Genomic DNA, 57,671 nt, shown 5'->3' with positions numbered 1-57,671 from the left:
CGGAAGCTATGTATTATCAATCCGATTTGTTTGCTGCCTTTGATATTTATATTCTAAATAGACCACAAGCTTTAAACGATTATACTGAGGTACAAATAACAGCGGCCGAAGCTATTTACAAAACCTTGAGTAAAAAAGATATACAAGATATAGCCTACAATATTATTGTGGTTACGCAATCTTTTATTGATGGTGCCGTAGGCGAAGATGAAAAAGAGCCTGTTAAACTATTTTTAGAACTATTAGCGGAGTATGATGGTATAGATAAAGCAAAATTACGTGAAAACTTTGCTTACTTTTTAAATGAAGTGATACCAACGGCAGAGAAACATGGGGTTAATTTAGCAGTACATCCAGATGATCCTCCATTTCCGTTGTTAGGATTACCACGTATTATGAGTGCTCCTGAAGATTTTGAATGGCTAACGAAAGCATGCCCGTCGTTAAATAATGGCATTACGTTTTGTACAGGTTCATTAGGCGCTCGTAAAGACAATAATCTCCCTAATATATTTGAAAAATTTGCAGATAGAATTCATTTTTTACACTTAAGAAGCACAAAAATATTGGATAATGGAGACTTTTATGAAGCAGAGCATTTGGATGAAAGTGTAAACCTAGCTTCTGTTATGAAAAAAATAATAAAAGAGCAAATACGAAGAAAAGCATGTGGCAGGCTAGATTATAATATGCCTATTAGGCCAGATCATGGGCATAAAATGTTAGATGATTTTAATAGAAAATCGAACCCAGGTTACCCGTTAATAGGCAGATTAAAAGGTCTTGCAGAATTGTCTGGATTAGAGGTAGGTATGCGGTATATAATGCAGAATAATTGATGGTTATTTAGTTTTTATTTAATCTAGGTATGTAAAATGCGCATTTGTTAATGCGCATTTTTATTTTATAAGCTTTACTTTTTGTATTGGGAAGGTACTGTGCCAAACTGCTTTTTAAACAGTTGTCTAAAGTATTTCGGACTGTTGTAGCCTACCTCGAAAGCAGCTTCAGAAATGGAGTAATCTTCATTTTTTATAAGCGAAGCGGCCTTTTTTAACTTCACCATAGTAATATATTCATTAATGTTTTTTCCTGTTATAGCTTTAATTTTTCTAAAAAGAGGGGTTCTACTCATACCCATTTCATTGGTAATATCTTTTACATTGGCTTTTCCAGATTTAATACTTTTTAAAATAATAGTTTCTAGTTTTCTTAAAAAGGCTTTTTCCTTATCAAGCAGTTTAGATTGATCTTGAGAAATGGAGTGTATAGGCTCTTCTTGCTCTAAGAAATACTTTCTTAAGGATTTACGACCATCAATTAAATTTTTCACTCGAGCCAAAAGAATTTGGCTGTTAAATGGCTTTATAATATAATCGTCAGCACCAGTTTCATAGCCTTCTTTAATGCTTTCTTCATTACTTTTAGCTGATAATAATATAATAGGAATATGTGTGGTAGTGGTTTCATTTTTTAAAACCTCGCAGAGGTCTATACCACTTTTTTTAGGCATCATAATATCAGAAATAATTAAATCTGGAACATATTTAAGTGCATTTTCTATGCCTTCTTGTCCGTTTTTAGCATAAATAATATCATATTTCTTTTCTAAGACACCTTCTAAATATTGAAGAATATCGGGGTTGTCATCAATAACTAACACCACTAATTTGTCTTCGTCTATGGTTACGTTAATTTTCTTTTTTTCTTCAGTAATTTTTTCAGAAGCGGGAGCCCAAGGATTTAAAGGAGATATTTCTACTTCTTCCAAAGCTTGTTTTACATCTTTATTTATGGGTTTATTAATAAATATAGACTCATCTCTTGGTATTATTAAGCTAAAGGTAGAGCCTATTCCAATTTTACTCTCAACGTTTAATTGGCCTTTGTGTAATTCGGCAAAGTTTTTTGAAAGTGCTAAGCCTATCCCAGAACCTTTTTTTCTTGGTAATGATTTGGATTGATAGTACCACTCGAAAATATGACTGAAATCGTCTGGGTGAATGCCAGAACCGTTATCTTCAACTATAATTTTGAGGTAATATTCGTCGTAACTTAAGGTTACGTTAATGGTTCCTTTTGCTGTTGAGTGTTTTATGGCATTAGATAGTAAGTTATTAACTATAATTTGAATTTTTTCAAGATCAAACCAAGCAATAAAATTATCTTCAGGTATAGAATATGTTAGATTTATGCCTTTTTTTTGAGCCATTAAAACATAATTTTCTACCAATTGTTTTAGTATGGGGGGCAGGTTGTATTTGTTTACCACCAAATCGCTTAAGCCTATTTCCGATTTTCTAAATTCTAATAATTTATTAATAGATTGAAATAAGTAGGTAGCATTCTTCTTTATTAAGCGCATACTATCTAGATGCTTTTTGTTGTGAAGCTCTTGGAGCATATCATCAACAGGACCTAATATTAAAGTTAATGGAGTTCGTAATTCGTGCGAGAAACTTGTAAAAAAACGAATTCTTTCTTTATTAAAATCTTGTTCTAATTGACGTTGTTTTTTTTCAAAAAGTAAAGAGTTTTTTAGTTTTAAATGTTTGGTATAATACTTTAAAGCCAAGTAAATGGAACTAGCGCTTAGTAATATGTATAAAATATAGGCTGGAATTGTTTTCCAAAAAGGAGGTGTAATGGTGACTAGTAATTGGTTGGATACTTCTTTACCTGAACCTAATTTTGCTTTTACTTTTAAGGTGTAATTACCGGGCGGAATATTACTTAAATTCGCGGTACCGTTACTGTTATTTTCTATCCAATGTTTGTGGTAGCCTTCTAAAATATAAGAGTAGTTAATATTGTTGGCAATTGGATATTTTAATACTGCAAAATTTATTGAAAACAGGCTTTGGTTGTGTGGTAACGTAATATTGTTTTGGTAGGAAATGGACTCTTGTAATATGGCATTTTTAGTGTTAGGGGCTACTCTAACTTTTTTATTTAGTACCTGTATGTTTTCAAATACAATAGAATGGGAGGTAGGTATGCTACTTTCAAGTGTTTCAGGATTAAACATATTGAAACCCTTATTCCCTCCAAAGTACAAGTAGCCATTATGGCTTTTTAGTACGGCTCCAACATTAAATTCGCTGCGTTGTATATTGTTAAATGTATTTAGGTTTTCTATAGTATTTGTATTGGGATTATAGTAACTTATACCATTAAAAGTACCTATCCAAATACTCATTTCGTTTTCAATAATTATACTACTCACGGTGTTGTTACTAAGTCCATCATTCTCAGTAAAACTAACCGCTTTAAAGGTTTTAGGGGTCAGCCGAATTAATCCTCCAAAGCGAGTTCCACATAGTATATCTCCATTATTTAAATGTAGTAGACAAAAGATAACATCACTTGTCATGCCATCGGTGTTTTTCATATTGTAAGCTACCGAGGTTTCGTTTTTAGGGTTGTATTTTAAAACACCGTCGCCGTAGGTAGCAAGCCATAAAAAGCCTTTTTCGTCACAGGTTATATCTCTTATATCTATTTTACCTAAGCTTTCAATGTATTCAAATGTGTCCTTTGCCTCAATGTACCTATATAAGCCTCCACGGTTGGTACCAATCCAGATTTGGCCACGGCCATCTTCATATATTTTTCTAACGTCGTTACCATCTTCTATGGTACCTTCTAGATAATGTGTGTATTTACCTGTTTTTGAGTTTCTTTTATTTAACCCGCCTCCATAAGTGCCAACCCAAAGTCTGTTTTTTGAGTCATCTAATAAGGCAATTATATAATCATTACTAAGGCTATGCTTGTTGTTAGGTTCGTGTTTAATGTTAGAAAACTTGCCTGTACTAGGATTAAATAGGTTAAGGCCGCCACCATCGGTGCCTATCCAAATTTTGCCATCCCTTTTTTGTGCAAATGCTCCAATTCTGTCATGGGCTAAACCATCGGGATTATCAACATTTTTTTGAAAACGCTTTACGGGTTCACCATTAGGATTAACAAAATTTAAACCGGTGCTTGTACCCAACCACATATTACCATCTCTATCTTTTTTAATAGATGATATAGTTCTATTATAAACACTAGAGCCATCACTTTTTGGTAGAAACCATTTTATAGAAAGTTTGTGTTGTGATAGAAAGGTAGGTATATTTAGAATGTTAAGACCGCCGTTACGCGTACCAATCCACATGTTGTTTTGGTTGTCTTCTTGAAAAGACAGTACGTTACCATCACTAAGCCCTTGACCATAATTTAATGATGATTTTAAGCTTAATGTATCTCCTTTAACAGTTATTATTTGTAAACCATTAGAGCCGCCTATCCAAAGGTTCCCTGCATTATCATTATATAGCGTGTGTATATCTGCCGAAGAAATGAGGCTGTTATTTCCACTAGGTATTCGTGTTATTTTTTTTGTATGGTAGTTGTATTTGTTTAACCCAGAGTTACTTGTGCCAATCCATAAGATAGAATCCCCTTGCACAAGGAGTTTTGAAATATAGTTTGACGATATGGAATTTTCATTATGAAGTTCATGACTTAGCGTTGTAAGTTTTCCATTTTTATCCATAAACCTTAAACCCCAATCTTTATTAGAAGTTCCTAAAATAAGTTCTCTATTGGGACCAATAGCAAACGAGCTAATGGGGGCAGCTAATTTTTTGTGATTTTGTTGATAAGCTTTGAAAGTTTCATGTTTAGTGTTGTAGGTGTTTAGGCCTTCGTCGGTAGAAATTAATACATTACCACCACGATCAATTTCTATATGGGAAACATGATTATTATTTAGGCTATGTTCTGGGTTTTTGTAATCTTTTTTAAATTTAGAAAACCTAGTACCGTCATATCGGTTTAACCCTTCTATGGTGCCCACCCAAATAAAACCTAGAGAATCTTGTTCAATATTGTTTACAACATTATGAGATAAACCACTTTCTACATCTAGTAAATGAAAAGTTAAAATTTCGTCTATAGAATTATAGTTTTGTGTTGAATCTTGACCAAATAGTGGAACACTACAAATGAAAAAAAAGATGAAGTTTAAAACTAAATTCCGAATATATTCATTAGTATTTCTCTTTTTAAAAATTACTTTCATAGTAAAGATCGTTAATTCTGTTCTCAAACTTAAGGCTTTTTCAAGAACAAGCAAAGGAATATGGTCATATAAAACTTTAAATTTAATATAAGTTAAATGAATATGGAAAGCCATGTAACCCGTTGATATTATTGGTTTTTTTAAGTTTTAGTTTCTGAAAAGAGTCATTTTAGGGGTGGTTTTTAACCAATTTATACCTTGCCTAGTATATATGTAAGTGTTATTTTTACACTTGTAATGTTGTGCTGTTGTATATATTTTAGGTTTACGACCATATTAATACGGTTTCTCTCGATTAATATTTTGTCCTCTTTTTTATAACAGCACGGTTACAAAAACTTAATTCAAACTAACTAATAATTAAACTTATGAAAAAATTATTGAAATGCTTTTCTCTGTCTGATAAAAGAAGGGGTCTATTTATGATCTTTTTTGGACTGGGCATTTTTACTGTAATTGGCCAGAATATAACCGTGTCTGGAAAAGTAATCGATGTTAATGGCCAACCCATACCAGGAGCCACTATAATTGTAAAAGGTACATCAACAGGAGCTGTAACTAATTTTGATGGTGTTTATAATATAAAAACCAATGGCTCTAGTACTATTGTAGTATCGTATATTGGTTTTGAGACTATCGAAATTCCAGTTAATAATAAACAAACTATTAACGTTCAACTGAAAGAAGACATTTCTTTACTAGACGAAGTTGTAGTAATTGGTTATGGTACTCAAAAAAGAAGTGATGTAACAGGTGCTGTTACAAGGGCTAATCTTGATGCGTTTAAAGAAGCTCCTAATGCAAACGTGGTACAAAGCCTGCAAGGTACTGTTCCTGGCTTAAATATTGGTCAGGTTACAAGTGCTGGTTCTACGCCTTCTATAGAAATACGTGGACAAGTTACTTTAGGAGGTAGTAAAGATGTTCTTATTATTTTAGATGGTATACAATACAATGGTTCCTTATCTTCTATAAATTCTAACGATATTGAATCTATTGATGTACTTAAAGATGTTAGTTCTACAGCAGTTTATGGAGCGCAAGCGGCTAATGGTGTTATTTTGATAACAACCAAAGGCGGTAAGAGAAACCAAAAAGCAAAAGTAAACATGACATCGTCTTATACGACTCTTGAGCCTACAGTAGATTTACGCCCAATGGAAAGAGGCGAATATATTGATTATCTTAATAGACAATTGTATGAGTTCGAATTCACCGAAGAATCCGGTTATACAGTACCCAACCCTGCCTACGAAGGTTATTTTGGTAACAATTCTGGGGCTAATTTTAATCCAAAACTAGAATCATTAGATAACCCAGGTACGTTTAATAATAATGATTACGATTGGTGGGACCAAGGCACACAAGGTGGTTTTATTCAAGAAAATCTTCTTAGTGTATCAGGTGCATCAGAATCAATAAGCTATCTTGTTTCTTTAGGTTTAACAGAGCAAGAAGGCTTTGTTAAAAACGATAATTTTTCTCGTAGAAGTATGCGTGTTAATTTAGATGCAGATGCTACAGATTGGTGGAAAATTGGTATTCAAACCTTTGGTTCTTTTGTTAAAAAAGACGGAGATCAACCTGATTTGTATCAACTTGTTATTGCGGCTCCTTTATTTACTCCTTACGATGAAAATGGAAACTTAGTAGCAACACCTTCTGGGTCGTTGGATACGAATCCGTTTTTGGGATCAAATACCCAAGATTACGAAAGGCATGATTACTTTTTTGCAAACATGTATTCTGAAATGCAATTGCCTTTTATTAAAGGTTTATCTTATCGTTTAAACTTTGGTAACAATTACAGGGTTGATAAAGCTTATGGTGCCAGTATATACGGAGCTGGAGAAACAGGAGATGCTGGTAAAGAAGTTAAATTCTATAGAGATTATACGCTAGATAATATTTTAAAATATAACCGTGTTTTTGGTAAGCATGATGTTAGTGCTACTTTACTATATGGTGCTCTAGAACGTCAATTTGAACTTACAAATGCATACGCTAGTGGTTTTGATAGACTATCATTAGGTTATAACGATTTAGGAGTAGGTAGTATTCCTAAAATTAGCTCTGAAGCATATACCGAAACTTTAAATTACCAAATGGCCAGAGTAAACTACAAGTTCGATAATCGTTATATTTTAACAGGTACAATAAGACGAGATGGTTTTTCTGCTTTTGCAGAAAATGAAAAGACAGCTTATTTCCCTTCTGGAGCTTTAGGTTGGATTGTTTCTAATGAATCTTTTTTGGAGAATGCAGATTGGATAAACAGCTTAAAAGCAAGAGTTAGTTACGGTATAAGCGGTAACCAAACTAAACGATATTCATCACTTGCTAGAATTGGGACAAGAGCTTCTTATGTTTTTGGAGATGGTTCGAGTACAGCTTTTGGCCAAGAATTAAACTCTTTAGCAAACCCTGATTTACGATGGGAAAAAACTAAAGGTTTAAATGTTGGTGTCGATTTCTCAATGCTTTCTAATAGAATAAGAGGTTCTGTAGATACCTATAGAAATATAACAGACGATTTATTATTCGCTGTTCGAATTCCTTATCTAACTGGTTTTGATGAAATTCAAACCAATGTCGGTACTATTAAAAATACAGGTATAGAAATTTCTATTACAGGAGATATAATACGTACAGAAGATTTTACATGGACTACAACAGCTAATTTTTCAAGAAACAAAAACGTTATTCTTGCGCTTACTGGCGAAGATGCCGATGGTGATGGTGAAGAGGATGATTTAATTCAAAGTAATCTCTTTATAGGGAAATCTATTAATGCCATCTTCGACTATGAAAACGATGGTATTGTTCAAATTGGAGAAGAAAACGTTGTTGGAGGCTTTAATCCAGGAGAGTATAAAGTTGTAGATCAAAATGGTGATGGAGAAATTACTCAGGCCGATGACCGTACCTTTTTAGGAACAAAAGATCCAGATTTTAGAGCATCTTTATTAAATACATTTAAATACAAAAACTTGTCTTTTAGTTTTTTCTTTAACACAATACAAGGTGGGGACGATAGTTATATAGCTAAAAATGATAATGCCCTTTACAGAGATGCTAATACACTACATAGAAATGTACTAAGTGGTATTGATTACTGGTCGCCACAAAACCCAAATGGATTAAATGCCTTATCTAGCTCTAGACCTGGTATTACTCCCGGTCGTTATGAAAATAGAAGTTTTGTGCGTTTACAAGACGTAAACCTACGCTATAGTTTTAATAAATCGGTTTTAGAAAGTTTATCAATAGAAGATCTAAGCATATTTGTTAGTGCTAAAAACTTAGCTACTTGGACAAAATGGAGAGGTTGGGATCCTGAAGTTCAAGACCCTAGTAAAAACTTATATGGATCTGGCTTGTCTGCTGGTGGTAGACCAGTATTGAAAGGACTTTCAGTAGGTATTAATTTAACCTTTTAAAAAAAAATAACATGAGAAAAACATTTATATTTTTAGCCATAGTCTCTTTATTCTATTCGTGTAATGAAGACTTTCTAGAAGAAACGCCTGAAGACTTTTTAAGTTCTGCAAACGCGTACAGTACTTATGCCGATTTTACAGCTTCTGTAAACAATATGTATTACTTAGTAAGAAGACAATACTACAGTAGAGACGAAAGTCGTCCGTTTGATTTCTTATACGGAACAGATCTTGTATACGATGGAGAAAACAATGGTATTCATCGCCATAGTAGAATGGATCAGGCTTACCAACCATCTAGTGATATACCAACAGTGCACTGGAATTTATTATACAAAACAATTTCTGAAGCAAATGCTGTTATAGATCGTTCAGTTTCATCATCAATGAACGAAGCTCAAACTAAAGATATTTTAGCACAAGCTAGGTTTTTTAGAGGGTTTAGTTATAAAGTTTTAGCAACGCTTTACGGAGGAGTACCACTGGTAACTGAGGAGATTTTATCACCAAAAATTAATTTTGAACGCGCAACTAAAGAAGCTGTTCTTAATCAAGTCGTAGAAGATTTAGATTTTGCATCAAAAAACTTACCTAGTATCAGTGAAACAGAAGATGGTCGTATTGCAAACTTAGTGGCTTACCACTATCTTTCCGAAGCATATTTAGCTTTAGGAAGAAACCAAGATGCAATTACAGCTACAACCAAAGTAATAGCAGATCCTAATACACGTTTAATGGGTACACAAGAATCTCGTTTTGGGACACGTTCTTCAGAAACTCCAGGAGACATTTATTGGGATTTATTTAGAAAAGGAAACCAAAATAGAACTTCTGGTAATAAAGAAGCCTTATGGGTTATTCAATTTGAGCTAGACGTTCAAGGAGGTGGTTTACAATCTGGTAGCAGAGGTGATGGATATGCCTTTGAAAGACACTTTGCTCCATTACTTAGGTTTAGTCCCTTTAACGCTTGGCCTGTAGGAGATTACACTGGTGGTCGTGGTATTGGTTGGGGTATTACAACAACTTATTACTCGAATACTATTTGGGGTGATGATGCTAGCAACCCTGATTTTGTTAACGATATTAGAAACGCTAACCATAATTTTGTTCGTGTTTACGATTCTAGTAATTCTGAAGCGCTAGCTGGTTCTACCGATGTATATTCTACAGAAGTTTTACCAAGAAGAAGAGAGTTTTACGCTTACCCTTCAAAGGTAACAACGCCTTATAATCACCCAGAAGGTTTATATCGATCAGGTAGTCTGCCAAGCGCTTTAACATCTTCAGCAGGAGTAACCTATACAGATCAGTACATGTTAAGATTAGCGGAAACTTATTTATTGAGAGCAGAGGCTTATATAGCAAATAGTCAACCTGATTTAGCTGTAATGGATATTAATGCTATAAGAGGTAGAGCAAATGTTTCTTTAGCCAACCAATCAGAAATAAATCTTGATTATATATTAGACGAACGTGCTAGAGAACTAGGTTTAGAAGAAAAAAGACGCCTTACATTAATGCGCCTTGGTAAACTTTACGATCAAGTAAATCGATACAACCCATATTATATGGAACAAGGTATGCAAGAGCATTTTAACTTATGGCCAATTCCAGCAGATGAAATTGAAGCAAACCGTGAGGTAGTATTAAAGCAAAACCCGGGGTATCCAGGGGCTGAATAATAAAACCTAAAAATGCCGTTGTTGATTTGAAAACATTGTCAGCAACGGCTTTTTTTAATAGATATTAAACAAAACAACCTTTACTAAATGAAAAATAGATCGCTTAATCTTTTACTTATTTTAATGGTATTAGGGATTAACTCTTTAAACGCACAATTAAATTTAGTTAATGCAAATAATAATCAATCAAGTAGTTTTTCCATAGTAAACCCTATTGAGAGTGCAGCTATTCATTATGATGTCTCTGATTTTGAAGTGGTAAGTATAGCATCAAAATTATTATCTAAAGATATAGAACGTGTAACAGGTAAATTACCCGTAGTTACAACCAACACACCAAAAGCTAAAAATGCCATTATAATTGGAACACTTGGCCAAAGTAAATTAATAGATAAGTTAGTAAAAACAGGAAAAATAAGTGCTACAAATTTGGCAGGTACTTGGGAACAATATGCTTACCAAACAGTTAAAAATCCATTACCAGGAATAGACAAAGCCTTAGTTATAATGGGTAGTGATAGACGTGGTACTGCTTATGGTGTTTTCACATTATCTAAAACCATAGGTGTTTCACCATGGTATTATTGGGCAGATGTGCCTACAGTAAAAAGAAAAGAACTTCATATTGCCGATATTAATTTTATATCCAAAGCACCTTCTGTAAAATATAGAGGTGTATTTATAAACGATGAAGATTGGGGATTAAAACCCTGGGCTTCAAAGTTAATGGATCCACAAATAAATGATATTGGTCCAAATACATACGAGAAAGTTTGCGAATTACTTCTTCGCTTAAAAGCAAACATGCTAGCTCCTGCTATGCACGAGGTTACGGGTGCCTTTTTTAAATACCCAGAAAATAAAGTAGTTGCAGATAAATTTGCAATCATGATGACGAGTAGTCATGCAGAACCATTACTGTACAACAACACTACAGAATGGAATAAAAAAAATAACGGCGCATGGGATTATGTTCGTAATAAAAATGGTGTTTTAGCCGCTTTAGATAGTCGTGTAAAAGAAGCCGCACCATACGAAAATATTTATACCGTAGGCATACGTGGCATCCACGATACAGGTATGAAGGATGTTCCAGAAGGTTATACAAAAGCTAATGTTTTAGAGCAGGTTATCGATGCAGAGAGAGAGATACTAACCAAGTATATTAAAAAAGAAAAAGATGAAATTCCACAAATATTTGTGCCTTATAAAGAAGTTTTAGATATCTATAAAAGTGGTATGAAATTACCAGAAGATATTACCATAGTATGGCCAGATGATAATTTTGGATATATAAAAAAACTAAGTAATAAGGATGAAGCTAAGCGTAAAGGTGGCGCTGGTGTTTATTATCATATTTCATATTTAGGTGAGCCTAACGATTACTTGTGGTTAAACACAACTCCGCCAGCATTAATGTATGAGGAAATGTTTAAAGCTTACCAAAATGGAGCAGACCGTTATTGGTTGCTAAATGTTGGAGATATTAAACCAGGCGAATTAGGTATGCAGTTTTTTTTAGACCTGGCTTGGAATATAAATTCGGTTACTTACAATACCATTCCAGATTATAACAGTGTGTTTTTATCCTCTATTTTTGGAGATGAATATCAAGCAGATTTTAAAGATATTTATAACAGTTATTTCCGTTTAGGTTTCGAGCGTAAACCAGAATATATGGGTTGGGATTGGAGATGGAATAGTTTGGATGCTAAAGAACGTATTTCGGATACCGAGTTTTCTTTTGCTAATTATAACGAAGCAGAAAACCGTTATAACGAATACGAAAGAATTGCTAAGAAGGCAGAGAAACTACATAAGGCATTGCCAGAAGCATATAAATCTACTTTTTATCAGTTGGTTTATTATCCAGTAGTTGGTGCAGCTCTAGAAAACCAGAAAATGCTTGCAGCGCAAAAAAACCGTTGGTACGCTCAACAGGGCAGAGCGGCTACAAATAATTTGGTTGAAGAGGTTAAAATTTTAGACCAACGCTTAACAGATATTACAGCACATTATAACGGTTTAGAAAACGGAAAATGGACTGGAATCATGACGGCTCCAGGAAGGTTACCGGAAATACAATTACCACCAACCGAAACAATAGAAGTTCCTAAACAAGCTAAAATGGGTGTTTTTATTCCTAGTGGCGCATCTGCGACACAAGTAAATGTATTACCAAGGTTTAGCAAATTTACTAAGCAGTCTTATGGTATAGAAGTGTTTAATAAAGGTGAAAATACTTTAAAATGGGAAGCAAAGGCTATGGATTCTTGGATTCTTTTAAATAAGAAAAAAGGAAAAACGAATACACAAGAAAGCATTCAAGTTAGCATAGACTGGGGTAAAGCACCTAAAGGAGATAATGTAACTGGTGAAGTTCTAGTATCTACTGGAGACCATAACGAGAAAATTTACCTATCCATTCATAACCCAGATTTAACAGCCGAAGCATTAGATGTACTTTATGTTGAGGATAATGGTGTGGTGTCTATAGACCCATCACAATTCTCTAGAAAAACAGAAAAACATGGCATGAAAGTACAGGTTATTGAAGAGCTTGGTTACGCAGGGAACAGTGTTCAGCTCGGTACTATTGTAGATAAAGGCTGGAGAAATGCTAGTGTAGAATACGATTTTTATTCAGAAAATGCCGGTTACGTTACAGTACACACTTATGCTTTACCTGTTTTTGGAAAAGATGAGAAAAATGGTACGGCTTATGGCGTTCAAATCGATAATAGTATGGTGAATTGGGAAACTACAGCTTCAGAGGAATACTCGTTTGATTGGAAAGAAAATGTCATTAGAAATTCTACAATTAATATGAGTAAAATTTTAATATCTAAAGCGGGCAAGCATACCTTAAAACTAATTTCGGGTAATCCGGGGATGGTAATACAAAAGGTTGTTATTGATTTTGGAGGACTAAAGCCGTCTTATAAAGGTCCGAAACCAACATTAATCAATCAAAATATAGAGTAAAAGAATAGTGTTTAGTTTTTTGTTTAGTTAAATGTGGGCAAAGAAGTCATATTACCATCTTCTTTGTCCCATTATTAATTATTCTGCTTCTTCACTAAATATTATGCCTAAAGTAAATTATAACTAATTAAATTAAAATTAATGAAACTAAAATATCTACTACTACTTCTAGTGCTTATTTATGCATGTTCAACTAACCATAAATATGAAGGTGTTGTTTTTGAAGAAAAGACTACGAAAGACTGGGAAAATCCGGAAGTTTTCAATATTAATAAAGAAGCACCAAGAGCTTCATTTATTCCTTTTGAAACAGTAAATCAGGTAAAAGACGATAATCCTTCTAACTCAAAATTCTATACTTCATTAAACGGAGTTTGGAAGTTTAATTTAAGTAACTCTCCTTCAGAGAGACCGTTTTATTTCTTTAAACAAGATTATGATATATCCGATTGGAAAGATATCACGGTTCCAGGAAACTGGGAAACACAAGGTTTTGATATTCCTATTTATACTAATGTTAAATATCCTCACGAAAAAACACCTCCTAAAATTCAGTCGCATTACAATCCCGTTGGATCGTATCGTAAATCGTTTAATATCTCTAAAGAGGCATTAAATAAAGAAGTTGTGCTGCATTTTGGAGCAGTAAGTTCTGCTATGTACGTTTGGGTTAATGGCGAAAAAGTAGGGTATAGTGAAGGTAGTAAAACACCTGCCGAATTTAATATTACTAAATACCTTATAGAAGGCGAAAACCAATTGGCAGTAGAGGTTTATAGATGGTCGGATGCTAGTTATATAGAAGATCAAGATTTTTGGAGATTAAGCGGCATGACTAGAGATGTATATTTATTAATCAGAGAACAGGCACATTTTAAAGATTTTTGGTCTAAAGCGAGTCTTGTAAATAATTATCAAGATGGAAAGTATGGTCTAGAAGTAGCTGTATCTAAAACAGCTCAAACGAATAAAGGAACTATACAATATCAACTTTTTAATGCTGATGGTAAAGAGGTTTTAAATGAAGAAAAAGCGATTGATGGAGAAACTATTCAATTTGAAAAGAACATAAAAAATGTAAATTCATGGAATGCAGAAAGTCCTTATTTATACCAATTGATATTGTCGTTAAAAGACAATGAAAACAACACTATCGAGCGTATAGGAACTCAGGTTGGTTTTAGAAACGTAGAACAAAAAAATGGGCAATTATTAGTTAACGGTAAAGCTATTTTGGTAAAAGGTGTTAATTTACACGAACATCATGAAAAAACAGGGCATTATGTAGATGAAGAAACTATGCTAAAAGATATTAAAACCATGAAAAGTTTTAATATTAATGCGGTTAGAACGTCTCACTATCCGCAACCTGAGGCTTTCTATAAGCTTTGTAATATTTACGGAATGTATGTTGTAAACGAAGCCAATATCGAGTCTCATGGTTTGGGAGCTACAAATCAAAGTCCTTTTGATGAATCCAAGCACGTCGCTTATTTACCAGAATGGGAAGCAGCGCATATGGATCGTGTTAAGAATATGGTGGAGCGCGATAAAAACATTCCGTCTGTTATTATTTGGTCTTTAGGAAACGAATGCGGAAATGGTAAGGTTTTTTATGATGCTTACGATTGGATTAAACAAAGAGATACCACCCGCTTAGTACAATTTGAACAAGCAGGAGTAAATAGAAATACAGATATTGTTTGCCCAATGTATCCGGGTATTAATAGCTTAATTAGGTATGCCGAAAATAATACAGATCGTCCTTATATTATGTGCGAGTATGCACATGCTATGGGAAATAGTGTTGGTAATTTACAAGATTATTGGGATGTTATAGAAAAATATCCTGTTCTACAAGGTGGTTTTATTTGGGATTGGGTAGACCAAGGTTTACTAAAAACAACTGATGATGGAACTGAGTATTGGGGTTATGGTGGCGATTTCGGACCAGAAGATGTCCCTTCAGATGGTAACTTTTGTTTAAATGGTTTAGTAAACCCAGACCGCGAACCAAAACCTCATTTATGGGAAGTTAAAAAGGTGTATCAAAACCTGAAGTTTAAAAAGGTTTCAGATAGTTACGAAATTCAAAACAATTTCGATTTCACGAATTTAAGCGATTTCATTTTCAAGTATATATTCGAATTAGATGGCGAAATACTTCTTGAAAATACAATAAGTTCTGTAAATGCGTTGCCTTCAGAAAAAGCTGTTTTACCTATAAAAACACCAACAGATTTCGATAAATCTAAAGAACTTATATTAACTATTTCAGCGTTAACAAAAGATACACAAGGTGTTTTAGAAAAAGGACATGAAGTTGCTTGGGAGCAATTTATTTTACATACACCTAAACTTAATTTTACTGCTAAAGAAGCTTCAAAGCTTAATGTTGAAGTAAGCGAAGCGGCTATTAAAGTTAGTAACGATAATATTAACGCTACGTTTAATAAGGCCTCAGGAGTTTTAGTCGATTTAGGTTATAAAGGAGGTAACAACATCATTAATAATCAGCGAGGTTTTACGCCTAATTTTTGGAGAGCACCAATTGATAACGATTTTGGTAATAACCTCGATAAGAAAAGCAGAGTTTGGAGGCATGTTACTAAAAATAGAACACTGTCTAGTATAACAGGATATGTTAAAAATGGAAACGCTATAGTTGTAGTAAAATATAATTTGGTAAATAAAGATGATGAAAATATCGCAAAGTTTGAAATAAACTATACCATAAAAAGAGATGGTTCTATCTTGTTGAACAATAAGTTTGAAAAGGTTAAGAAAGATTTACCAGATTTACCACGTGTAGGCTTAAATATTCAGCTTTTAAAAGAATTTGATAATGTGTCTTGGTACGGTAGAGGGCCTTACGAAAGCTATTTAGATAGAAAAACAGGCGCAAAAATAGGTGTGTATTCTGGCTTAGTTGAAGATTTTAACTGGGCATACATTCGTCCGCAAGAAAACGGAAACAAAAGTGATGTAAGGTGGATGAGTCTTCAAAATAGTGCTAATCAGGGTATCAAAATTTACGGATTCCCAACGATCGATTTTAGCGCACACCATTCCATAATGGAAGATTTTGAATCTTTAGAACGTACCGACGGTAGACAAAGAGATGGCGATGTGGTTACAAACAGACATACCATTGATGTGCAAGAAAGAGATTTAACCTCTTTAAATTTAGATTATAAGCAAATGGGTGTTGGTGGAGATACCAGTTGGGGCGCACAAACACATCAAGAATATAAGCTGTTTAGTGACACTTATGAATACACTTTTTTAATAAAACCCATTTTTTAAATTATGAAAGAAATTAATAAAAATAGGTTAGCAATATTTTTTTATAGTTCATTGTTTTTATTGGGATTCACAATAAATGCTTGTAAACTAAAAAAAGAAAATGTAGCTGTTAAATCTGAGGTTATTAAAATAGAGAACCCCGTAATTAAAGGTCATTTTGCCGATCCTTCAATAATTAAAAATGATGGTAAATATTACGTCTATGCCACTATAGATCCGTGGGGTGGCGATGAATTGGCTGTTTTCGAATCTGAAGATTTTATTAACTGGGAACGCAAAAAAATTAATTGGCCAACTCTAGAGGCTTGTCAAACAGAATTGTCTACTAGCAGTAGAGTTTGGGCTCCAGGAGTTATAAAAGCCAATAATAAATTTTATATGTATGTTTCTGTTGGAAGTGAAATTTGGGCAGGCGTTAGCGAAAATCCTTTAGGGCCTTGGAAAAATGCAAAAGCAGATAATACGCCATTAATAAAAGGCGATATGTTTCCTGAGTATCACATGATAGATGCCGAAGCTTTTATCGATGACGATGGTACATCGTATTTATATTGGGGGTCTGGTTTAAACTGGAAAAACGGACACTGCTTTATTGTACCATTAAATAGTGATATGGTTTCTTTTAACGAAAAGAATATTAGAGATATTACACCACCACATTATTTTGAAGCGCCTTTTATGTTGAAGAAAAACAATAAGTATTTCTTAATGTATTCTGAAGGGAAATGTATTGACGAAACTTACATGGTACGTTATTCTGTAGGCGATACACCATATGGACCATGGACCGAAGGCGAACATAGCCCTGTGTTATCAACATCAAAAGACGCTACAACTTTAGGACCAGGACACCATACCGTGTTTACAGAAAATAATCAAGATTACATTTTATACCATCGTATTAAAGATAACAATGATACGCTGCTACGAGAAATCGCTATTGATAGTTTAAATTTTGACACTAAAGGAAATATGCTAAAAGTTATACCTCAGGGTGGTGTTATACGTTTTAGTAAAAGGTAGAGGTTTCGTATAAAAAAATACACCATCAATTTATATAGTAAAGTATGATAAGCTATAAGGTATAAGACTCTGTTGCTTCATTTACTTATAGTACTGAAATCTAAATTTTTTAAAAAGAGAAAATACATAAACCAATTTACAACCCATAATTAGTCAATAATTCCCCTAAGAATTAAGTAATAATAGTAGATATTTGAAAAAAGTATAAGTGTGTTTTTTACACTTGAAGAATAAATGGATGATGCTTTTAAAATTTAACCCATAAAATAAGTAAGTGTATAGATGAAATAAACTAGAGCGAATAAAAATAAACGGAATCCAAATTTTCACTAACCACGAAAAAAAAAACAAACTAAATTAAATATGATTAAACTAATTAAAATGAAAAAAATATTTTTTTCATACCATAAATTTAAATTGGTAATGCTACTGTTTAGCATATCAACCTTTCAGTTGCAGGCAAATGAAGTCAGTGATATTACTATTACTGATAAAATTCAGCAACGCACCATAACAGGTGTTGTAAAGGATCAAAGTGGAATGTTTTTGCCAGGAGCTAACGTGTTAGTTAAAGGAACTACTAACGGAACAATGACCGATTTTGATGGAGAATTTAAGGTGAACGTAGACGAGAAAGCTACAACGTTAGTGATTTCTTATATCGGTTTCGAAACTTTAGAGGTAAGCATGGGGAGTAAATCTGTGTTTTCTATTACGCTTAGCGAAAGTTCTGAAAGCTTAAAAGAGGTTGTTATAGTTGGTTTTGGTACTCAAAAAAAGGCAAGTTTAGTAAGTTCGATTACCACAATTTCGCCTAAAGATATTAAGGGGCCAACAAGTAATTTAACCTCTATGATGGCTGGTAGAGTTCCAGGTATGATTGCTTTTCAAAGAAGTGGAGAGCCAGGAGCAGATAATGCCGATTTTTTCATTCGTGGTTTAGGATCCTTTGGGTCTGGTAAAGTAAACCCACTAATTTTAATTGATGGTATAGAATCAAGCTCTACCGATATGGCGCGTTTACAACCAGATGATATTGAAAGTTTTTCAGTGTTAAAAGATGCCGCAGCCGCTGCTGTATACGGTGCCCGTGGCGCAAATGGGGTGGTTTTAATTACCACTAAAATGGGTAAGGCTGGTATAACAAGATTTAGTGTACGTACAGAAACAAAAATGTCTACAAACTCTAAAAACTTCAATTTTGCAGACAATATAACGTACATGAATTTAGCTAATGAGGCGGCGTTAACTCGAGATCCTCAAGCAGTTTTACCATATAACCAAAATAAAATTTATAGAACTTCTATTGGTGATGATCCTTATTTATACCCTAGTAATAATTGGTTAGATGAATTAATAAAAAATTACACCATAAATCAAGGAGTAAATGTTAGTGCTAATGGTGGAGGAGAAAAAGCGAAATATTATATTTCTGGTACTTATAATGTTGATAATGGTGTTTTAGATGTTAACGGAACTAATAATTTTAATAACAACATTAAACTTAGAAATTATTCATTAAGAAGTAATCTTGATATCAACTTAACACCAACCACAAAAGCTATTGTTCGTGTTTATGGTCAATTTGATGATTATACCGGACCAGTAGGTGGTAGGGATAAAGATGGTAATTGGATTAATGGAGGAGCACGTATTTTTAATTTAGCATTGTGGTCCAATCCTGTGAAATTCCCAAAAGTATATCCTTCTAGTTATTTGCCATATGTAGAACATCCATTATTTGGTGGTGCTCAAATCAGTAATTCATCAGGAGCAGGTGTTTTAATTAATCCTTACGCAGAAATGGTACGTGGTTACCAAACCAGTAAGGCATCTACCATACAAACTCAATTAGAAATTAAGCAGGATTTAAGCGGTATAACCACAGGCTTATCAGCCAGAGCCATGGGATATATAAAGCGTTATTCATTTTACGAGGTTGCCCGTCAATATAATCCGTTTTATTATGCTTCTAATATCAGTCCTTTTACTGGAGAGTTGGAGTTAAGTGTATTAAATGCGGGGGGAGAAGGAACCGCAGGAGGTGAAGCCAATATAGGAACTCAGTACCTAACTTATAACGAAGGCCGAAAATTATTAGATTCTCGTATTTATTTAGAAACGGCGGTTAATTACAATACTGTTTTTAATGAAAAACATGCTGTTACAGGTATGCTTGTAAATCTGTTGTCAAGTTATGAAACAGGAAACTCGGGAAGTGTACAGAGCTCATTGCCAAACCGAAATCATAGTTTGTCGGGGAGATTTACATATGGTTATGATGATCGATATTTAACCGAATTCAATTTTGGATATAACGGATCAGAACGTTTTGCTAAAGGAAGTCGTTATGGATTTTTTCCTTCTGTAGGATTTGCATACCGTATATCTAATGAGGATTACTGGGATGGTTTAAAAAACGTGGTTTCCGATTTTAAAATACGCTTTACACATGGCCTTGTTGGTAATGATGCTATTGGTAATGTTAACGATAGGTTCTTTTATTTATCAACAGTTAGTCTTAATAATAACGATTATGGAGCATCCTTTGGAGAACAATTTGGCGAGTATAACCCTGGAGTTTTTATAGATCGTTATGCTAATGAAAATATTGGATGGGAAAAATCGACTCAAACTAATTTAGGGTTAGATATGGAGTTCTTTAATTCGTTAAACTTAATTGTAGACGTGTTTAAACAAAACCGAACTAATATTTTACAAACACGTACTAATATTGGATCTACGTTAGGTTTAACGGCTATTCCTGCTACAAATTTTGGAGAAATGGACAGCAAAGGCTTAGACGCCTCTGTTACATTTAACAAACAACTTAATGATGATTGGTACACGCAATTACGAGGGAATTTCACCTATGCGACTAGCGAAATTTTGGTTTATGACGAGGTTAACTATCCAGATAATATGGCATACCGCTCTGTTATTAGTAATAGTGCTACACAACAGTACGGTTATATTGCCGAACGTTTGTTTGTAGATCATGAAGAAACACTTAATTCACCTGCACAATTTGGAGAATATACTGGCGGAGATATTAAATATCGTGATGTTAATGGTGATGGTTATATAAGTGAAAACGATAAAGTACCCTTAGGCCACCCAACTGTTCCTGAAATTGTTTATGGTTTTGGAGGTACTATTGGTTATAAAGATTTTGATTTAAGCATATTCTTTCAAGGTGTTGGTAGAACGTCATTTTTTATAGAACCGCAAAAAATATCACCTTTTGTACTCGATGGTTCCGCACAGAATGGATTATTAAAAGTTATAGCAGACGATCATTGGTCTGAATCCAATAGAGACTCTTATGCGTTTTGGCCACGGTTAAGCGACGAATATGTTGAAAACAACAATCAAGTCTCAAATTGGTGGATGCGCGATGGAGCTTTTTTAAGATTAAAATCACTCGAAGCTGGTTATAATGTACCCGATACGATTTTATCTAAAACAGGTATTAAAGCTCTAAGAATTTACTTTAGTGGTAACAATTTAGCGGTATGGAGTAAATTCAAATTATGGGATCCTGAAATGGGAGGTAATGGTTTGGGGTATCCAATTCAATCGGTTTATAATTTAGGATTAAAAGTTGATTTTTAAAAAAAAGGTATGAAAACTATACATAAAAATATATTAAAAAAAGGATTGCAAAAGCTTCACAGTATTTGTGCTATGCCTTTAATGATGCTTTCCCTAAGTGGTTTAGTATCCTGCGAAGAATCGTTTCTAGAAGTGGTTCCAGATAATGTGGTAACCATAGATGAAGCTTTTAAATTAAGAAATGAAGCAGAAAAGTATCTATATACTTGTTATGCTTACATTCCAAAAAATGGAGATGCTGTGCATAATATAGGCATGTTAGCTGGTAATGAAACATGGATTCCCGGCCAAGATGCAGCAATTAATAGTTATGCCTTCGATATTGCTCGAGGTTTACAGCGCATCTCGAATCCATATATGGACGCCTGGGAAGGACGCTATCAAGGTGCGGGCCCTAGCGATTTATATCCACTTTTCGATGGGATAAGACATTGCAATATTTTTATCGATAATATGGAAGACAGAAGTAAAGTTCCAGATATAAGCGAAGCTGATAGATTACGATGGATAGGTGAAGGGAAGTTCCTAAAAGCTTATTACCACTATTATTTAATGCGTATGTATGGGCCAATTCCAATAATTCGTAATACGATTCCTGTTGATGCACCAGAGAGTGAGCTTCAAATTGGTAGAGAGCCTATAGATGAAAGTGTAGATTATTTAGTAGAGTTATTAGATGAAGCAGCATTAGCTCTTCCTCCTCAAATTACAGATAGGCAAAATGAACTTGGTAGAATAACAAGGGCGGCAGCTTTAGGTATAAAAGGCGAACTTTTACTTATGGTGGCAAGTCCATTGTTTAATGGGAATTCAGATGTGGCATCGTTTACAAATAAAGACGGAATAGCATTATTTCCTGCATCCTACGATCCCGAAAAATGGGAGCGTGCAGCCGTTGCTTTAAAAGCAGCAATAGATGTAGCAGAAGCTAATGGTCATGTTCTTTTTTATAAAGAAGATATAAATGCAAATATTTCTCAAGTAACCAAAACAAAAATAGATATTAGGCAAGCCGTTACAGAGCGTTTTAATAATGAGTTAATTTGGGCAAACCCAAACAGTCGTACTTCCCAACTACAACGTCTTTGTATGATGCCTTTAAACAACACTATTTCTCATAGTTCTGCTAGAAAAGTATTTTCGCCTACTATAAGATCGGCTTCTAATTTTTACACAAAAAATGGCGTTCCTATAGAAGAAGACAAAACATTAAACTTTAATGATATTACAAAAATTAAAGAAGCTGGAGTGGAAGATGCTCTTAATATAAAAGAAGGGTATAGAACGTCTATTTTAAATTTTAATAGGGAACCTCGTTTTTATGCCGATTTAGGTTTCGATGGCGCTATTTTTTATAAATATGATAGTGGATCCGATGAAACCAAATATCATATTGAAGCAAAGTTTAAAGATTACGCAGGTAGTTCAGATGCATTTGATTTTAATGTTACAGGATATTATATAAAGAAGTTGGTAGATTGGCAACAAACCTTTAATAGTGATGGCGGGGCTTCTTACAATGATTATGCATGGCCAGAGTTAAGGTTAGCCGATTTATATTTAATGTATGCTGAAGCTTTAAACGAAGTTTCTGGAGCTACTCCAGAAGTATTACAATATGTCGATGCTATTCGCGCTCGTGCAGGATTAGAAGGTGTTTCTTCTTCGTGGCAAAATTATTCTACAAACCCTAGTAAATATACATCTAAAGAAGGTATGCGAGAAATAATTCATAGAGAGCGAAGTATTGAATTAGCTTATGAAGGGAAAAATTACTGGGATATCAGGCGATGGAAAAAAGCAACATCTGAGTTTAATAAACCTGTAGAAGGATGGAACGTATATGGCTCTACAGAGGCTGCTTACTATCAGGTTTCTACCTTATTTCAACAGCGATTTGTAGCTCCAAGAGATTATTTTTGGCCTATTTACGAAACAACTTTAATCCAAAACCCTAGCTTAGTTCAAAGTCCAGGATGGTAAAAAATAAAATTATGAAACAACATGTAATACAATCCACAAGGATTATAATATTAGCTCTGATTTTAGCTTTTTTAGGTTGCTCAGAAGAAGAAGGAGCAACAGCTATGGAGAGCAATACCACGCCTCCAGGTGCGGTTAGTAACGTAACTATCGAAAATTTACCAGGTAAGGTCAAGTTAGATTATACGTTACCTAATGATAAAGATTTACTATATATAGTTGCTCGATATACCTTAGAAAATGGTACTGCCATGGAAGTTAAGTCATCTTACTATCAAAACACCATGATGTTAGAAGGGTTTACTGGACTTTCAGAACAAGAGGTTGCAATTTATGCGGTAAATAGAAGCGAAACGCAATCAGAACCTGTTAAGGTAACCGTATCTCCTTTAGAGGCTCCTATTTTTGAAGTCTTTCGATCCATAGAATTGAATGCCGATTTTGGTGGTGTACGTATAAATGCTCAAAATCCAACCCAAGAAGATATAGCTTTACTTGCCATGCAAAAAAATATTCAGGGTAATTGGGAACCTCTTCCAACTAGTATTTATACTTCTGCAAGTGAAATAGCTCAGAGTTTAAGGGGGTTTGATACCATTCCTCAAGATTTCGCTTTTTTAGTGCGAGATAGATGGTTAAATGTAACCGATACTTTGTTTACACAAATTAAACCGTTGTATGAAACCTTAATGCCAAGAGAAAATATGTTACCTGTTACCTTAGATAATGATGCTGAATTAATTGCATCACATACTGAAGTAAGAGATTTATTTAACGGTGGAACGCTAGAGTGGTACGATACGTACTTTACTAGTAGAACGGTAGACACTGAAGATCATTTAGTAACTTTTGATATAGGCACAGTAACTAAATTAAGTCGATTACATATTTGGCAATTTTCCGAACCTATTGGAGATCAAAGATTGTATTATTACTTAGGAGCCATGAAAACGTTTAAAGTATGGGGAGCAAATGAATTGAATAATGGAGATCTTTCTGGATGGACTTTACTAGGTGAGTTTGATGTGAAAAAACCTTCTGGATTACCATACGGACAAGAAGATAATAATGATCTGGTAGCTGCGAAAGATGGAGCAGATTATGAAATTTCAATAGATAATCCGGCAGTGCGATATTTAAGAATACAATGCATGGAAAATTGGGCAGGCGGCGATTATATGGCAGTTTCAGAAGTACAAGTTTATGGTAACCCTGATTTTTAATTTAAAAAGACAATGATGAAAAAAATAAGAAAATCCATAGCATTACTTTTATTGGTATGTATAACTGCAGGAATCTATTCTTGCACGAGTGATAAGGAATATTTAGATTTTACCAAAGGCGGAGAAATATCTTACACAGCAGCTATAGACTCTTTAAAAATAGCACCAGGTAAAAATAGGGTGGCATTGAAAGGATTAATTATAGGCGATCCTAAGGTTTCCGAAGCAAGAGTGTATTGGAATAACAACACAGACTCGGTAGTGGTTGCCGTTAACAGAACCGCTGGTATTGATGTCATATCTACCATAATCGATAATTTAGAAGAAAATGTCTATAATTTTGTTGTAAAAACATTTGATGCCGATGGAAATAGTTCAATTCCAGTTTCGCTTTCCGCTGAAGTTTATGGAGACCGATACGTTGAGTCTTTGTTCAACAGACCAATAATATCAAATCTACTTTTAGATAGTAATCTTACTATTAATTTTGCAGATATGAATTTAAGTTCTGGGGTGATAGGTAGTGAAGTTGAATATATGACTACTAACGGAACACTAAATACTGTGTTTATAAATATTGCGGATTCTAGTTTGAATATTACCGATTTTGAAAGTGGTTCAACCTATAATTATAGAACAACCTTTAAACCTAGCGAGGAGTCAATAGATATATTTTATTCGGCTTATAAAAGTGTAAAACCCATACCAACGCCTATTTTAGGGAATGCATCTGTTCCTTTTTTAGCGGAAGAAACAGATGGAAGATGGGGCAATTTAGCAGCACCTTGGATAACCAATGATGCCGCAAAAAACCACAATGGTTTTGGTGGTTGGGACGAGTGGAATGGCAACCTATTTAATTTAGAATCGGGGTGGGGAGCTCCCGCTATTACGAATGGTAAAATTTATCAAGTAGTAACTGCAGAACCAGCTACTTATCAATTAAAAATAATTATGTTTTCAGGCAATCCTACTAATTTTTCTTTAGAAGATGAGGGCGGATCTTATTTTGTAGTTGCACAAGGAAACATGGGGTTACCGAATGTGGAAGATGTAAGTACATCTCCAGAAGTTTTGGTTTCCAAAAGAATACTGGCTACTTCAAGTGTAGATTATGTGTTAGAGTTTACAATAACTGAAACCACCGAGATTTCTATTGGAGAAATAACAACGCAGTCTGATGCTGGACGATACGCCAATATTTCATCGTGGGAAATATTAGTAATTAATCCTTAATAGCGCTTTTTTAAGAGGAGGAAATATATCAATTTTTCTCCTCTTTTAATTAAAATGAAATAAATTACGGAAGCTATTAGCTTTTAGAAAAGAATAACTAGAACCTTCTTTTCAAAGTAAAATTTTAATTAAAAGAAATGATGTTACTTTATCAAACACTAAAACAATTAATAAAAATGAAACATTTATATGCACAAATAAAACCTTTAACCATGTTCTGGTGCATATTCGCTTTTTTTATTTTGAAGGGGTTAGAAAGTAAAAGTCAAACCGCTAATGCAAATACTGTTTTAAAAATTGAATTAAATACAAACAAAACGTTTCAAACTATACAAAACTTTGGAGCTTCTGATGCTTGGTCTACTCAATTTGTGGGCAAGTATTGGCCGGAAGACAAAAAGGAAGACATCGCTAAATTATTGTTTAGTAAATTAAATAAACAAGATGGAAGCCCAGAAGGTATTGGTTTAACCGCGTGGCGCTTTAATATTGGAGCAGGAAGTGCGGAACAAGGCGATAATAGCGAGATTAAAGACGAATGGCGTAGAGCAGAATCTTTCTTACTAGAAAATAGACGTTATGATTGGGATAAACAAGCAGGGCAAATATGGTTTTTAAATGCGGCTAAAAAGCATGGTGTTAAAACCTTTATTGGTTTTGTAAATAGTCCGCCCGTACATCTAACAAAAAATGGAAAAGCGTGGTCTGCAGATGGTCTTTCATCAAACTTGGGGAATACAAATTATAAGGATTATGCCAACTTTTTAGTAGAAATTGTTAAAGGCGTATCAAATAAAACGGATATAACTTTTAATTATATAAGCCCTTTTAATGAGCCGCAATGGGAATGGAAATGTTGCAACCAAGAAGGTAGCCCATGGAATAATAGTGAGTTGTACAGCGCTACAATAGAAATAGATAAGGCATTTATAAAAAATAAGATTTCATCAAAAATAGAACTTACCGAAGCTGGTGAAATCAATGCTTTGTATACCGAAAGTAAAAATGCCAATAGAGGAAATCAAATAGAGTCTTTTTTCAATAAAAACTCAAGCAGTTATGTAGGGGCCTTAAAATCAATGGCTCAAAAAATAGCAGGTCATAGTTATTTTTCCACCTATAATTTAGATAACTCAATTAAAAGCAGGACGCTATTAAATCAAAAAAGGAGCAGTGCAAATCCAGATTTAGAATATTGGATGACGGAATATTGTATACTAGAAAACAACGAAATAATTAAAGGAAACGGACGTGATTTAGGAATAGATGCGGCACTTTATATGGCACGCGTAATTCATTTAGATTTGGTTATCGCGAATGCATCTGCATGGCATTGGTGGTTGGCCGTTAGTCCGTACAACTATAAAGATGGCTTAATCTATATTGATAAAAATAAATTTGGAGGCGAGTATTATGAGTCAAAAATGCTTTGGGCTCTAGGTAATTATTCAAGATTTATTTCACCTAAAATGAAACGTATAGAGGTTTCTCGTTTGGACGAATTGTATGAAAAAGAAAATATTAAAGGCATATTAGAATCTGCATTTATATCAGAAAATGAGATTGTTGTTGTACTTGTAAATCAGCTTGAAAACAGCAAAAATATAGCACTTTCCGGATTACCTAAAGAATTCGATACTATGGAGGTTTATTTAACTTCAGGTGATGCAGGTTTCAATTTAAAAAAAACAAAGTCTATAAACCCAAAGGATAATTTTGTATTGCCCAAAAGGTCTATTACCACCTGTGTTATTAAAAAACATATTAAAATAAATTAAAGACATGAATCAGAAATCAATAATCGTTGTGTGTGTTTTATTAGTATCTATGTCTTTATTGGCTTGCCAAAAGACATCAAAGAGCGATGTGGAACTTAATTATAGTAAAGCAGAAGTTGTTTCTATTATTAATAAAGTAAATCAACATTGGCAAAAAACACATCCTGAACAAGATCGAGCCTTTTGGAATCCAGCGGCTTACCATACAGGTAATATAGAGGCTTATAAGATAACAGGTAATCAAGATTTTTTAGATTATTCTATAGCCTGGGCTGAAAAAAATGAATATCAAGGAGCTAAATCTAATGATGAAACAGAGTGGAAATATAGCTATGGAGAAAGCGATGAATATGTGCTTTTTGGAGATTGGCAAATTTGTTTTCAAACATATATAGATATCTATAACTTAGAAGGACAGAAAAATCCAGAAAAAATAAAACGCGCTATCCAAGTTATGGAACACCAAATGAGTACGTCTGTGAACGATTACTGGTGGTGGGCCGATGGACTTTATATGGTAATGCCTGTAATGACTAAACTTTACAATGTAACCGGAAATAATCTCTATTTAGAAAAGCTAAATACGTATTTACTTTATGCTAACAGTATTATGTACGATAGATCGGCACAATTATATTTTCGTGATGCAAAATATGTATATCCTAAGCACAAAAGTGTTAATGGTAAAAAGGATTTTTGGGCACGAGGTAACGGATGGGTTTTCGCGGGTTTAGCTAAGGTTATACAAGATTTACCTGCCGATAGTAATTATCGGGAAGATTATGTAAAGCGTTTTCAGGCTATGGCCAAATCTTTAAAAAAATCGCAACAACCACATGGCTATTGGACACGTAGTATTCTTGATCCGGCGCATGCACCAGGTCCTGAAACTAGCGGAACAGCCTTTTTTACGTACGCCTATTTATGGGGAATTAACAACGGTATTTTAAACGACAAAGTATATTTGCCTGTCGTTAAAAAAAGTTGGGAATATTTAAGTAAAACAGCACTTCAATCTAATGGAACGGTAGGTTATGTACAACCTATTGGAGAGAGAGCAATACCTGGGCAAGTGGTAGATGTTAATTCTACGGCAGATTTTGGAGTTGGTGCTTTTTTATTAGCGGCTGCAGAACTATATAGATACGTTGAGCGTAAGGAGTAATAATAGAAGAAGAACCTGTATTGAAATATAAAATATCAAAGAAATAAACATGAAAAACCAAACTAAAAAAGTGATTACGTCTTTATCACTAATCTTAACCATTGTCTGCTTTACATCTTGTAATAGTTCGGGAAGTTCAAACGAGTATAAATCTTACTTATTTACGTATTTTACAGGTAATGGGCCTGGGGAAGAAGCTATTAGGTATGCTTTAAGTTCTGATGGTTATAATTATTACGCGCTCAATAATAACGAACCCATAATAGACTCTAAAGTTATTAGTACCTCAGGAGGTGTTAGAGATCCTCATATTTTACGAAGTGAAGATGGCAAAACATTTTATATGGTGGTTACAGATTTATATGTAACCGAGCAAGGTTGGAGAAATTATGCTATGATATTAATGAAATCTACAGATTTAATTAATTGGACTTCTACCGTAATAAATATACCAGAAACTTACCCTGAAGAGTTTGGAGATATCCATCGTGTTTGGGCACCTCAAACCATTTATGATAATCAAACTAAGCAGTACATGGTGTATTGGTCTATGCAAACGGGTAACAACCCAGATATTATTTATTATGCCTATGCAAACGAAGATTTTACAGGTTTAAAAACGACGCCAAAGCAGTTATACTTTAGTCCTTCAAATGCCGCTTGTATTGATGGTGATATTATTTTTAAAGACGGACAATACCATTTGTTTTTTAAGAATGAAGATGAATCTAAAAAAGGCATTATGCAGGCTGTATCAGATAACTTAACTAGTGGTTACAAAGAGTTAGAAGGATTTATGAATGTTACCAAAAAACCTGTTGAAGGTTCTAGCGTTTTTAAATTGATAGATTCTGATGCCTATATTTTAATGTATGATATGTATAGTTCTGGAAAATATCAGTTTACAAAAAGTACAGATTTAAAAAGTTTCTCGGTGGTAGATGATGCCATTTCAATGAATTTTCATCCGCGTCATGGTACGGTCATTCCTATAACCGAAAAAGAAGAAAAAGCCCTTTTAAGCAAGTGGGGTAAATTGGGCGAAAATGCATTTGTTTCATTCAATACAGAGCATGTTAAAAAAAATAATGTGCTTATCGATGATGAAAATCTTAGTATTTTCCTTCCGCTAAAACTAGATGCTAATATTACAAGTTTAGATCCTAAATTTGAATTAACACCAGGTATTAGCGTATCTCCGGAAGGAGCGCAAGATTTCTCTTCTGGTCCGATATCGTATACTTTTTCTATTGGAAATCATTCTAAAACGTATAAGGTTTCAGCTGAAAAAAATAACAATCCTGTTTTAGATGGTTTTTATGCTGATCCAGAAATTATCTATTCACATAAAACAAAAAAATATTATTTATATCCTACTAGCGATGGTTTTACGGGTTGGTCTGGAACTTATTTTAAAACATTTTCCTCTCCAGATTTAGTAAATTGGACTGATGAAGGCGTTATTTTAGATTTAGAAAAAGATGTGAGTTGGGCAAATAGAAATGCTTGGGCGCCAGCAGCTATCGAAAAGAAGATAAATGGTGAGTATAAGTACTTTTATTATTTTACTGCAGCTCAAAAAATAGGTGTTGCGGTTTCAGATAATCCAACAGGTCCATTTGTAGATTCTGGACAGCCTTTAATTGCAGAGCGACCAAAAGGAATAAAGGGAGGACAAGAAATTGATCCAGATGTATTTACAGATCCAGTATCGGGTAAAAGCTATTTATATTGGGGTAACGGTTATATGGCTGGTTTAGAACTTAACGCCGATATGGTTTCCGTTAAAGAAAACGCTTTAGTTATTTTTAATCCAGGAAGCACGTTTAGAGAAGGAACCGAAGTGTTTTACAGAAAAGGTAAATATTATTTCATGTGGTCTGAGGATGATACAAGAAGTCCTAATTATAGAGTACGTTATGCAACCTCAAATTCGCCTTTAGGGCCATTAAATATTCCGAAAAACAATATTGTATTAGAAAAACGACCAGAAGATGGGCTTTATGGAACAGGACATAATAGCGTAATACAAACACCAGATACAGATATTTGGCATATTGTATATCATCGTTTTAACCGTCCTAACGGAATCAACATGGGCGATGCTGCAGGTTTTAACCGCGAAGTATGCATTGATAAATTAACTTTTAATTCAGACGGAAGTATTATTCCGGTTAAACCAACATTAACCGGAATTATCTCTATTGAGGAATAATTGTATGAAGTGTAGTTTGTTAGGTTTCTAGAAACTTTTCATAAAAACACCACCACCACTAAACTATAAAAGCACATTAATTTTATGAAAAAAATCACTTTTCTAAAGGGACTCTTTTTGCTGTTCGCAATAGGAGTACCTAAGGTTAACGCACAAATAAGTACAAGCAGTAATATAGAAGTTCAACCCGATGCCGATAGAAATTTGCTATACAGCGTAGATGCTCCAGGCGATTCTAAAGCTATGGTTTGGGGATTAGATACAGCTTGGGCAAGTTTAGAAAACATGAAACGCGGTATTGCTTTTATGGGTGCAGATAACGTTGATGTGGTTCGTGTCTCTTATTTTACAGATAAACCTTTGGTTAATGGCGAGCTTCATCCAGATATTAAAGCGCTTATAGATAAGCGTCTGGGATATATAGATTTGTTTGGCAGACCCATGCAACTTACTATGAATAGTGTGCGTTTGTCTGTAGATTCTAGTTATGGATCTCAAGGAAATTACAATCCGGTTACTTGGGCTGCTAATATTGCGGCGACTATAAAATATTATGAAGAAGCGGGACATGAAGTTATTTCGGTTTCACCTTGTAACGAATGCGATTTAGGAAACTCATACGGTAATGGTGATAAACAATTTAGTGCCGATTTAAACACAGAATTACGCAAATTACCGGAGCTTGATGGTGTTCGTATTTCGTCTAGTACTTTAAATGCAGATCAAGCATTGCCTTGGTATACCTTTTTAAAACCAACGTTAGATGAAGGTAACACACACCAACTAGCAGGAACTTTTAATAGTTATGCTTCCTTTTTTCAAACAGTACGTAGTGATGGTTTGTTCGCAAGTAACGATGAGCTGCATAACGTTATAGAAGCTATGGTAGGGCTTGAGTATGGGGCACAAATGGGGATTTGGTGGGGAACGCCAGAATATGCAGGAGGGCAATTTTTAAAAGCTTCTGATGGTCATAGATTGGGCTATGCAGAACATCCTTCTAATTGGACGGCTGCGTCGGTTTATCGAAATCCAGATGGTAAAGTTGAGGCTTTTCTTGGTGCTTCAGAAAGGCAAGCTACGGCTACATCTTACAAATTTATATCTACAGATAGAGCGGTGTATTATGATGGTTACGGCCCACAGAGAGAGTTTTTTATGGAAGTTCCAGGAGGCACGGGCTACCACCAAAATCAACCCAATGCGGAACGCGTAATTAATATTCAATGGGGAGATGATATACAACCAGCCATTGGCGGTATGTATAAATTAGTAAATAGAGAAAGCGGAAAAGTGATACAAGTTGCTAATGGCTCAGCCAATGATGGTGCTAATATAGAAGTTGCTGCAGATAGCGAACAGCTTTATCAGCAATGGGAAATTAGTGCTGTTCCTGCAGATGTTGGTGGGGATTTTAGCTATTATAAAATTGGATTAGGTAGCAGTACTAATAAGAAAATAGCTTTAGATGCTTCCAACCTTGATAATAACGGTAACATTATTTCTTATGAAGATAGTAGCAGTTTAAATAGACAATGGTTTATTGAATATGTAGAAGATGGCTGGTTTTATATTGGTAGCCGAATTAGTGGTAAGTTTTTAGATGTCGCATCGACTTCCGAAAATGCGAATGTTCGCCAATGGGAGAAAAAAACCGGCGTGAATAGTTATAGTCAGCAATGGCGATTTATCCCTATTGACGCACCGGTAGAGTTTAATGCCCCGGCAGCTCCAGCTAATTTAGTGGCTATTACACAAGAAGAATCTATTTTATTAAACTGGAATACAAGTCCTGAAAATGATGTTGCAGGTTACACTGTTTTTAGAGCAGAAGGATCAGGAGGACCATACAGTACTATTGCTAGAAATGTATTGGCAACCTCGTTTGTAGATAATACAATAACAACGAGTATACCTTATTTTTATCAAATTAAAGCGGTTGATAATTCTTTAAATCAATCAGACTATTCCAACCAAGTTTTTGGAACAGCTACAGGAAGCGATGCGCTTGTTGCACACTTTGAGTTTGAAGATGCTATTTCCGATAAATCCTCAAATTTAAATCATGCTTCATATACCGGAGCAGTGTCTTACAGCTCCGGCGAGGTAGGATTAAAATCAGTAACTTTAAATGGTACGGATACATATTTACAATTACCGGCAGATATTGCAAACCAAAGTGAAATTACAGTAGCAACTTGGTTAAAATGGAGTGGAGGTAATATATGGCAGCGTATTTTCGATTTTGGTAATAATCAAAATGAATTTATGTACATGTCACCATATTCAGGAACAGGATATTTACGCTTTGGCATTAATAATGGTAGTGGTTTACAAACTTTAGATGCTACCGAAGCATTACCAGAAAATGAGTGGGTTCATGTGGCTGTAACTTTAGGGGAAACAGCATCTAGACTATATGTTAATGGTGCTTTAATTGATGAATCCAACACTATAACGGCTAGACCAATAGATTTTAAACCCATGTTTAATTATATAGGGAAAAGTCAGTTTAGCCATAATCCATTATTGAATGGAAGTATCGACGATTTTAGGATTTATAATTATGCATTAACACCAGAGGCTATTGCTAATTTGTACAATAAAACACTTTCAGTAGAGGGGTGTGAAGATAACTGTATTGAAGGTCTTTCTGTTTGGCCAATACCGGCAAACGATGTTTTAAATTTCAGCTTAGCTAAAACCGATAATGAAATAATAATCGCAAATTTTTATGATATGAATGGCAGATTGTTATTAAACCAAAGCATTGAAAATACTAATGGTGCCACTGTTAATGTTTCACAATTACCTACAGGAATGTATATGCTTAAGTTAAAGTGGGGAGACCGGGTTACCATAAAAAAACTAGTAATAAAACACTAAAAAAAAATTAGTAGCACTAAAAAGGTTATCGGGTATAGATAGCCTTTTTGCTTACATGTATTTAATTTTTAACTAAGTTTAATAAAGCTTAAATATTTTAAGTATATTTTGTATTTCAAACAAAAAATAAATCTATAAACTATAATATCGATGAGTTATCAAATAAAATATGCGTTACTAATTTTCGCAATTTCTGTGTTAAGTTTAAACACGAGTTATGCGCAAAAAGAATCGCCTGAAGAGGCGCGTGCGTTTTTTGTTTCTTCATTAATAAAAATTGGAGATCCGGTTTTAACAGCGCTAAGTAAAAATGAATTAAAAGTAAAAATGCCTGTTGAAAAATCTCCTGGAGCTTGGGACGACCGTAAGCACGTTACATACCTTGAAGCCTTTGGAAGGTTGCTTTCTGGTATGGCACCATGGTTAGAATTAGAACCCGATACTACCAAAGAGGGTAAGTTAAGAGCCAAATACATTAAAATGGCTCAGGTTTGTATTGCGAATGCTACAAACCCAGAATCGCCAGATTTTATGAATTTTAATAAGGATAAACAGCCTTTAGTGGATGCTGCTTTTTTAGCTCAAGCTTTAATTAGAGCACCAAAACAGTTGTGGGAACCATTAGATGAAAAAACAAAGGAAAATGTTATAACTGCTTTTAAATCTACACGAGTTATAAAACCATATTATAGCAATTGGTTGCTTTTTTCTGGAATGATTGAAGCTGCTTTATTGAAGTTTGATGCAGGTGCAGACATGATGCGTTTAGATTACTCTTTAAATAAACATAAAGAATGGTATTTAGGAGATGGCATGTATGGTGATGGTCCAGATTTCCATTGGGATTACTATAATAGTTTTGTAATTCAACCTATGATTTTGGATATTTTAAACGTAGTTATTGAAAAAGATAAACACTACAAAAGAGATTTTGATATTGCATTAAATCGCGCAAAACGCTATGCAGACATACAAGAACGGTTAATTTCTCCCGATGGTACGTATCCACCAATAGGGCGCTCTTTAGCTTATCGTTTTGGTGCTTTTCAATTATTATCGCAAGTGGCACTTTGGAATCAACTGCCTAAAAATGTAGCACCAGCACAAGTTCGTTCAGCTTTTTATACCATGATTCATAATCAAATAAATGCCCCTGGTACCTTCGATAAAAAGGGTTGGTTGCAAATAGGTTTGTATGGCCATCAGCCTGATATTGGAGAAGGTTATATTTCTACAGGGAGTTTGTATTTGTGTTCCGAAGCTTTTTTAGTACTCGGTTTACCTGCTAATGATGTGTTTTGGACAGATGCTTATCAACCATGGACACAAAAGAAAATTTGGTCTGGTGAGAATATACCCATCGATCATGCGTACAAAAATTAATTACTTAAAAAAAGCATCTCAAAAGAGGTGCTTTTTCAATTTTCAAGTAAAAAATAAAATCCAGAGCACTATTTCTAACTAGTTCGTGCTATTGCTAAGCATAGCTTAATCAGTATATTCCTTTTTAAGTTGTTTTCAACCCGTTTTTTAACTGATTTACACCCCATTATAATAAAGCATTGGTAGTTACTTTACAAAACCAACTAAATGTTTTTTTATATAAACAGATGTTTTTACACCACATAAAAAGCACATGTTTTTAGTATTTGTAAAATTATTTAGTTGCTAATAAAATTAAGTCTAACTAAATTAAAACTAGAAATTATGAAAAAAATTACATGCTCTTTTTACTTGATAATGTTAAGTGTAATTGGGCTATTTGCCCAAACCACGCAACCTATAGGTTTACAAGCCGAAAGTGGTGCGTTAGGAAGTGATTTTGCTACAGGAACTGATGGAGCTATTACTTATGTGTACCCATCAACAGATCTAGAGGCAAGCGGAAACCCTGGAAATGACACTAAAGTGATTACTTATAGTGTAACTTTTCCTGAAGCAGATACTTATGATTTATATGTAAAGCTATACATTGGTCCTAATAGTGCTAGTGATGATAGTTTTTTTACACCAAGATCGGTTGGTGCTAAAACCTCAAGTGATACCAACGATTGGGTTAATATTAATGCCTTACACGTTGCAGGTCATACTTTAGGAACCGATGTTGTTACAGGAGATAATATGGGAACGACCATATTGGAGCAATGGAAATGGGTTAATGTATCTCAATTCTATAATACCGGTACCAAATGGAGTTACGATATAGAGCCTAGCGCTCTTACTGTGGATTTCCAAATAGGATCTAGGGAAAATGGTCTATGGATTGATAAATTAGTGTTTGGAAAAAAAGGGGTAACGTATACTGTTGATGATCTTGAAGCTTCTACAACATTAAGTATAAATACATACAATGCACTAAGCACTGTAAATGTATATCCAAACCCGTCAAACAATCAATTTAACATTAATACTAGAGCGGAAGCTACTTCGTTTAAAATTTATAATATTCTTGGCGCTAAAGTAGATGAAGGCGTCCTTAATTATGGTCTAAACCAATATGGAGTACACTTAAAGCCTGGGACCTATATTTTAGATTTACAATCTAAAGGTAAGCGAAACGTAACTAAAATAGTGAAAATGTAATTTAAATTAATTTCTATATCAAAACACTTTTCTTATAAATGTGTCCTTTTGGTATGCACTGTTCTCTATAAATTATGGTTACACTATACAAGGTTGGTACCTTAATAACCTCCTCGAATTTGTAGAGACTACATCTTTTAATAAGTTACTGTTTTTTCTCCCTCTTTTCTAAATGCACTTTAAATTAATTACTAACCTAAACGAGTAATTATAAATAAATGTAAACTAAATAAAACTTTTAAAATTCAACAAAATGATTAAATTAATCCAGATTTTAAGTGTTGTTTTAATTCTAATAACAACACAGGTCTATTCGCAAGAACCTAGTTTAGACTCAAAAGGCAGTTTGCCAACAACGCTTCATTCCTCAGAAATTTTTAATAGTTCCGGCGTTGTAAATGTAATAGAACTTCCTATAGACATGTATCAAAATATGTCTATAGAAATAAAAGCGACTATTAATTCTTCAGAAGGTAGAGGCTTAGATTTCGACCTTCGGAAAAAGGATTTTACAGGTTTTAGAACGTCCTTAAGTTCAGATAAATTTCAATGGACAACACCTTTATCTAGTGCGTATATGATGAATTTTTCTTCAACAGAAGAGCAAACCATTCGTTATGCTGTGGAGGGAAATACCGTTCATATTTATCAAAATGGAAGCTATATTGATTCTAAAAATTTAGAAACCATTTATGATATTGTCGATGGTATTGAAAATGCAAATCCAGATCTTTCTGAAATGACTGAAGGACCAAACATTACCGAAAATGCATTTGGAAATCTAACTACGCAAACCCCTTTCCAAGCGGGATGGAATAATAATGGAGCCAATAATGTACCATGGAATACCCCTAACAGTGGTTCTGGTGTAAGGTTTATTAACAGTTTAAATAATAATTTAACATACAATGGTCAAACTTACACAGGTACTGATCATTTTATGATGATGCGATGGGAAAGTGGTGTAAGTAATGGCTCTTCTTATTACTACCCTGTAACGTTAGAGGCTAACACAACTTACAATCTTAATACTTTATATACTTATTGGGGAAATGGTACTTCGGGAACTTTCAAAATAAGTACCAGTCAAGAAACTACGGGAAACAATATAATTAACCAATTCTCAACAACCATTGGTAATGGCAACCAACGAAAATTAACCAATAGTAATTTAGCCTTTACCACAACAGAAGCGGGAACTTACTATTTGCTGTTTGAAAATGATGGTCAAGGTATATGGTTTGTTGGAAACTTATCGCTTAAGAAATTTGGGGCTCAACCTCGAATTGTTTTAGGTAAAAACTATCCGGAGGGTGCTGTTAACATGCAAGTCGCTTCGGTAACATTTGATGGATCAGGTGCTTACGCTCCTGTGTCTTCGGGAGATTACCCTAAAACGCCGGTAAGTATAACTGATGAAGATTATAGTATTACGCGTTTTATTAATGCCGAGATTACGGTATCTGGGAAGTCAGAAGTACATATTACAGATTTTGATCCGCTTCGAAATAGTACGGTTAATTTAACATCAGATGAGTCGTGGTTATATATTGAAAGAATAAAGCCTTCTATATTTTTAAATGAAGAAAATAGTTGGTTAGATAATGTTAAAATAAATGGGCAACCATTTGATGGTGCAAAAGATAGAATTGCCGTTTACGCTTCAGGTTGTGTCATTATCCCTAACGGTAACATAGCCATGCAAGAAGCACTTACTATTTATACCGAAGAGAATTTTGGCGGTGATGCTATATCTTTAGAAGTAGAAACTTACCATAATGATTTAGGTGCTTTTAATAACAATGTAAAATCTTTTAAACTAAAAAAAGGATTTGCAGCAACTTTAGCTAATAATGCTAATGGTACAGGCTATAGTAGAATGTTTATTGCTAGTGATGAAGATATGGAAGTATCTATGTTACCAGAAGGTTTTGTTAAATCAGCAACCGACCAAAGTAGTTTTGTATCATTTATAAGAGTTTTTAAATGGCAATGGAATTCTAAAAAAGGAATTTCGAATGCATTGGCTGGAGAGGCTAATTACAAGGCAAGCCCAACGATATCATACAATTGGTCTGCTGGTGGAAATAATGAAAATGTAGATGCTAGTTTTGTGCCAATGCGCCATAATTTGGGTTGGGATTCTTTTACAAAAATCAACTCTTTAACTAATGTATCTCATGTTTTAGGTTATAATGAACCGGCAAGACCAGACCAAGCGAACATGTCCGTAGCTTCTGCAATTAACCAATGGCCAGAAATTTTTAAATCGGGCTTAAGAATTGGCTCGCCAGCACCTGCAGCTATTGGTAGCGCATGGCTTAATGAGTTTATGCAACTTTGTGATGAACTTAATTATCGAGTAGATTTTATTGCTTTTCATGCCTATCAAGATCAACCAACAAGTTGGTGGGGATGGAATATTTCTTCAGCATCTATTGGAGGAAGACCTGTATGGATTACAGAATGGAATAATGGAGCAAACTGGACCAATGGGGCAGATGCTTCTAAATGGCCGGATGTTAGCGGACCAAGATTCTACCCTAATGGCGATCCTATTTTAGATGAAAGCGGCGTTCAAAAAACAGGCTCATTACCACTTACTCCTGCTAATGCCGAAAGAAATAGAGACAAATTAGAGCAAATATTATCTTATTTTGAAACTAACGATCTAGTCGAGCATCATTTTTTATACCAATGGGTTAACGATGCGCGAACTTTAGAACTAGGCGGACAATTAACACTTGCGGGAGAAATGTTTGGTGAGTTTAACTCGGGCACAGGATTTAAGAAAGCTAATGAATATAGCCATAACTGGAAAATAGCGCCGCCATGGGTAAATCCAACATTTTCTGAGGATTATAGTCAAAGTATACTTACTTGGTACGACCATAATGGAGAAACAGGTAAACATTATATTTTAGAAAGAAAAACAGATATGGATACCGATTTTGTGCCTATTGCAACTTTGGTAAATGGGGAAGATTATGTAGCAGGAGAAATCGTAAGTTTTTCAGATCCTATAACCTATACATCTGCTATATATAGAGTAAGAGCAATGAGCTATAAAGATACACAATCTTCATATTCAAGAGAGGTTAATGTTGTAAAAGATCAGCCAGCTGCTGCACCTGTTTTAATTGGAACCGCTGTTTCAGGAACCATTATTCAATTAGATTGGAATAGTGCAGCCAATGCTAAAAGATATACAATTAAACGCTCAAATAGTATGGATGGTGTTTTTGAAACTATTGTAGAAAATCTAGATGATTTAACGTATAGAGACGAAAATTTAACAGCAACTACAACCTATTACTACAAAATTGTTGGCGTAAATAGTTCTGGAGAAGGCGAATATTCAAGTGTTATTGATGTAACAACAAATAGTATTGATGCGCCAAATGAGATAGAAAACTTATATATCTCATCTGGTGATGCTGCTAATATTATTACATGGAATTTTGTTTTTGATACCTACTACAACATATCTAAATCATCAAATCCAAACGGACCATTTACTAGTATCGCTAATAATTTTGATGGTGTTCGATATGTGGATAACATCAATGTTGTAAATGGATCCACTTACTATTATAAAGTACAACCTGTAAATACCGAAGGTGTAGGGCCAGAATCTAACGTGTTGGTTGCAAATCCTAATTTAGGTCAGCATGCAAAATTCACATTTAATGAAAATTCAGGAATCATAGCTTATGATGAATGGGGCGGATTTCATGGTGAATTAAAAAACAATGCTATTTGGTCTACCGGTAATAATGGTAGTGCGGTAACATTATCAGAAACTGAAGAATCTTATGTTCAGTTAGGGGAGAATGTGGTATATGGTCTTCGAGACTTTTCTATAGTATCATGGTTTAAAACACCTGCAGTAACCAATAATTATTTACGCCTTTTTGATTTTGGATCGGCTGGCGATAAGTATATGTTACTTATACCTAAGGCTAATGAAACCGAGTCTAGATTTATAATATCTCCATTGGAAGGCAACAGATATAATATTTACATGCCTTGTGATTTTCCTGATGATGAATGGGTACATGTTGCACTAACTTTAGAAGGAACTACACTAAAATATTTTATTAATGGAGAGTTAGTTTTTACAGATAATAACTGCAACCTTACACCATCGGATGTTGGTGAAACGCATCAAAATTATTTAGGTAAATCTCAACAATCTCAAGATAAATATACCAACCAAAGTTATGATGATTTTAGAATTTATAATTATGCGTTAGATGCTAGTGATATTACCTACTTATCAAATAATATAACACTTACCGCAGAATCACTAGATGTAGTTAATGAAAGGTTATTGCAAGTTTATCCAAATCCTATAGGTATTGGGCAAGATTTTAATATAAAATTGAATAATAAAGTTCAATATAAAAATGCAACTATACGTATTTACAACATTTTAGGAGAAGTTATTGAATCAAACCGGATGGATATTATTAATCAAATTAAACTTACAGCACCCAAAACAAGTGGTATTTATATCATTGATATTGAGGCTGGAAATTATTCAGCAAAAGCGAAGATTGTTGTTAAATAAATTGGTTAGAGTATAATAAATAAAAAGGAATCAGGTTTAGGTCTGATTCCTTTTTATTTTTTGATATTTATAATTGAATTTTAGTGTCTTAATTATAACTTAAGGTAAAAGCTATTAGTTTGCTTTTCATCATATTTGTCCTTGTCGAATTTAAATAAAAAAGACCCTTTTGTAGACGAAGTCATATCCTTTTCTTTGAGTTTTATCAATACATCCATCGAATTAATTTTATTAATAAAGTTTCTTTTATCTAGTTCTTTATCTAAAATAGCTTCATATAAATTTTGAAGTTGGCGCATAGTAAATTTTTCAGGGAGTAACTCGAAACCTATCGGACTTATAGAAGTTCGTCTGCGTAATCTTCTTATAGCTTTGTTTAGCATTATATTATGATCAAAAATTAATTCGGGAACCTCAGATAATGGAAACCATTTTGCATTATAATTTTCAATTAGTTCTTCATTGTGTTTTTCAATATTGATAATAGCATAGTACGATGTAGATATGGTTCTTGCAACTGGATCTCTATCTACTTCACTAAAGGAGTATAGTTGTTCCATGTAAATATCATGCACTCCTGTTAGATTATGTAAAATTCTTGCAGCAGCATCATCTAAGGTTTCGTTATTTTTTAAAAAACCTCCCATTAAAGACCATTTTCCCTTTTCCGGCTCAAAATCGCGTTGAATAAGAAGTACTTCAAGGTTTTCACCATCAAATCCAAAAATAATGCAATCTACAGCAAGAAACACTTTATCATTAGAATTATATCCTGTTACCATTTATAATATTTTAAAGCTAATATATAAAATATAAGTAAAAAAAGAGTCATGCTCATCTTTTATAAGTGTTAAAACAACATTTATAGGCGATATAATTTTGTCAGTTGAAAATTTTATCATTAATTTACAAATGTAAATATTACACTTGTAGGTTTTGCTGTTTTTAATAATTAAGATAAATATTTTTTTAAGATGAATAATTATGTAATTGGTTTAGATTATGGTTCAGATTCTGTTAGAGCCGTATTAATAGATGCATTAACAGGAGCGGAGTTAAAATCTCATGTTCATTATTATAAAAGGTGGTTAAATAATGAATTTTGTAATGCATCTATCAATCAATTTCGTCAGCATCCTTTAGATCATATCGAAGGTTTAGAAAGCACCATTAAGTCTGTAGTACAAGATGTAAATCCAAACGATGTAAAAGGAATATGTATTGACACCACAGGGTCGTCTCCCATTCCTGTAACTAAAGATGGAACGCCTTTAGCTCTTGTAAAAGGTTTTGAAGACAATCCAAATGCGATGATGGTTTTATGGAAAGATCATACCGCTATAAATGAAGCTAATGAAATTAATCAATTAGCAACAAATTGGGGGGGAGAAGATTTTACGAAGTATGAAGGTGGAATATATTCCTCGGAATGGTTTTGGGCAAAAATATTACACATCGTCAGGGTAGATCATGCTGTAAAAAATGCTGCATATACTTGGATGGAACATTGCGATTTAATGACTTATTTATTGATAGAAAATAAAAATCTTGAAACATTTAAAAGAAGTCGATGCGCGGCGGGGCATAAAGCCATGTGGCACGAGAGTTGGGATGGATTACCTCCAGAGGAGTTTTTAAATCAACTAGATCCATACTTGGGAGCTTTGAGAAAAAATCTATACAACGAAACGTATACATCAGATACTGTTGCAGGTTGTTTAAGTAAAACTTGGGCGCAACGCTTAGGTTTAACCACTAATACCTTGATTTCTGTTGGTACATTCGATGCACATTCTGGAGCTATCGGAGCGAAAATTGACCAAAATACTTTGGTTAGGGTTATGGGGACTTCTACCTGTGATATTATGGTATCTTCAAGTGAAATTATTGGAAACAATACGGTTAAAGGGATATGCGGACAAGTTAACGGATCTGTAATTCCAGGGCTCATTGGTTTAGAAGCTGGGCAATCTGCTTTTGGTGATTTACTGGCTTGGTATAAAGATGTGTTGTATTGGCCTATAGATAACTTGGTACTAACATCTCATATTATTTCCGAAGAACAAAAACAAAAATTAAAAGACGAAATAGATTCTAATTTTATTAAAAAACTAAGTGAAGAAGCTGAAAATATACCATTATCTGAAAGTATTCCAACGGCATTAGATTGGATTAACGGACGCAGAACTCCTGATGCTAATCAAGAATTAAAAGCAGCCATATCTAATCTTTCTTTAGGAACAAAGGCACCTCAGGTGTTTAAAGCCTTAGTAAATGCCATTTGTTTTGGATCTAAAAAAATAGTTGAGCGTTTTGAAGAAGAAGGTGTTAAAATTAATAGTGTTATAGGCATTGGTGGTGTTGCTAGAAAATCACCATTTATTATGCAAACATTGGCTAATATTTTAAATAAACCTATAAAAGTAGCACAGTCGGATCAAGCACCAGCATTGGGAGCAGCTATTTATGCGGCAGTTGCTGCGGGTATTTATCCAAATGTAATTGAGGCAAGTACAATAATGGGGAGTGATTTTGAAGCCGAGTATTTTCCTGAGGAAGAAAAAGTTGATGATTATAAAAAACTTATGGCATCTTATTCCCAATTAAGTGCTTTTGTCGAAGGTTTAAAAAAATAAAATTATGAGCTTAAAATATAAAGATTTAAAAGAAGAATGTTACGAAGCTAATATGCAATTAAACGCATTGAATTTGGTGGTTTATACCTTTGGTAATGTGAGTACTGTAGATAGAAACCAAGGTGTTTTTGCCATAAAACCAAGTGGTGTAGCTTACGAGGTTTTAAGGCCGGAAGATATAGTAATTGTCGATTTTGATAATAATATTATAGAGGGCGATATGCGTCCATCATCAGATACTAAAACCCATGCTTATTTATATAAACATTGGGATACTATTGGAGGTATAGCGCATACGCACGCTACCTATTCTGTAGCATGGGCACAAGCTCAATTAGATATTCCAATTTTAGGCACCACACATGCTGATCATTTAACGTCCGATATCCCATGTGCGCCACCAATGAAGGATAATCTTATTATGGGTAATTACGAGCATAATACAGGTGTTCAAATTCTAGACTGTTTTACAGAACGTGGTTTATCGCATTCCGATGTAGAAATGATACTTATTGGTAATCACGGTCCTTTTGCATGGGGTAAAAATGCAGCTAAGGCTGTGTATAATAGCAAAGTTTTAGAAGTGATTGCAGAAATGGCTTATTTAACCAAACAAATAAATCCTAGTGCAGCCAGATTAAAAGATTCATTAATAAAAAAACATTACGAGCGTAAGCATGGAGCAAATTCATATTATGGTCAATAATTATTAAAAAAAAGTATTTAAAATGATAGATATATCGAAAAAGGAAATCTGGTTTATTACAGGAAGTCAGCATTTGTATGGAGAAGAGACTTTAAGGCAAGTAGCGTCTAATTCACAAGACGTTGTAAATGGGTTAAATGCATCTTCACTTATTCCTGTAAAAATTGTTTTTAAACCCACAGTTAAAACGCCAGATGAAATCACAAACATTTGTGTTGCTGCCAATCAATCTAAACAATGTATTGGTTTAGTACTTTGGATGCATACGTTTTCTCCTGCAAAAATGTGGATTAAAGGTTTAAGTATCATTAATAAACCTATATGTCATTTGCACACACAGTTTAATGCCGAAATTCCTTGGAATACTATTGATATGGATTTTATGAATTTGAACCAATCGGCCCATGGCGATAGAGAGTTTGGATTTATCATGTCTAGAATGCGTAAAAAGCGTAAAGTGGTTGTAGGCCATTGGCAAGCAGAAGCTGTTCAGAAAAAAATTGGTATATGGTCTCGTGTTGTACTAGGTTGGGATGAGTTGCAGAACCTTAAAGTAGCTAGAATTGGAGATAATATGCGTGAAGTTGCTGTAACAGAGGGTGATAAGGTGGAGGCGCAAATGCGATTTGGGTTTTCTGTAAACGGTTTCGATTCTTCAGATGTTGTAAAGCATATCGAAAACATTACAGATAAAGAATTAAATGATTTATTAACTGTTTATGAAGAGTCTTATGAATTAACTCCAGCTTTATTAGAAGGTGGAAATCAAAGACAATCTTTAATTGATGCGGCAAAAATAGAACTCGGATTAAGAGCTTTTTTAGATCAAGGAGGCTTTAAAGCATTTACCGATACCTTTGAAAATTTAGGAGACTTAAAACAACTACCAGGTATTGCAACGCAAAGATTAATGGCCGATGGCTATGGTTTTGGAGGTGAAGGCGACTGGAAAACAGCCGCTATGTTAAGAGCGTTAAAAGTGATGAATTACGGACTGGAAGGCGGCACATCCTTTATGGAAGATTATACCTATCATTTTACATCAGATAAATCTTATGTCTTAGGGGCTCACATGTTAGAAATCTGTCCGTCAATAACTAGCGATAAACCTACGTGCGAAGTATATCCCCTAGGTATTGGAGGTAAAGAGGACCCTGTTCGGTTGGTGTTTAATGCGCCTGAAGGGGAGGCTATTAATGTTTCTTTAGTGGATATGGGTAATAGATTCCGACTTATTGTAAACGAAGTAGAAGCTGTAAAACCTATGGGCGAGTTGCCTCATCTTCCTGTTGCTAGAGTATTGTGGGATGCAAAGCCTAATTTAGAAGTTGCTGCAACGGCTTGGATTTTAGCAGGAGGAGCACATCATACCGTTTATAGTCAAGCGATTAATTCAGAGTATATGGAAGATTTTGCCGATATCGCTGGTATTGAACTATTAGTTATAGATGATAAAACTACGGTGAGAGATTTTAAAGATAAAATTAATGCAAACGAGGCTTACTACAATATGTTTCAGCATCGTTTATAAGATAGTAATTAACTCAAAAAGCATAAATGATGAAAGCAACAAAGTATAGCCTGTATTTTATATTAGTGTTTAGTTTTTTCTTGGTAAATGTTCAATGTAAGAACAATGAGAAAATTAAAGTAAATGTTGTAGTTAAGCCAGAAAGTGAAAAATTAGTCAAAATTTCTAAAGAACATTTTGGTAAAACTACTGATAGTATTTCCGTAGATAAATACATTTTGAAAAATAATTTAGGTATGAAAATTAGTATCATTACCTATGGAGGCATAATTACTTCGTGGACAGCACCAGATAAAAATGGTAACTATCAAGACATTGTTTTAGGCTACGAAACCTTAGAAAACTATGAGAAAGAGACGCCTTATTTTGGTGCTTTAATTGGGCGTTTTGGCAACAGAATTGCTAAAGGTGAATTTTCTTTGGATGGAACAAAATATACACTAGCTACTAATGATGGTGAAAACCATTTGCACGGAGGAGACAAGGGGTTTGATAAAGTAGTTTGGATGGCTAAAGAAAAGCAAACAGATAGTACAGCCTCTTTAATACTTCATTATTTAAGTAAAGATATGGAAGAAGGTTACCCAGGGAATTTAGAAACCACGGTAACTTATACGCTTAACAACAATAATGAGTTGTACGTGGGGTATAAGGCTACTACCGATAAGAAAACTATTATAAACCTTACGCAACACTCATATTTTAATTTATCGGGAGATTTTTCTAAAACCATTTTAGACCATGAAATTTCTATAAATGCAAATCAATTTATTCCTGTAAATGAAACCTTAATACCAACAGGAGAGTTGAGAGATGTTACTAATACACCTTTCGATTTTAAAGCAGCTAAAACTATAGGTAAGGACATTAATGCAAAAAATGACCAATTAAAAAAAGGTTTAGGCTACGACCATTGTTGGGTCCTAAACAATCAAAATTCGGGAATAAGATTAGCGGCAATGGCTCACGAAGTTAAAAGCGGAAGAGTACTAGAGGTTTTTACCGATGAACCAGGAATACAATTATATTCAGGTAATTTTTTAGATGGCACATTGCCTAGTAAGCAAGGAGGTACATATAATTATAGAAGTGGGTTTTGTTTAGAAACACAGCATTATCCAGATGCTCCTAACCAAAAAAGTTTTCCTTCTGTAGTTTTAAGTCCAGGTGAAACTTATACGAGTAATACATTATTTAAATTTTCTGTAAAAGGGCAATAAAAAAAAAGAATAATGTTGTCTTGTACTTTAGCTACAGGTTAAAATAGGTTTTATACTGGTAATTTATATAACATGTTTGGTGGTTTAAAGTCTACAGATAAATATAATCTTACTTTGTTTTGTATATTTAATGGCCTTTTTTGCTACTATTTTGAGTGAATCACGTTAAAAAAGGTTTGATAGAGAAACAGCCCATATTTTAAGATGTTATTTAGACGTCTGTCATGGAATTTTCGTAACAATGATTTTTTCTATAATATTAGTGTTAACCTTTTTATTGTAAGAATTTGAACATATACTCTAACCCACAATTTATATGGAATACATATCTTTTGTCAAGGATAAGTAACATAAAATTTTAACGGTTAAACATTCAAACTGTCAATTACTCGATTAAAAAGTATTTAATAGAAGAGAGAAGTATAATAATGATTTCTTTCCTTAAGGAATATTAGATTTAATCTCGATTCTTTCAATTATCTGCTTTAATAGCAGTATTAAACTTATGATTTTTATTATTCTGAAGAATTATTAGATTAAAATATATTAGTTAATATCCTTTGATGTCAAAAGGCGTAGTTTGTATCCTCTTTAAAGATACAAAATATTTAAACACAAAAAACATGTAAGTGGTTGTTTTCTAGTGTTTAATAATGAGTTCGGTGCGCGATTTATATTTAAATTTTACCCACCGAATGCAGCTCCTTTTATTTGATATAATATGATTTTATTTGATATGGAGTAAAATTAAAAAAGCCCATAAACATAATGTTTACGAGCTTTTAGTGAGACTTTTTAATCTCTAAGCGGAGAATGAGGGATTCGAACCCCCGGAGGTGTGACCCTCAACAGTTTTCAAGACTGCCGCATTCGACCACTCTGCCAATTCTCCTTGAGTGCTCATCAGGTTTATTGCCTGAATGCGGGTGCAAATATAGTATCCTTTTTCGATGTAAAAAAATTATTTTTAACTTTTTTCAGAATAATTTTCAAACTAATTTATAACCTATTGATTTGTAGGTTTAAAACAGATAAATAAATATTATAAAAAATTTTCCCTGGAGTCTGGGCTCGGTAAAATTTACCAATCAATACAAAAAAAACAATAATTTAAAACCTTACTTTTGCAAAGCAAATAAGTAAAAATTAAATGGACATCATACAACAGTTACAATGGCGTTATGCAACCAAAGCATTCAACACCAGCAAAACACTCTCAAAACCCCAATTAAACACATTAAAAGAAGCCTTTAATCTAACGGCGACATCTTTTGGGTTACAAACTTTAAGTCTTGTAATTGTCGAAAATAAAACCATACGCGAATCATTGGTGCCATACGCTTTCAATCAAAAACAAGTGGTAGAAGCCTCACATTTACTAGTCATTTGTATCCAAGACAACATCGAGGCAAGCGACGTTACTGAATATTACAACAACATAAAAACCATTAGAAACACCCCCGAAACTATTCTTAAACCATACCGCGAGCAACTTGTCGGCATGATGGATGTAAAAACTATCGAACAACGCCAACAATGGTCAAAAAACCAAGCATACATCGCCCTCGGTAACCTCATGACAGTTTGCGCGATTGAAGGCATAGACGCCTGCCCAATGGAAGGTTTTCTTCCCGAAAAATTCGACGAAACCCTACAATTAAAACAAAAAGGACTAAAATCCGTTTTACTTTTACCCGTAGGTTTCCGCGCAGATAACGATTTTTTCGCCACCCTAAAAAAAGTAAGAAAACCAATAAATGAAACCATTATAGAACTATAAAACATATGGGCGTTACCCGAAAAGGGTCGGGCTTTCACTACTCGCTTTTTTGTGTTGCATAAGTGCAACAACACAAAAAGAGCTCAAACAAGCCGTTCAATCCCTAACGCGAGTTTCGTCCGCAATTAAAAATATATAAAACAACAACATTATGCCAGGATTCGAATTATTTGGAGAATTAGAAAAACAAGAAGTAAACGATGTGTTAGACAGTGGCGTTTTAATGCGCTACGGTTTCGACGGAATGCGTAACGGACACTGGAAAGCCAAAGCCTTAGAAGCCGAATTAGCAACCACATTTCAATCCAAACACGTACAACTTGTGTCTAGCGGAACCGCTGCCGTATCTGTAGCTTTAGCTTCAGCTGGTGTGGGTGCAGGCGATGAAGTGATTATGCCAACCTTCACTTTTGTAGCCAGTTTTGAAGCCATAATGATGCTAGGTGCGATTCCTGTTTTAGCCGATATAGATGACACTTTAGGTTTAAACCCCGAAGCTGTAGAAGCGGCCATTACGCCAAAAACAAAAGCTATAATGGTGGTGCAAATGTGCGGAAGTATGGCAAACATGACGACACTTAAAGCAATCGCTGAAAAACATAACCTGTTAATAGTGGAAGATGCCTGTCAAGCTATTGGAGGTACTTTTAACGGTATACCATTAGGGAGCGTAGGCGACTTAGGATGTTTCTCATTCGATTTTGTAAAAACAATTACCTGTGGAGAAGGTGGTGCTGTAATTACTAACAACGAAACCTATTACACCAACGCCGACCATTATAGCGATCATGGTCATGACCATGTTGGAAACGATCGTGGAGCAGAAACCCATCCGTTTTTAGGATATAACTTTAGAATTTCAGAATTGCATGCTGCCGTAGGTTTAGCACAAGTAAAACGCTTACCAGAGTTTTTAAGCATTCAAAAGAGAAATTTCGATATATTACGTGAGGCGTTGTCCGAAATTCCAGAGGTGGAGTTTAGAACTGTTCCCGAAGGTGGTGTAGAAAGCTGTGCCTTTTTAAACTTTTTTATGCCAGATTTAGAAACTTCAAGAAAAGTCATTGAAGCTTTTAAAAACGGTGGAGTAGATGCCTGTTGGAATTATTTTGACAACAACTGGCACTACATTCGCAAATGGGATCATTTAAAAAAATTAAAATCGTTGTTTCCTATTTCCGAAGAAGTAAAAACAGGTTTAGAATATCTTCAAACTAAAACCTTCGACAAATCAGATCATTATATTGGTAGAAATATATCTTGTTTAATAAAACTATCTTGGACAGAAGCCGAAGTTAAAGCACGAGCCGAAAACATGACTAAGCTTATTAAAAGCGTTTTGTAGTAGTAAAATATATAAAACTTAAAAAAGGCTCTAAATTTTAAAATTTAGAGCCTTTTTTTATTTCAAGTTATTGAAGTTTTATTAGTAATTCATGTAATCCACAATTTCTAAACCATAACCAATTAATCCCACACGTTTGGTTTGTTCGGTGTTAGAAATTAAACGTAACTTATGGATATTTAAATCGTGTAATATTTGAGCACCAATTCCAAAATCGCGGTTGTCCATGTTTATTTTTGGTGCCTTAGTAACAGACTTACCATTTTGATTTTCTTTCAAAAAGGCTAATCGACTTAAAATATTCATCGACTGAGATTCTTGATTGATAAATATAATAGTGCCTTTACCTGCTTTGTTTATCGCGTTAAACATATTCTCTAACTGCGCATCTACATTGTTGGTTAGTGTCCCTAAAATATCATTATTAATAAGGCTTGAATTTATTCTAGTAGGCACCGCTTCATCGTTAGACCATGTTCCTTTTGTTAACGCTATATGTGTTTGATTATTAGTTGTTTGCTTGTATGCTCTTAACCTATAACTTCCAAAGCGAGTTTCAATTTCAAAGTCTTCTTTTTTCTCAATTAAAGAGTCGTGTTGCATTCTGTAAGCCACTAAATCTTCAATAGAAACAATTTTTATATCGAATTTTTTAGCAATTTCAAACAGTTCTGGTAAACGTGCCATGGTACCATCTTCGTTCATGATTTCTACAATAAAACCAGCGGGTTCTAAACCTGCTAATCGAGCAAAATCAATGGCAGCTTCGGTATGTCCGGTACGTCTTAAAACACCACCTTCTTTAGCGACTAAAGGGAAAATGTGTCCTGGTCGAGCTAAATCATGAGGTTTAGTATCTGGATCGATTAAGGCTTTAACCGTTTTAGAGCGGTCTGCTGCCGAAATCCCGGTAGTTACACCCTTTCCACGTAAATCTACAGATACCGTAAATGCGGTTTCCATTGGGTCTGTGTTGTTGCGTACCATCATACTTAAATCAAGTTCTTTACAACGTGTTTCTGTTAATGGTGCACAAATTAAACCACGACCATGGGTGGCCATAAAGTTTATTATTTCCGGAGTTACTTTATCAGCCGCAGCTAAAAAGTCTCCCTCATTTTCTCTGTTTTCATCATCGACTACAATGATGACTTTTCCATTTCTAATGTCTTCTATGGCATCATGAATGGTGTTTAATTTTATGTTATCGGTAGATGGTGTGTTCATGGTTTCTGAAATCATAATAAAATGATATTGTTATTTTAAAGACTTTAAACAATTACGTTTTAAATCTTCGTTTATGTTAACGTTTAATAGGGGATAAGCGATCATGTAAAGCGGTAAACCTATAATGAGTAAAACCCAATTAGGACGTTTTGCAGGGTTATCAATATGCTTATAAAAAGCAATAATATTTATAATTGATTTAATGTAATACACAATGAATAAGGCAAAGGACACCAAACTTAATTGAATGGAAGCCGAAGCTACGGATGGTAATTTGTTGTTTTTAAATACAAAGAAAAGCAGAAGTAAAACTGCACCGATACTGTATAGGAAAATGGCAAATTTGGCATGATCCTTATAGTCCTTATGTATTTGTTCCGATTTATTATAACTAGCATCGATGTCTAATCCGCCTTGTTGTAATTCTTCAATACTTTGTCCACGGAGTTTTAAAAGGTTTAAAGCTTCAAAGCGGGTATTTTCATCGTGACCTAAGGTGTCGTAATTTTTTATAACATCAATAAGGTCATGCTGTTTATAAGCCTCTAAAAACTTATAGCTTGATTCATCCTTCTCTTTTATTTTAAAAATTTTCTTTAATGGGGCAATAAGGCTCCCCATGTCAACTAAACCTTTATCAGCCGTGGCACGTTTGGTTAAAAACACACCTAATGGCAACATGATTAAGGTTGAAAACCAACTGGCTAAAACGGGATTGAAGTTTCCTGTTTTTGCCGAGTTTACAGCGAAAATACCTATAAAGTGATACGATAGGAATATTAAAATAGCTATAACCATTGGAAGGCCAATACCTCCTTTTCTAATTAACGCACCTAATGGAGCTCCAACGAAGAAGAGGATAATACAAGCAATGCCGAGCGCAAATTTTTCATGAAACGAAATAACGTGTCGGTTAAAGTTTGATTTGGCAATGTTATAAGTATTAATTTTTTGACTTAAAGTTTGTTTTGCACTTGTAGCTGCTTTAAGTGTAAGATCTATAAGTTCCAGCTTCTTTTGAGTTTCAAAAGTATCTAATAGCGGGCCTGTGTATATAGTATCCGGAATTTTATTTGTTTTAATATTTCGGAATACGTTATTAATACTAGAGCGAGACACTAAGTTTTTGGCAACACCTTGATATTCTTTTTGTTGTTTTACCACTAAGGAGTCCATGGCGGTGTTTAAATCTACAACATCAAGCATGCTGTATTTATCGGTTTGCGATTGTTCATCAAGATCTACTTTGTTGAAATCGGACAAATCAATATTGATAATGTATTTGGTAAAAGCACTTTTAACAAAGGCCTTTTTTATATTTTTTCTATTATCACTAGGGTTATCATCATAATAATACCCGTTGTATAATACCAATTTTAAAACGTCACTATTCGCATTAGAAACTAGTTCTCCAGTTTCAGAAACAATAGTACTGTATTTATTTTTACTTTTTCCAGACTGCTTGTGTATGGTAACATCTTCTAAATATTGTCCCGTTTCGCCCGTTTTCTTTTCAACTTTAATGTTGAAACCTTCGCCCATTTGGTTAAACTGGCCTTCGGCGATAAAGGCTGCTGGTTTCATTTTGGCTATATTTTTCCGAAGGTTGTATGAGTTTATTTCGGCCCAAGGAATCACGTTATTAGCAAAGAAAAAGGTAACAATACCAAGTCCGATAATAAATACGCTTAAGCCAGACATAGCACGTTGCAATGAAATACCTGTAGACTTCATGGCTGCAAACTCATAGTTTTCAGCAAAACTACCAAACACCATAATAGACGACAATAAAATAGTAAGCGGTAAAACTAAAGGTATAAGCTTAGGCATAAAATACACCAAAAACTTAGCAATAATAACGATGTTTAAGTCTTTACCTGCAAGCTCTTTGATGTAAAGCCAAATAGTTTGTAAAACAAAAATCAGCATGAGTATGATAAACACGCTGAAAAAAGTTTTGAGGTATGTGGTTAATATGTAACGGTCTAATATTTTCAAAGGAAACCTAGTCTAATTTATTGATGTAATAATCTTGATACTTATTAGCATCAAAGGTAAATAAGGTTTTTGATAAAGTCTCGTTTGTTTTAAAAGAATTTACGGTAAGTGTTGTTTTTGTATCGTTTTTACCGATTTGTATCAGGTTATAAATGTTTTTTGTTTGCGCATCGATACCTAATAAAATGGTTTTAATTTCAGAAGAAGAGTCAATAGGTGTTAATTTCACGTACTGAATTTTTCTACCATTCATATTTTGTTCAATATCTAAGGCGTAAGTGTAGCCTTCTTCATAAAATGATAACATTTTACTTGGTGTAATAGCGTCACTATCACTACCATCTTCCGAAGAAATAGTCACTTCTTCATCTTCTGGGCTAATGCTATACATGGTTTTTCCATCGTATAAACGGGTGATACCAAGGATATTTAATTTGTATTTTTCACCTTGTAAAACCACGTCGCCTTTGGTTACTTGTTTTAAGTCTTCGGCTGTATTTTCTAATACATACCTAAAATCTATGGAAATGTTACTGTAGCTTTTTACTTTTTGAGAAACTTCATTCAGTAATGCTTTTCCTTTGTTTTGTGCAAAAGCGTTAAACGAAAGGGTAATTAATAAAAGTGCAATAATTTTCTTCATGTTCATTTTTAAATTATATTTCATTTTCTAAATGCTGATCTAAAGCTATTAAATCGGTCACTAATACTTGTCTGGCTTTACTACCTTCAAAAGGGCCTACAATACCAGCGGCTTCTAATTGATCGATAATTCGACCTGCGCGGTTGTAACCTAATTTCAATTTCCGTTGTAATAACGATGCCGATCCTTGCTGTGCCGTTACAATAACAATAGCCGCATCTTTAAAGAGTTTATCTCTATCGGATATATCTATATCAAGACTTGTGCCACTTTCTTCACCAACAAATTCTGGTAATAAATAAGCCTCAGGATAAGCCTTTTGCGCACCAATAAAATCTACTATTTTTTCAACTTCTGGCGTATCTACAAAGGCACATTGTATTCTAATCATGTCATTTCCTTGTGTATAAAGCATGTCTCCACGACCAATAAGCTGGTCGGCTCCACCGGCATCTAAAATAGTACGTGAATCAATTTTACTAGATACTCTAAAGGCAATACGCGCCGGGAAATTTGCTTTAATAATACCCGTAATAACATTTACACTAGGGCGTTGCGTAGCAATAATTAAGTGAATACCAATGGCACGTGCTAATTGCGCTAAACGGGCTACAGGTGTTTCAACTTCTTTACCAGCAGTCATAATTAAATCGGCAAACTCATCAACCACCAAAACGATGTAAGGTAAATATTGATGCCCATCATTAGGGTTTAGTTTTCTAGCTTTAAACTTAACGTTGTATTCTGCGATATTTCTACAAAGTGCATTTTTCAGCATTTCGTAACGGTTATCCATTTCTATACATAATGAGTTTAGTGTATGGATCACTTTAGTATTATCGGTAATAATAGCATCGCCGTCGTCTGGAAGTTTTGCTAAATAATGACGTTCAATTTTATTGAAAAGTGTTAGCTCTACTTTTTTAGGATCGACTAAAACAAACTTAACTTCCGCAGGGTGTTTTTTATAAAGTAATGAAGTTAAAACAGCATTTAAACCAACCGATTTACCTTGCCCGGTAGCACCAGCCATAAGCAAGTGAGGCATTTTAGCTAAATCAACCACAAAGGTTTCATTACTAATGGTTTTACCTAAAGCAATAGGCAAATGCATTTCTGAAGTTTGAAATTTCTTGGAAGCGATAACCGATCGCATAGAAACGATGGTTGAGTTTTTGTTTGGCACCTCAATACCAATAGTACCTTTACCAGGAATTGGAGCTATAATACGAATACCTAATGCGGCTAAAGAAAGAGCTATATCATCTTCTAAATTTTTAATTTTAGAAATACGCACACCAGCTTCGGGTACAATTTCATAAAGCGTTACCGTTGGACCAATAGTCGCTTTTATACTAGAAATTCCAATTTTATAGTTGTTTAAAGTGGCAACAATTTTATTTTTATTTTCCTCTAATTCTTCTTGATTAATAGTGATGCCACCCGTATCATATTGTTTTAACAAATCTAGAGGCGGAAATTGATATTTTCCAAGTTCTAATGTTGGGTCGAACTGTCCGAAATCTTCAACAAGTTTGTTAGCTAAATTATCAGTTTCCGAAACTTCTTCCTGAGATTCAACCACTTTCATTTCTAAATCTTCATCAACATCTTCTTCTTCAGCAATTTTAACTTCAAGAGTGGTAGCGGCTTCAACAGGTGGTTTTTCTGTTTTAGTTTGCACCGGTTCCATTACTTTTTCTAAAGGCGCTTGTATTGGCGTTTCAACAGGTGTTTTTGTTTTTTCTGAAACGTTAAAAGCTTCTTTTATAGCTTCTGCTTCTTCTGATAAATTATTGTCTAAAGGCACGATTAAATCCTCTTTCATATCCGATAATTCATCCTTTAAGTTCGCTTTCGCGGAATTAAATTGAGAAGCAATACTATCGAAAGTCAAGTTGAATCGAATGGCTAAATACGTAATTAAACCGAAAAGGAGTAGGAGGGAAACGCCTATTTTTCCAATGAAATCTTGAAGATAACTGTTAATTTCAAAACCGATGGTTCCGCCTAAAATAGCGTTATTATTTCCGAAGAAACCTAAAAGTATAGATAACCAGATAATGATTAAAATACCCCAAAACCAATGGGTTTTAAGTTTTTCTCTGCTTAAATTCATCAAGACATAAACTCCAGAAAGGAAACTAAGTCCTGCAAATATAAAGGAAGGTACGCCAAAACCGCGTTGTATAAATAGGTCGCTTAACCAAGCACCAGATTTGCTTAACCAATTTTCAGTTTCAATCTCGCGAGATGCAAATTGCGACAACGTGCTTTGGTCTGCTTCTCCTGTAAAAAAGAAGGATAAAAAGGCGATAAATAGTACTACACCTAAAATAATTAAAAAGCTGCCTAATACCAGTTTTTGTTGGTTAGACAGTTTAAAACTTGGTAGTTTTACTTTTTTTCGCGGTGCTTTTTTAGCTTTAGTTTTGGTCTTAGCCATTAATGCGTTTTGGTTTGAGATTGAGGCCTTGAATCGAGTTCAAGAGGACATTGCATTTACAATGCCGCAAAAATACAAATTACTAACGTTAACGAAACTTTATTTTTAAAAATTGCAGACGAATCTATGAATTAGTCTTATTTTAAAAAGTGGAACTTCAGAAAACCTTCGGGAAATATATAATAAAGCCAATGATAGTAGCGAAAATGGCGGCAATAAAAACAGCACCTGCAGCAATATCTTTTATTAATCCAATTTTTTCATGGCGTTCTGGGTGAATAAAATCGGCAATAGCTTCAATAGCTGTGTTAACACCTTCGGCACACATCACCAGGCCAATGGCTAGTAATTGAATAAGCCATTCGGTTGTAGAAATTTGGTAATAAAAACCAGCTATGGTTACTAAAACACCAATAGTAAACTGAATTTTAATGCTGGCTTCGGTTTTAAGGAGCAATACAGCACCTTTAAACGCAAAGCCAACACTTTTTAATCTATTTATAAAAAAAGATTCCTTTTTATTACTCATTTAATAAAGCTTCTAAAGCGGCTTTATAATTAGGCTCGTCTACTGTTTCAGCAACTTGCTCAGTGTATAAAACGTTTCCTTTTTCGTCTAAAACCACAACGCTACGTGAGTGTAAACCATCTAAAGGTCCGTCAATAAAATCTACGCCATAGGCTTTTCCGAAGTCTCCAGTTTTAAAATCTGATAAACTGACTACGTTATCTAAACCTTCTGCACCACAAAAACGAGCATGTGCAAATGGTAAATCACGAGAAATGCATAAAACTTTTGTGTTTTCTAATGCGCTTGCTTCTCTGTTAAATTCGCGAACCGATGTAGCACAAGTTCCGGTATCTACACTTGGGAAAATGTTTAAAACCAGTTTGCTTCCTGCAAAATCGGCTAATGTTTTAGTCGATAAATCGTTAGCTGTTAATTTGAATTCAGGTGCTTTAGTTCCTGTTGCAGGAAGATTACCTGAGGTATGTATTTCTCCTCCTTTTAGTGTTACTGTTGCCATTATAGTTGTTTTTTAATTAAAGCATAAAATTAAGAATAATTAGATGTTAAAACTATTTGTTTCTTCTTTTTTTAATAAGTGGTAGTTTTAATGACCACCTATTATGAGATTATTAATGGTTGGCTTAAACTGAAGGTGCTTTTTTTTTGTTCCGTAAGTTAGGTTTCCGTAAATTTAGAGACCTATTCTTACATACAGATATAAGAATTCTTTATGATAAAATAAAAACAATCAATTTTATTTATAGTTTTTAGATTCTGTAATAGAGTAATTTTATCAAAAATTAAATCGAAAAAAAATATACAATATGGATCATAACAACGGCGGCGGCATGGGTAAATGTC

General features: G+C 34.2%; 32 protein-coding genes and 1 tRNA gene (2 of these 33 running past the window's edge). 24 read left to right on the top strand and 9 right to left on the bottom strand.

The annotated features are described in order from the left end of the window. Nucleotides 1-839: the 3' portion of a mannonate dehydratase gene (gene uxuA, locus QWY92_RS19370; protein ID WP_290274769.1), read on the top strand. The gene continues 373 nt to the left of window position 1, outside the view; only the last 839 of its 1,212 coding nucleotides appear in the window; the start codon falls outside the window, past its left edge; it ends in the stop codon at nt 837-839. Between the two features lie 74 nt (nt 840-913). On the opposite strand, the gene QWY92_RS19365 is transcribed toward uxuA, so the two are convergent. Beyond that, complete coding sequence (locus QWY92_RS19365; protein WP_290274767.1) at nt 914-5,071, bottom strand: hybrid sensor histidine kinase/response regulator transcription factor; 4,158 nt, start codon at nt 5,069-5,071, stop codon at nt 914-916. A gap of 473 nt (nt 5,072-5,544) precedes the next feature. On the opposite strand from QWY92_RS19365, the gene QWY92_RS19360 reads away from it, so the two are divergent. The 16 genes from QWY92_RS19360 (at nt 5,545) to QWY92_RS19285 (ending at nt 40,767) form a co-directional block, all read left to right on the top strand. After that, nucleotides 5,545-8,511, top strand: coding sequence for a SusC/RagA family TonB-linked outer membrane protein (locus QWY92_RS19360; RefSeq protein ID WP_290274764.1), 2,967 nt, complete (start codon nt 5,545-5,547; stop codon nt 8,509-8,511). Nucleotides 8,512-8,522: 11 nt separating this feature from the next. Beyond that, on the top strand, nt 8,523-10,196 hold the full coding sequence (locus tag QWY92_RS19355; protein ID WP_290274761.1) for a RagB/SusD family nutrient uptake outer membrane protein: 1,674 nt from the start codon (nt 8,523-8,525) through the stop codon (nt 10,194-10,196). A gap of 87 nt (nt 10,197-10,283) precedes the next feature. Next, the gene (locus tag QWY92_RS19350) at nt 10,284-13,181 is read left to right on the top strand and encodes a glycosyl hydrolase 115 family protein (RefSeq protein WP_290274759.1); all 2,898 of its coding nucleotides are present in this window, start codon (nt 10,284-10,286) and stop codon (nt 13,179-13,181) included. A 141-nt stretch (nt 13,182-13,322) separates the two neighbouring features. Then, nucleotides 13,323-16,487, top strand: coding sequence for a beta-galactosidase, LacZ type (lacZ, locus tag QWY92_RS19345; RefSeq protein ID WP_290274757.1), 3,165 nt, complete (start codon nt 13,323-13,325; stop codon nt 16,485-16,487). A 3-nt stretch (nt 16,488-16,490) separates the two neighbouring features. After that, nucleotides 16,491-17,510 (top strand): family 43 glycosylhydrolase, encoded by a 1,020-nt coding sequence (locus QWY92_RS19340; protein ID WP_290274754.1) that lies wholly within the window; start codon nt 16,491-16,493, stop codon nt 17,508-17,510. 381 nt (nt 17,511-17,891) lie between these two features. Further along, nucleotides 17,892-21,125 carry a SusC/RagA family TonB-linked outer membrane protein gene (locus QWY92_RS19335; protein ID WP_290274751.1) on the top strand — a complete coding sequence of 1,078 codons (3,234 nt, stop codon included), beginning with the start codon at nt 17,892-17,894 and terminating at the stop codon, nt 21,123-21,125. 9 nt (nt 21,126-21,134) lie between these two features. Beyond that, on the top strand, nt 21,135-23,108 hold the full coding sequence (locus QWY92_RS19330; RefSeq protein ID WP_290274748.1) for a RagB/SusD family nutrient uptake outer membrane protein: 1,974 nt from the start codon (nt 21,135-21,137) through the stop codon (nt 23,106-23,108). Between the two features lie 11 nt (nt 23,109-23,119). Continuing rightward, entirely contained in the window at nt 23,120-24,331 is a 1,212-nt protein-coding gene (locus QWY92_RS19325; protein ID WP_290274746.1) for a DUF5000 domain-containing lipoprotein, read from the top strand. A gap of 12 nt (nt 24,332-24,343) precedes the next feature. Next, complete coding sequence (locus QWY92_RS19320) at nt 24,344-25,567, top strand: DUF4998 domain-containing protein (protein WP_290274744.1); 1,224 nt, start codon at nt 24,344-24,346, stop codon at nt 25,565-25,567. A 176-nt stretch (nt 25,568-25,743) separates the two neighbouring features. Further along, a complete protein-coding gene (locus QWY92_RS19315; RefSeq protein WP_290274741.1) occupies nt 25,744-27,345 on the top strand; it encodes a glycoside hydrolase in 1,602 nt (533 codons plus the stop codon). Between the two features lie 4 nt (nt 27,346-27,349). Continuing rightward, the gene (locus tag QWY92_RS19310; protein WP_290274739.1) at nt 27,350-28,510 is read left to right on the top strand and encodes a glycoside hydrolase family 88/105 protein; all 1,161 of its coding nucleotides are present in this window, start codon (nt 27,350-27,352) and stop codon (nt 28,508-28,510) included. A gap of 49 nt (nt 28,511-28,559) precedes the next feature. Continuing rightward, on the top strand, nt 28,560-30,725 hold the full coding sequence (locus QWY92_RS19305; RefSeq protein WP_290274737.1) for a glycoside hydrolase family 43 protein: 2,166 nt from the start codon (nt 28,560-28,562) through the stop codon (nt 30,723-30,725). A gap of 84 nt (nt 30,726-30,809) precedes the next feature. Beyond that, nucleotides 30,810-33,611, top strand: coding sequence for a LamG-like jellyroll fold domain-containing protein (locus QWY92_RS19300; RefSeq protein WP_290274733.1), 2,802 nt, complete (start codon nt 30,810-30,812; stop codon nt 33,609-33,611). Between the two features lie 150 nt (nt 33,612-33,761). Then, nucleotides 33,762-34,994: a DUF2264 domain-containing protein gene (locus tag QWY92_RS19295; RefSeq protein WP_290274729.1), complete on the top strand. Its 1,233-nt coding sequence runs from the start codon at nt 33,762-33,764 to the stop codon at nt 34,992-34,994. A gap of 324 nt (nt 34,995-35,318) precedes the next feature. After that, the gene (locus QWY92_RS19290; RefSeq protein ID WP_290274726.1) at nt 35,319-36,194 is read left to right on the top strand and encodes a T9SS type A sorting domain-containing protein; all 876 of its coding nucleotides are present in this window, start codon (nt 35,319-35,321) and stop codon (nt 36,192-36,194) included. A 253-nt stretch (nt 36,195-36,447) separates the two neighbouring features. Next, nucleotides 36,448-40,767 carry a glycosyl hydrolase gene (locus tag QWY92_RS19285; protein WP_290274724.1) on the top strand — a complete coding sequence of 1,440 codons (4,320 nt, stop codon included), beginning with the start codon at nt 36,448-36,450 and terminating at the stop codon, nt 40,765-40,767. A gap of 92 nt (nt 40,768-40,859) precedes the next feature. On the opposite strand, the gene QWY92_RS19280 is transcribed toward QWY92_RS19285, so the two are convergent. Further along, nucleotides 40,860-41,549, bottom strand: a complete 690-nt coding sequence (locus tag QWY92_RS19280) for an NUDIX hydrolase (RefSeq protein ID WP_290274722.1) — start codon at nt 41,547-41,549, stop codon at nt 40,860-40,862. A 192-nt stretch (nt 41,550-41,741) separates the two neighbouring features. On the opposite strand from QWY92_RS19280, the gene QWY92_RS19275 reads away from it, so the two are divergent. From QWY92_RS19275 to QWY92_RS19260, 4 genes are read left to right on the top strand one after another with little or no spacing between them, the layout of a single operon-like run. After that, nucleotides 41,742-43,403, top strand: coding sequence for a ribulokinase (locus QWY92_RS19275; RefSeq protein ID WP_290274721.1), 1,662 nt, complete (start codon nt 41,742-41,744; stop codon nt 43,401-43,403). 4 nt (nt 43,404-43,407) lie between these two features. Then, nucleotides 43,408-44,109 carry an L-ribulose-5-phosphate 4-epimerase gene (locus QWY92_RS19270; protein ID WP_290274718.1) on the top strand — a complete coding sequence of 234 codons (702 nt, stop codon included), beginning with the start codon at nt 43,408-43,410 and terminating at the stop codon, nt 44,107-44,109. A 22-nt stretch (nt 44,110-44,131) separates the two neighbouring features. Continuing rightward, the gene (gene araA, locus QWY92_RS19265; RefSeq protein ID WP_290274714.1) at nt 44,132-45,640 is read left to right on the top strand and encodes an L-arabinose isomerase; all 1,509 of its coding nucleotides are present in this window, start codon (nt 44,132-44,134) and stop codon (nt 45,638-45,640) included. 29 nt (nt 45,641-45,669) lie between these two features. Then, nucleotides 45,670-46,860 carry an aldose epimerase family protein gene (locus QWY92_RS19260; protein WP_290274868.1) on the top strand — a complete coding sequence of 397 codons (1,191 nt, stop codon included), beginning with the start codon at nt 45,670-45,672 and terminating at the stop codon, nt 46,858-46,860. A gap of 807 nt (nt 46,861-47,667) precedes the next feature. Here QWY92_RS19260 and QWY92_RS19255 read toward each other — a convergent pair. Further along, nucleotides 47,668-47,752: transfer RNA gene (locus tag QWY92_RS19255), tRNA-Ser, on the bottom strand. 258 nt (nt 47,753-48,010) lie between these two features. Here QWY92_RS19255 and QWY92_RS19250 point away from each other — a divergent pair. Then, nucleotides 48,011-48,640, top strand: a complete 630-nt coding sequence (locus QWY92_RS19250) for an NAD(P)H-dependent oxidoreductase (protein WP_290274711.1) — start codon at nt 48,011-48,013, stop codon at nt 48,638-48,640. A gap of 151 nt (nt 48,641-48,791) precedes the next feature. Then, complete coding sequence (locus QWY92_RS19245) at nt 48,792-49,985, top strand: DegT/DnrJ/EryC1/StrS family aminotransferase (RefSeq protein WP_290274708.1); 1,194 nt, start codon at nt 48,792-48,794, stop codon at nt 49,983-49,985. An 81-nt stretch (nt 49,986-50,066) separates the two neighbouring features. Here QWY92_RS19245 and ribB read toward each other — a convergent pair whose 3' ends face one another. The 6 genes from ribB to tpx all read right to left on the bottom strand — a co-directional run bounded on the left by ribB (nt 50,067) and on the right by tpx (nt 57,327). Further along, entirely contained in the window at nt 50,067-51,227 is a 1,161-nt protein-coding gene (gene ribB, locus QWY92_RS19240) for a 3,4-dihydroxy-2-butanone-4-phosphate synthase (RefSeq protein WP_377879069.1), read from the bottom strand. A gap of 15 nt (nt 51,228-51,242) precedes the next feature. After that, nucleotides 51,243-53,210: an LptF/LptG family permease gene (locus QWY92_RS19235; RefSeq protein WP_290274705.1), complete on the bottom strand. Its 1,968-nt coding sequence runs from the start codon at nt 53,208-53,210 to the stop codon at nt 51,243-51,245. A gap of 7 nt (nt 53,211-53,217) precedes the next feature. Beyond that, a complete protein-coding gene (lolA1, locus tag QWY92_RS19230) occupies nt 53,218-53,853 on the bottom strand; it encodes an outer membrane lipoprotein periplasmic chaperone LolA1 (RefSeq protein ID WP_290274702.1) in 636 nt (211 codons plus the stop codon). A 13-nt stretch (nt 53,854-53,866) separates the two neighbouring features. Beyond that, a complete protein-coding gene (locus QWY92_RS19225) occupies nt 53,867-56,299 on the bottom strand; it encodes an FtsK/SpoIIIE family DNA translocase (RefSeq protein WP_290274699.1) in 2,433 nt (810 codons plus the stop codon). 157 nt (nt 56,300-56,456) lie between these two features. Continuing rightward, a complete protein-coding gene (locus QWY92_RS19220; RefSeq protein WP_290274697.1) occupies nt 56,457-56,828 on the bottom strand; it encodes a diacylglycerol kinase in 372 nt (123 codons plus the stop codon). Then, nucleotides 56,821-57,327 carry a thiol peroxidase gene (gene tpx, locus QWY92_RS19215; RefSeq protein WP_290274694.1) on the bottom strand — a complete coding sequence of 169 codons (507 nt, stop codon included), beginning with the start codon at nt 57,325-57,327 and terminating at the stop codon, nt 56,821-56,823. The genes QWY92_RS19220 and tpx overlap by 8 nt, the downstream gene beginning before the upstream one ends. 307 nt (nt 57,328-57,634) lie before the next feature. Here tpx and katG point away from each other — a divergent pair, with 307 nt between their 5' ends. Continuing rightward, a protein-coding gene (gene katG, locus QWY92_RS19210) for a catalase/peroxidase HPI (RefSeq protein ID WP_377879065.1) crosses the window boundary here: on the top strand, nt 57,635-57,671 show its beginning. The gene runs 2,138 nt beyond the window's last position; only the first 37 of its 2,175 coding nucleotides appear in the window; it begins with the start codon at nt 57,635-57,637; its stop codon lies off the right edge, out of view.

It is taken from the genome of Algibacter miyuki (assembly GCF_030409805.1).
In the GTDB taxonomy this organism is placed as follows: domain Bacteria; phylum Bacteroidota; class Bacteroidia; order Flavobacteriales; family Flavobacteriaceae; genus Algibacter; species Algibacter miyuki.
The sequence above is the reverse complement of the archived record's forward strand: the minus strand, read 5'-3'. Positions and strand labels throughout refer to the sequence as shown.

Coding starts and splice junctions, on each gene's coding strand:
- QWY92_RS19365 (WP_290274767.1), bottom strand. CDS start 5,071: ATGAAAGTAATTTTTAAAAAGAGAAATACTAATGAATATATTCGGAAT.
- QWY92_RS19355 (WP_290274761.1), top strand. CDS start 8,523: ATGAGAAAAACATTTATATTTTTAGCCATAGTCTCTTTATTCTATTCG.
- QWY92_RS19350 (WP_290274759.1), top strand. CDS start 10,284: ATGAAAAATAGATCGCTTAATCTTTTACTTATTTTAATGGTATTAGGG.
- lacZ (WP_290274757.1), top strand. CDS start 13,323: ATGAAACTAAAATATCTACTACTACTTCTAGTGCTTATTTATGCATGT.
- QWY92_RS19340 (WP_290274754.1), top strand. CDS start 16,491: ATGAAAGAAATTAATAAAAATAGGTTAGCAATATTTTTTTATAGTTCA.
- QWY92_RS19335 (WP_290274751.1), top strand. CDS start 17,892: ATGAAAAAAATATTTTTTTCATACCATAAATTTAAATTGGTAATGCTA.
- QWY92_RS19330 (WP_290274748.1), top strand. CDS start 21,135: ATGAAAACTATACATAAAAATATATTAAAAAAAGGATTGCAAAAGCTT.
- QWY92_RS19325 (WP_290274746.1), top strand. CDS start 23,120: ATGAAACAACATGTAATACAATCCACAAGGATTATAATATTAGCTCTG.
- QWY92_RS19320 (WP_290274744.1), top strand. CDS start 24,344: ATGATGAAAAAAATAAGAAAATCCATAGCATTACTTTTATTGGTATGT.
- QWY92_RS19315 (WP_290274741.1), top strand. CDS start 25,744: ATGAAACATTTATATGCACAAATAAAACCTTTAACCATGTTCTGGTGC.
- QWY92_RS19310 (WP_290274739.1), top strand. CDS start 27,350: ATGAATCAGAAATCAATAATCGTTGTGTGTGTTTTATTAGTATCTATG.
- QWY92_RS19305 (WP_290274737.1), top strand. CDS start 28,560: ATGAAAAACCAAACTAAAAAAGTGATTACGTCTTTATCACTAATCTTA.
- QWY92_RS19300 (WP_290274733.1), top strand. CDS start 30,810: ATGAAAAAAATCACTTTTCTAAAGGGACTCTTTTTGCTGTTCGCAATA.
- QWY92_RS19295 (WP_290274729.1), top strand. CDS start 33,762: ATGAGTTATCAAATAAAATATGCGTTACTAATTTTCGCAATTTCTGTG.
- QWY92_RS19290 (WP_290274726.1), top strand. CDS start 35,319: ATGAAAAAAATTACATGCTCTTTTTACTTGATAATGTTAAGTGTAATT.
- QWY92_RS19285 (WP_290274724.1), top strand. CDS start 36,448: ATGATTAAATTAATCCAGATTTTAAGTGTTGTTTTAATTCTAATAACA.
- QWY92_RS19280 (WP_290274722.1), bottom strand. CDS start 41,549: ATGGTAACAGGATATAATTCTAATGATAAAGTGTTTCTTGCTGTAGAT.
- QWY92_RS19275 (WP_290274721.1), top strand. CDS start 41,742: ATGAATAATTATGTAATTGGTTTAGATTATGGTTCAGATTCTGTTAGA.
- QWY92_RS19270 (WP_290274718.1), top strand. CDS start 43,408: ATGAGCTTAAAATATAAAGATTTAAAAGAAGAATGTTACGAAGCTAAT.
- araA (WP_290274714.1), top strand. CDS start 44,132: ATGATAGATATATCGAAAAAGGAAATCTGGTTTATTACAGGAAGTCAG.
- QWY92_RS19260 (WP_290274868.1), top strand. CDS start 45,670: ATGAAAGCAACAAAGTATAGCCTGTATTTTATATTAGTGTTTAGTTTT.
- QWY92_RS19250 (WP_290274711.1), top strand. CDS start 48,011: ATGGACATCATACAACAGTTACAATGGCGTTATGCAACCAAAGCATTC.
- QWY92_RS19245 (WP_290274708.1), top strand. CDS start 48,792: ATGCCAGGATTCGAATTATTTGGAGAATTAGAAAAACAAGAAGTAAAC.
- ribB (WP_377879069.1), bottom strand. CDS start 51,227: ATGATTTCAGAAACCATGAACACACCATCTACCGATAACATAAAATTA.
- lolA1 (WP_290274702.1), bottom strand. CDS start 53,853: ATGAAGAAAATTATTGCACTTTTATTAATTACCCTTTCGTTTAACGCT.
- QWY92_RS19225 (WP_290274699.1), bottom strand. CDS start 56,299: ATGGCTAAGACCAAAACTAAAGCTAAAAAAGCACCGCGAAAAAAAGTA.
- QWY92_RS19220 (WP_290274697.1), bottom strand. CDS start 56,828: ATGAGTAATAAAAAGGAATCTTTTTTTATAAATAGATTAAAAAGTGTT.
- tpx (WP_290274694.1), bottom strand. CDS start 57,327: ATGGCAACAGTAACACTAAAAGGAGGAGAAATACATACCTCAGGTAAT.